The sequence below is a fragment of the Metabacillus crassostreae genome (genome assembly GCF_016908395.1).
Lineage (GTDB): Bacteria > Bacillota > Bacilli > Bacillales > Bacillaceae > Metabacillus > Metabacillus crassostreae.
In genome coordinates, this window is record NZ_JAFBDU010000013.1 from 1 (window position 1) to 56,360 (window position 56,360).

The window sequence follows — 56,360 nt, forward strand, 5'->3', positions numbered from 1 at the left end:
CAATTCGCTCGACTTGCATGTATTAGGCACGCCGCCAGCGTTCGTCCTGAGCCAGGATCAAACTCTCCAATAAAGTAGTGTTTGACTTGCTCATAGTTGTTTCATTTTTTACTATATAGTACTTTTTTGTTAATCGAAATTAACGTTGGCACGCTTGGTTTTGTTTAGTTTTCAAAGATCATATATTCATCGTTTCCCTCAGAAGCGACTTTATTAATTTAACACATTCGCCTTCTCACGTCAACCCCAATTAAAGAAAAAGTTTCCTTCAATCTAAATGAATTCTCTATCCATTTATAAGTGACTTATAAGCGACGAATTACAATATAACACCTTGAAAATGATAAGTCAACAACTTACTTTAAATTATTTCACCTAAATTCATATTCAATTAAACATATGCTAAGTTAAGCTTTATTGTGCTTTAGGGTAGCTCGCTTACCTTCTTACAAAGTTTGCCCTATCAACACTAGTTTGTAATCTTCCCTTAAAATTCATTTTGCTATCTTAAATAATATCTCCATCAAAATCTTTGTTCTCTCTTTTAATGCTCTTTCCTTTATGGTATTCCCCACTTCTTTTTGACTTTCTTTTTCTATCATTGCATTTGTATATTCCAATTCATTGATTAAGATGCTCTCTAGCTCCATTCGTTCTTTTTCCTTAAACATAAAGTAAATCATGTTTTCCTCCATCTTTTTTCTACATTCTTTCTAATATTTTTGTTTTCTAATCATTTTCAATAGGGACAAAGCATAGACTTGTCTCAAGAGAAAATGTGATCGAGGAGGTCATTATGAATCAAATACATGTTTTCCATATTAAAAAGATTAAGCAAATTGCCTTAATCATGGTAGCAGCATTTTTTACAGCAGGTATATTATATGTTGAAAATGTTTTAAATTATCCTGTCTTTTCTACAGCAGATGGACCAAAAGCAATTTATAGAGGTGATGCTGGCAACAAGGATATAGCTTTAACCTTTGATATAAGCTGGGGTGATGTTAAAGCCGAGGAAATCCTAGATACTCTCAAAAGTCAGAAGATAGATAATGCAACATTTTTCCTTTCCGCTTCATGGGCTGAAAGACATCCTGATGTTGTAAAACGTATTATAAAAGACGGACATCAAGTTGGTAGTATGGGCTATAACTTTAAAGATTATAGAGATCTTGAGCCACAGGAAGTCAGAAAAGATCTAAATATGGCGCAAGAGGCTTTTACTAAACTCGGCTTAAAAGATATCACTTTATTAAGACCACCTAGTGGGAGCTTTGATAAAGAAGTCTTAACTATAGCCCAGCAGCAAGGATATTCAGTTGTACATTATAGTATAGATTCAGAAGACTGGACGAACCCTGGTGTAGATGTGATCGTTAAAAACACTACAGCTTCTATTAAAGGTGGAGATATTGTCCTGTTACATGCTTCTGACTCAGCAAAACAAACAGTTAAAGCCCTACCTTCTATCTTAAAGGAGATAAAGAGCAAGGGGTTAAATAATGTAACTGTAGGAGATATTATCTCAAATGCTAAAACTAAATCTTCTGAAGTCAAATAAATATTATGTAACTCTTAGATTATTCTCGCATGATTTGTATTGAAACAAAAACCCATTTTGCTCCACCCCAATACAGGCAACAAATATTGAAACCATAAAAAAGCACTGCTTATACGTATATATTTCATACGTATAAGCAGTGCTTTTGCTATTATTTTGGATTTGTGAATTTTGGCAGCATTAATAACTGATATGCATTACATATTTGAATAGGTATTAACATAAGTAATAGCCAATTCTCTTCATTTACCCTTAATGCTGGAAACCATTCGATTGATGTGACTACTACCATAAAAAATAGAGCTGGAATAAATGCTTCTTTATTAGTATCTTTCTGCTTAAAGAAGGCAACAATTATACCTACTAAAAATACATAAAGAGCTATACCGAGATATGGGAGTAAAGTCTCTGTTTCATTTGCAAATAATTGAAAACGAAAATAAACTAAATCAAATAGAACAAATAGAATTAAAACGACTTGAGCGATATTCCATAAAAACACAGAACGGAAAATTCCTAATCCAAATCTATGTATAGTTAAGTATGCAAAAAAGCCCATCTGACTTATCACACTAAATATTAATCCTACTCCAAATAACCAAAATAGAATTGAAAGGATTTCAATTATCTCAAAGTTAATAAATAGGTCTTTATATTCTGCCCATTTAAGGACAAAACCTATAATACCTGAAGAAATTCCACCTATAAGTAAAGTACTTAAAAAGAAACGCACCCAATTTCGACTTTTCACTTCAATATCCTCCATCTCATTACTACACTTGATTTTACCAATCCTTTCGTAAAAAAGCCATATGAGAAGCATTTTCCTCGTATAATTTCTTTTATCTAACTAAAAAATATAGCTATAAAACGTAATTTGAAAGGAGCAAAAATGACCATGAAGAGATACACGCTCCTCATGATTTCCACGCTTTTATTGCTAGGCATCTTCACATCAGGCTGTGCACCAAGGGAAGAATCAGGCAGTCAGATGGATTATGAACAAACAAAGAAGATGGTCGTTGATATATTAAAAACAGATGATGGTAAAAAAGCGCTACAAGAGGTTATGAAAGATGAAGAAATGAAGCAAGTATTAATTATGGATCAAAGCATTGTAAAAGAAACCATTGAAACAACATTAACATCTGAAAAGGGTACAAAGTTTTGGCAAAAGGTATTTGAAGATCCAAAGTTTGTTGAAAGCTTTGCAACAAGTCTTAAAGGTGAGCACGAAAAAGTGATTAAAGACTTAATGAAGGATCCAGACTACCAAAAAATGTTAATAGATCTTTTCCAGGATCCTGAAATGGAAAAGAGTATGATAACTGCTGTGAAGAGTCAAGAATTTAGAAAGCATCTACAGGATGTTATTATGGAAACCTTATCAAGTCCTCTTTATAAAGCCAAAATTCAGGAAACACTTCTAAAAGCTGCAGAGGAAGCTGGTCAACAAGCCGGAGGCAGTCAGCAAGCTGAAGAAGAAAGTGGTGGCGGAGAAAGTGAAGCTGGTCAAGAGCAAGGTGGTGAAGGTGGCGGTAGTTAAACTGCTCTTTTTAAGTTTTCTTATCCTTAGCCAAGAACTTAAAGAGGCTGAACCATAATCAAAGCAGTCATACAAAAAGACGAATAAATCTAAAATCAGTTAAGCTGAAAGAAACAAGTTCGTTCCATTGCGCTGCAGACACTCGCTTTCCACTAGTTTTTAAAAATAGTTACAAAATCAAAAAATCTAATGAAGACTGCAAATAAAAACCCGAACTATTAGGCGAGTGATTAATTGAAATATCACCTAATAATTCGGGTTTATCATTAACTTTAATACTTATGTCCCAGAGTAATATTAAGTCACTTTATTATTTAACAGGTATAATGCCTAAAACCTGCTTACCAATTTCTTGATAGATCTTACCTATTGGATGGTCTTCTGCATAAACAGAAGGAGCAAAATCATCATCATTCCAATCAGGCTGTTGAAGTGGAATTTTACCTAATAAAGGGACTCTAAGCTCTTCAGCTAATTTTTCTCCTCCACCTCGACCAAATACATATTCTTTTTCTCCAGTTTTAGCACTTTCGAAATAAGCCATATTCTCTACAACACCAACTACTTCATGATCTGTTTGTAAAGCCATAGCCCCAGCTCTAGCAGCAACAAATGCAGCAGTTGGATGTGGAGTAGATACAATGATTTCTTTACATGCAGGTAGCATAGAGTGAACATCTAATGCAACATCACCAGTACCTGGTGGTAAATCTAGTAGAAGGTAATCTAATTCACCCCATTCAACCTCATTAAAGAAATTATTTAACATTTTCCCTAGCATTGGTCCTCTCCAGATAACAGGTGCATTATCTTCTACGAAAAAGCCCATAGAAATCACCTTTACTCCAAATCTTTCTACAGGAAAGATTTTTTCTCCTCGAACGACAGGTCTTTTTGTAATGCCCATCATATCAGGTACACTAAAGCCGTAAATATCTGCATCGATAAGGCCGACCTTTTTCCCTAAGCGTGCTAATGAAACAGCTAAATTAACAGAAACAGTTGATTTACCTACTCCACCTTTTCCACTTGCTATTGCTAGGAATGTTGTTTTTGAGTTTGGTGATAAAAGGGAATCTGATTTCTCTTCTGCTGGATCTTGATATGCAGCGATTGTACTTTGTGGTAACTCATGAAAGCGAAGACCTACAGATTCAGCTCCTGCTTCCTTCACTAATGCTACAATGTTCTGTTGAAGCTGAAGCTGCTCAGCTGTATTTAATTTAGAAATACCTATTTTAAGGCTAACATGTGCCTTTTCTTCTTTAATTTTCACTTCTTCTATGGCACTTAACTCATCTAATGATTTATGTAAAAAAGGATCTTGAAGTTGTCCGATAATTTTACGTAATTCTTCTTCTCTTAGCATGTTAACCACCCTTTATGGATTCGTTTTCATCAGTATAACATATAATAATCGATTGGTAGAAAGACAAAGGTTTGGTTTGGGAGTTTATTCAGGTGGATTTTTCTCATTTGTAAAATAGCGCATAACCCCATTATAGATTGAAGCTGCTATCTTATCTTGATAGTCCTGTGTTGATAGTAATCTTTCTTCTTCATGATTTGATAGAAAGCCTACTTCAACTAAAGCGCCTGGTTTATCTATATTTCTAAGAAGGTATATACCGTCAATTGGTTTAGCAACTCTCTCTGTATTTTCTAAATTACTACGAAGTTCATCCTGTATATATTTTGCTACATTTTCATTTTCAACAAACTTACCATGATAAAAGGTTTGAGCCCCGCTCCATTTTTCAGACGGAATCGCATTTAAATGTATGGATAAAAATAGATCAGCATTAGAATCATTGATAATATTCACCCGGTTTTTTAAATCCTCAGCTTTTCTTCGGCTATATCCTTTTGTATCTTCATCAGCTAAATCTACGTCTTCTTCTCTAGTTAATAATACAAGTGCACCTTGTTCTTGTAAGTAGTCTCTTAATACTAAAGAAATACTTAAAGATATATCTTTTTCCAATGTATTATTACCTACCGCTCCTCCATCAGGTCCACCATGTCCCGGATCAATATAAATGACTTTACCACTTAAAGGTAGGTTCCAGGATTCCCATGAACGGTTATCAGTAATTTGCCATTGAAATAATAAAAGTAATACTATAAAACCACCAATAAAACCAAACCATTTGATTTTTTGCTTCATCTTATTCCCTCCTGCTCGTCCTCTCTTAAAATATATGGGACAAAGAGGAGGAATATGATAAAGAAGTATTCCATCTATCTACTTTAATGTAATCTTAGCTTATATCTTTTTTCACCCTTTAAATAACCTTGCTTCCACCAATTATGAACAAAATACTCACAAGCAATATAGATTTCATCAAATGAAATATTTTGATCATTCATCTTCCCAAAATTAAGAAAGTAATCAAACATTTCATCGATAATCTGCCTTTCATCTAACTGGCATCTTTTATTCACTTGATTCATTGATTCCCCTAAATAACCAAACTTACTGTACTTAGCACCCAACAAAAAGGATTCAATAGCAAAATCCACACAGCCATCTTCAATTACAGGCTTTTTGATAATGTTTGAAAAACCACCAAAGCAAGTATCTATCTCAGCTTTGATTTCTGCTAAAGATAACTCACGAAGCATTCTCTTCTCATACTTAAGTTCTTTTTGGTGCCTCTTCTGCTTTAAAGAAATAATTTCATTCATATCAAAGTCCTCCCTTAAATGTATTGTTTAACAGTCCGAATTTATCATTCGTAAAATCTTTTCCAATTTCATCTAAAGAAGGTGACTTTGTTGGAAGGTAAAAGTAATACGACCTTTCCTATAAAAGTTGTAAGAGCTAGGCTGTAAAGATCTCTGAGAATAGGCTGCTACAAAGTACAAAATCTATAGAAATAATTCATTTCCCGCGAAATGATTATTTAGAGAATTCAACACTTTTTCATTACATAATCTTTTTGAAATTAACTAAGAATACCTATAGACAATATAGGAGGCAATTATGGAAAAGACATCAAACTCTAATAAAGCTAGCAACAAACAAAATAAATCCACATCAGGTAATATGAAATGGTGGCAACTTTCATTAATTGGGATTGGTTGTACAATTGGAACAGGATACTTCCTAGGATCTAGTATCGGAATAAGTGTGACAGGTCCTTCTATTGTATTTTCCTTTCTTTTAGCTGCATTAGGAACATATATTGTTTTTAATGTATTAGCTAAAATGACTGCAGCGGATCCACAAGATGGTTCATTTTGTTATTATGCTGGACAGGCTTTCGGTAAGTGGGCAGAATTTAGTTCTGGATGGAATTATTGGTGTTCAAATATCTTAATAATGGGAAGTCAATTAACCGCACTAGCTATCCTTTCCCAGTTCTGGTTTAAGGATATACCGCTTTGGGTATTTGCAGCTGGTTATGCAATCCTATCTATTCTTGTGGTTATAACGGGAACAAAAGGCTTTGATAAGTTTGAAAATGTGTTTGCTGTTATAAAATTTTCGGCAATTCTTATGTTTATTATTTTAGCGATAGCAGCCTTATTTGGATGGATTGATGGTGATACAAATCCTACTGGTTTACCTAAATCTGCAGGAGAAATATTCGCTGGTGGCTGGAAGGGATTTTGGGCTTCACTTATTTACGCCTTTTATGCATTTGGAGGAATTGAAGTAATAGGGATCATGGCGATGCAACTTGAAAAAAAAGAAGATGCTCCTAAATCAGGGAAAGTCATGTTGATCGCATTAACCTTTGTTTATGTCTTATCATTAGGACTAGCTGTCACTTTGGTAGCAACAGACGCTTTTCATGCAGAAGAGAGTCCATTTGTAACGGCTTTAACAGAATATAATCTTGCCTTTTTTCCTCATGTGTTTAACGGGGCAATTATTATAGCAGGCTTTTCTACAATGACTGCAGCTTTATACGGAGTTACTAACCTGTTAGTTACATTATCTGAAGACGGTGATGCTCCTAAGTTTTTTTCTAAAAAGCTTAAGTTTAAGGAGCTTCCATTGCCATCTTTAACACTCGCTGCAATTGGATTATTAGCTTCCATCATTACAGCATTATTATTACCTGGGAAAATATACGAATATATCACAACAGCAGCTGGGATTCTAATTTTATACAATTGGTTTTTCATCATCATTTCTGCCATGCGTTTATTAGAACAATCCTTCTTGAAAAAAGCTTTCTCTATTCTTGGTCTCCTTTTAATTGTAGCCGCTATCACAGGAACATTATTCGAGAAGGCTGTTCGACCTGGTTTTTTTGTAAGCATCTTATTTGTTGGTATAATTTTAACAATATGCTTGTTTATGAAAAAGAAATGGAAAAAACCTGAAAATAAAATTCGATATTATTAAAAAAGATAATCACCTAAACAAAGAACCGCAAGTTAATATTAATTGCGGTTCTTTCAAGTTTTGAATTAGAATAATTGAATATTTCTCTCTTCACACTCTAGTAAGGTTTCCTCATTCCAAACAGATGCCTGCACTTCCCCTATATGAACCTTCTTCAATAAAAACATACATAATCTTGATTGACCAATTCCACCCCCTATGGTTTGAGGGAGGATTCCGTTGATGATCTTTTGATGAAAGTACAAGTTTTCACGTTCCTCAGCATCTGAAACCTTTAATTGTTTGAGAAGAGTTTCTGAATCTACCCGAATCCCCATTGAGGAAATTTCAAAGGCTCTTTGTAATGTAGGATTCCAAACAACGATATCACCATTAAGTTTCCAATCATCATAATCAGGTGAACGTCCATCATGTTTTTCTCCAGATCGTAAAACTCCACCTATTTCCATAATGAATACAGCACCATATTTCTTTGCAATCTCATCTTCTCGTTGCTTTGGATTAATGTCTGGATAAAGATCTTCAAGCTCTTGTGTTGTAATAAAGTAAATATCCTCTGGCAAGGTAGCATCTAAGGCAGGATGGAACTTTGACATGTGTAACTCTGTTGCTTTAATTGCTTGATAGATCTTTCTTACTTCACTTTTTAATGTATTGATGTTTCGATCTTCTTTATTAATTACTTTTTCCCAATCCCATTGATCTACATATATTGAATGAAGATTATCGAGCTTCTCATCTCTTCTGATGGCATTCATATTTGTATAAAGTCCTTCTCCAGTAACAAATCCAAATTTCTGTAGTGCAATCCTTTTCCATTTTGCAAGAGATTGAACAATTTCAATCCTTGGTTCTTCAATATCTAATGCAGTAAATGATACCATTCTTTCTACACCATTTAGATTATCATTTATGCCTTTTCCGCTCGGTACAATTAATGGAGAAGAAACCTTTGTTAAGTCTAAAAATTCAGATAACTTAGATTCAAAAAAATCCTTTACCTCGTTGATTGCTATTTGTGTATTCATTATGTCTAATGTTGATTTGTAACCAGCATATACCGTCGTTGATTTTGTCATATTATCCTCCCAAATGTTCTCTTATTAAAAGCCCTGCAATTTCTATTTTTAAAGGACCAAAATCACATTATGTAAGACAAATTCCAAATGTTACAAGTAACGAGCTGGAAAACATGCACACTTCATCTACTACAAATAGATCAACACAAATATTGGTTATTTGTCATAGTTAAATTCTACGTTCATATAATTGTACAAGTTATAAAAAGCGATGGTTAGGGGCGTGGGTTTTATTGAGTGTTAGTATCTTAATAAGTTATATCTTTCTTGGTCTATCATTAGCTGCTCCAATAGGACCTGTTAATTCTGTCCGTTTAGATAAAGGAATTAAAAATGGCTTTTGGCATGCATGGATCGTTGGGGCAGGTTCGATGATTGCTGATGGATTTTTTATGCTATTTGTTTATCTAGGAATGGTTCACTTTTTAGAAATTCCAATTGTTCAAATCTTTTTATGGCTTTTTGGAGGATTCATTTTAATTTATTCAGGAATTGAAAGTATAGTAGGTTCAAATAAGGTCCAGTTAACTGTTACTAGGAAAAAGGATTCACTCATAAAATGCTTCCTCACAGGATTCATTATGTCTATTACCAGTCCGCTATCCATTCTTTTTTGGTTAGGAATATATGGATCTGTTTTAGCAAAAACAGCACAAATGAATGGTACAAGCCAATTGTTAGTATATAGTTGCATGATCTTTGTTGGTTTAACATTATGGGACCTATTTGTTGCAGCTTTAACAACAGGCTTTAGAAAATACCTTAATGATGGCAGTCTTAAAGTCATTTCGATTATTTCGGGCTTATCTTTACTTGGTTTTGGTGGTTACTTTGCCTATCAAGGAATTCTAGCATTATTCGGATGATAATAGCCTAGTTAACATACATATTTAATATAAAAGCTCTTAACCTATTGGCTAAGAGCTTTAACTTTATTTCTCTATCTTCTTTTTCGGAATCGGCTTAAAGTATAAACCAAGTTCGCGCTTTTCTTTATTCAACGATATATAAAGAGATATCATCATTAATACAATGATAAAGGAAAAAGGAAAAGCTGCTATAATTAATGCATTTTGTAGAGCCTGTAATCCACCACTATATAATAAAATTAACGCAACAGTCGACTGAGCAATTCCCCATGTTAATTTAACTGAGTTTGGTGGTGTTAACGAGCCGTACGTTGTTTGCATTCCTAATACAAAAGTTGCAGAGTCTGCTGATGTAATAAAAAATGTACTTATGAGTGCTATCGCTATAATAGATAAAATAGTTGCTGCTGGCATTTGGCTAAAGATGGCAAATAAAACCTCTTCTGTTGCAAACTTTGTTAAATCAATAATTTCTGCCTTTTGAATCTCAATTGCTGATGTACCAAATGTGGCAAACCACACAAAGCTGACAAGAGCTGGAAATAAAAGTACTCCTACTAAAAACTCTCGAATCGTACGTCCTCTTGATACACGAGCAATAAAGATCCCAACAAATGGTGACCATGAAATCCACCAAGCCCAATAAAAGATTGTCCAACCATTAATCCAGTTACGATGCTCTTCATTTAAAGGAGCAATTCTAAAACTCATTTGAGCAAGATTTTGAATATAACTTCCAACTGTATCGGTAAAAATGTTCAGAATAAGAATTGTGGGGCCTATAAAAAACATCATGATAAATAAAGTTATGGCTAAAACCATATTTGTGTTACTTAAATATTTAATTCCTTTACCTAAACCTGACCAAGCTGAAATCATAAATAAGATTGTTACGATTGCTATAATAATAAATTGAACAGTAAAATTATTAGGTATCCCAAATAAATAAGATAATCCTCCATTTATTTGTGCTGCTCCAAAACCTAAAGTTGTGGCAACACCAATAACTGTAGCAAAAACGGCTAATACATCAACTACTGTACCAAGTGGCCCTTCCATACGTTTGCCTAGTACAGGTTTTAACGTAGCAGATATTAAACCTGGTTCATCTTTACGAAACTTATAATAAGCTAAAGCTAAAGCTACAATTGCGTATATTCCCCATGCATGAATACCCCAATGAAAAAATGTATACCTCATAGATTCTTTAAAGGCTACCGAAGTTCCACCTTCTGATAAAGGAGGACTCATAAAATGTGATAATGGCTCAGCAGCTCCCCAAAACACAAGACCAATACCCATACCAGCACTAAAGAGCATAGCAAACCATGTACCTTTTGAATATTCAGGCTCTTCATCTGCTTTACCTAATTTAATTGTCCCAATCGGACTAAAGATAAGAAATATACAAAATATCACGACAATCGTTACTAATGTTAGATAATACCACCCGAAAGTAGAAGTAATAAATGATTGTATATTTGCTGTAATCTCTTCAAAACTATCAGGTGCTGACACACCAAATATAACAGAAGCTAAAACAATCGCTAAAGTTATCCAAAAAACACTAGAAATTTTCTTCATAAACTTTCTCCTCTCCTTGCTAATTTGAACATGAATATAACCTAAAGTTAATAAATACATTTACCCTATATATTCATTCATTAAACTTAGTATACTTTTATGTGAAAAATTAGTAACTATGAATAGGTTATATTAAGAAACATTAGGACTATCTATATTACACTATATTTGGAACTTTAAAAAGGACCCGCAAATAAAGATTGGTAGTCCTTAAATTTAAAATTAACATTTTGAGAACTAAAATGTTTTACGTGCTCCTTTAAGACCGGATTTTTCATAAATATAAAGTAACTGAGGATAAAACCATTGGTGATAAGCTTATTTTATAGGGGTATTTTTGCATTAGGTTGTTTTCGCAAACTTTGTTGCTATAAAACAATATTCTTTTTGTATATTTAGATAAAAATCCAACAATCTTACAGAAAGAGCCTTTCATTAAATAAAGGTGTGGATAATATATCATTAGATGTTAGCGTCTTTTAATGACTTTTGAGAAATGTCTTTCAAAGGTCTTTTTAGTGTATTTTATATTTACATATAGATTTAATTTTTATTAATGGTACATTGTAATTAAGTACAATTTACGAGGTGTGGCAATGGTTAGATCCTTCTTTTTCATGATAACGCTCTTAAGTTTATTAATAAAAAGCACCATTATGAATGTCTCATTATTTAATGAATGGAACGTGTTAACTCTACTATATGATGCGTGTACGTATACAGTTATTTTAGTACTCGTTTCTCTTCTTTTTAAGAAACTAAAACGATGTATGTATCTGATCCTTAATTTTATATTAACTACTTCTATCCTTGCTACCATTATGTATTATGATTATTATCAATCTATTTTAACATTTGTTTCAATTCTTCAAATAAACCAGCTAATAGCTGTCTCGGATTCTATATATGAGTTATTTTCATGGACTTACATGATTTTTTATACTGATGTTCTAATCTTTTCTCTGTTCTTCTATTTCACCCGGCAAAAAACATCTACACACTTAATTAAGAAGGACATTTTACCGACTAAAATGTGGGTACTCACAATTTGCATCATTTCTTCCTTATTTAATATCTTTTTAAATAAATCCATTGTTAATGAGTATGAACGAGCAAAATCTTTAGGGGTTTTTCATTATCAAATGGTTACTTTTTGCTACGATAACTATGTATCTGTTGTAGGTCATCCAGCATTTGATCCTGCAGTTCTTAAAAACTTAGGTATAGAAGGCATAGAAGAAGAAAGCAAAGATTTTTTTGGTGTGGCAAAAGGAATGAATGTGATCGTGGTTCAACTTGAAGCGTTTCAACAATTTCCAATCGGATTAATAGTTGATGGTCAGGAAGTGACACCTCATTTAAATGAATTTTTAGCAGAAAGTCTATCATTTGATCACTTCTATCAGCAGATCGGCAAAGGAAATACGTCAGATGCTGAGTTCATAGCAAACACATCAATTTACCCAGTTGGAGATCGGCCTATTTCTGAACTCGTTTCTTCGAAAGAAGTTCCATCTTTACCTAGACTTTTAAACGATTTAGATTATACGACTACAACCTTTCATACGAACGACCTTGCTTTTTGGAACCGTGACGATCTCTATCCTGCTTTAGGCTTTGATCAGTATTATGACAAATCGTTTTTTAAAGATGAAGATTTCATTCAATTTGGTTCTTCAGATGAAATCCTATTTAGAAAATCAGTAGAAGAGTTAGCGGACATTCATGCTAAAGGTGATTTATTTTATGCTCATCTTGTGGCCATGTCGAGCCATCACCCATTTACATTACCTAAGGAAAAATACAAACATATCATTAAACTACCAGCACGTTTTGATGGAACGATGGTTGGTAAGTATTTGGAAGCAACTAGTTATACAGACTATGCTTTTGGACAATTATTAAATAAATTGAAAGAGAAAGGGTTATATGATTCAACTCTAATAGCCGTGTACGGCGATCATCTCGGGTTAAACCCTGAAACAAAACGAGACCACCAATTAATGAAAGAGCTACTTGGTCGAGAGTATCATTCTCTTATTGATAAGTATAAAGTTCCATTTATCTTGCATGTTCCTTCTCTTTCAGCTTCCAATGTCTATCAAAATACAGGTGGTCAAATTGATATCATGCCAACTCTGTTAAATCTTCTTGGTATCGATGTCAACGTGCAGTCAATGCCTTTGTTTGGTAGCGATTTAATCAATTCATCCTCGAATCTAGTAGGAACCCGTTATTATACGCCAACAGGTACGTATTATAATGAGGACTATTTGTATATGCCAGGGAAATCGTTTGAAGATGGAACCTTTATTGATTTAGATACACTTGAAGTGCACCCGGCTACGTCTTTTTCTAATGATGAATATCAGCGTTTGCTAAAGTTATTAGACGCTTCAGATTCTTATTTTTATTCGTTAGAAAGGTGAAATGGAACTGTTGATGCTTGTTTAAATCCATGGAGACTAGACAAGATATAATGGTTCTTTATGGATTTATACTCACTCACAAACTTCATCAAACTACTAATCAAGGATAAGACATACCACCTGCTTCCCTACTTTTGAAGCAGGTGCAAGAATTAAAGAAATACAGGAGCGTGAAGGACACTCAGATACTAAAATAACAATGAACATTTATATACATGTTACAGACACAATCATTTTTATGAGTTAAATTCGTCATTAACATTATGAAGCCCATTAGTGCTGACAGCGGACAAATTTCAGAAGTACATTGAGCTATGTTTTTTCAGGGTGTATGCGGTCAAAAAAAACTCCGTGATCAAAAGGACTTTGCGAATACAAAAAAGACCCCCAAGCCAAAAGCCTGAGAGCCTTGAAAATCTTTTGTATTAACGTTTTGAGAACTGAGGTGCTTTACGTGCGCCTTTAAGACCGTATTTTTTACGTTCTTTCATACGAGCGTCACGAGTTAACATACCAGCACTTTTAAGTGATGCACGGTATTCTGGATCTGCTTCTAATAAAGCACGAGAAATACCATGACGGATAGCACCAGCTTGACCAGCATATCCACCACCTGAAACATTTACAAGAACATCGTAGCTTCCTGTAGTTTCAGTTATGTTTAATGGTTGTTTAATATCTTCGATTAAAGCTTCTGATGGGATATAGTCTTTAATTTCACGACTATTTACAACAATACGACCTTCGCCAGGAACTAAGCGTACACGTGCTACTGAGCTCTTACGACGGCCAGTACCGTAATATTGAACTTGTGCCAAATTAATAACCTCCTTTTTAATTATCCGCGAAGTTCGTAAACTTCAGGTTGTTGAGCTTGGTGTGGATGTTCACTACCAGCATATACATATAATTTTTTACCGATTTGACGACCTAATGAACCTTTTGGAAGCATCCCTTTAATTGCTAATTCAAGCATTTTTTCAGGGTAGTTCGTACGCATTTCCAATGCAGTTCTAGATTTCAATCCACCAGGGAATTGGCTGTGACGGTAGTAAATTTTATCAGTTAATTTTTTACCTGTTAATTCGATTTTCTCAGCATTGATAATGATCACATGATCACCAGTGTCAACATGAGGTGTGAAAGTTGGTTTATGTTTGCCACGTAGAATTGATGCAATTTCACTTGAAAGACGACCTAAAGTCTTGCCTTCAGCATCAACTACGTACCATTTACGTTCGATAGTAGCAGCGTTAGCCATAAACGTTGTACGCATGTGTTTTCCTCCTAAATAAATAATATAAGATGGTTCCTATTCTATTTCATAACACGATAAGTTTCCGGGGCTTATTCGTGGGGTTGAAATACATACCATTAGATATGATATACTTTAAATAAGCGAATGTCAAGAACATGTTACACCTGGTTTAGTTGTCATAGTAAACTTTCCATAAATATAATCCATGTCCTGGCACTGTTTTCCCACTTAATCGCCTATCCCGTCCCTTGAAAATAGCGGGAATATCTTCAACAGATTTAATTCCTTGTCCAATTTCTAATAAAGTTCCTACTAAAATTCTTACCATATTATACAAAAATCCATTTCCAATAAAACGAAAAATAATATTAGTATCTTCCTTGATTACTTCAATAGAATATAACGTTCTAACCTTATCCTCTACCTCGGTTTTTGCCACACAAAAGCTTGTAAAATCGTGTGTACCTGATAAAAGGTCACAGGCTTTTTTGATAGATTGCAAATCTAATTCATAAGGATAATGAAAACAATATTTTCTTTTAAAAACATCCTGAATTTTATCTTGATTAATTATATAACGATATTCCTTTTTAACAACATCAAATCGAGCATGAAATTCAGGGGCTACATAAGCAGCCGACTTAATCACAATATCCTCTGGTAATAAGCTATTTAATGCAAATGGCCATCTATCTTCAGGTATACGTAATTTAGTTTCAAAATGAAAAACCTGTCCCACTGCATGAACACCTGCATCAGTTCTACCTGAAGCAAATATTTTTATTTTTTCACCTTTATGAAGCTTTGTTAAGGCATCTTCTATTTCACTTTGTACCGTTCGTTTATTTGGTTGAACTTGATATCCATAAAATTGTGAACCATCGTAAGATACAGTGCACTTCACTTTCATCGACTTGCTCCTATGTTCGTAAATATAGTAAGACTATCCCTAATGCTACTAACATGATCATCATAATAGTATCTAAACCTGTCCATTGTAACTGTCTAAGCTTTGTTCTTCCTTCTCCACCTTTATATCCTCGTGCCTCCATAGCTGTTGCAAGCTCTTCTGCGCGCTTAAAAGCACTAATGAATAGTGGAACTAGTAAAGGAACAACTGCCTTAAAACGGTCCTTTATAGGGCCACTAGTAAAGTCTACACCTCTAGCCATTTGTGCTTTCAATATTTTATCAGTTTCCTCCATAAGTGTAGGAATAAACCTTAAAGATATTGACATCATTAAAGCTAGTTCATGAACTGGTAACCCAATCTTTTTAAGGGGACCTAGCAAGCTTTCCATACCGTCTGTAATTTCAATTGGTGTTGTCGTCAACGTTAAAATAGTTGTCATTAAAATTAAATAGAGAAAGCGCAATGAAATAAATATCCCCTGCTTAAGTCCTTCTTCATAGATTGAGATAAAACCTAGTTGAAATAATAGCTCTCCCTCTTTTGTAACAAATAGATGCAAAACAAATGTAAAAAGGATAATCCAAAGAACAGGCTTAAGACCTTTAACTAAAAATCGGATAGGCAATTTAGTTAATGCAACAATGGTTATTGTGAAAATCCCCAGTATCAAATATGTGAACAAGTTATTCGCAAAAAATACAATGAAAACAAATGCAAATATTAATAATAATTTTGCTCGTGCATCCATTCTATGAATAAGAGATTGACCAGGAACATATTTACCAATAATGATACTATCCATCATTGAGAATCCACCCCTTTTATAAGAGATGTAATTTGTAATACAGTCTCTTCTAAGGTTAGAGGAATTTCATTAAACGTAATACCCTTCTCTACCAATTTTTTTTGTAGCTTAATTGTTTCAGGTAAATCAAGGCCTAATGATGATAGTTTCTCTGCCTGGTTAAATATCTCTCTCGGAGTTCCTTTCATTTCAACAGTACCTTTATGCATAACGAATATTTCATCAGAATATCTTGCAGCGTCTTCCATGCTATGTGTAACAAGAATGATTGTTAAGTTTTGCTCCTTACGTAATCGAAAAAAAAGTTCCATCATTTCTTTTCTACCTCTAGGATCAAGACCTGCTGTAGGCTCGTCTAAGACAAGTACGTTGGGACCCATTGCTAATACCCCAGCAATAGCAACTCTTCTCATTTGTCCCCCACTTAAGTCAAAAGGAGACTTATTCAGCACTGATTCTGGTAAACCAACTATTTCTAATGATTTTCTTGCTTTTAAAATAGCATCCTTCTCACTTACACCAAAATTCATGGGCCCAAAGGCAATATCCTTTTCAACTGTTTCTTCAAACAGCTGGTGCTCTGGAAATTGAAAAACGATCCCTACTAGCCTTCTTACTTCCTTTAGGTTCTTATTCTTCTTTCCAGCTTCAATCAGATGATCTCCAATAGCTATTGATCCTTTAGTAGGTTTCAAAAGCCCATTAAGATGCTGAAGAATTGTAGACTTACCTGAACCAGTATGCCCAATAATAGATACATAAGAACCTGTTTCAATTGCCAAATTCACATCGTAAAGAGCAAGTCTTTCAAATGGAGAACGAGCCTGATATCGATGTTCTACGTTTTTGAGAGTAATGTCCATAGCTCATTCACCAACCCTTCCTCAGTAAGATGATGATTTTGTAAAGAAACACCAGCTTCTTTTAATTTTCTACTTAAAAGGAACGGAAAAGGAAGATCAAGACCAATATCAACTAGCTGCTGATCAAGCAGAAATACCTCATCTGGAGTACCCTCAGCAAATTTTTTCCCAGCATTCATTACAATCATTCTATCAGCTTTAGAAGCTTCCTCAAGATCATGTGTAATGGAGATGACAGTTAAAATACCTTGTTTATTAAGCTCACGAACAGTTTGAATAACCTCCGCCCTACCAACAGGATCTAACATAGATGTTGCCTCATCCAGTATTATCACATCAGGCTGAACAGCGATAACACCAGCTATAGCCACACGCTGCTTTTGGCCACCTGAAAGATGGTGTGGTTCATGTTCAAGGAACTCCTCCATTTTAACCTTTTTAGTAGCCCATTCAATTCTTCTAATCATTTCATCTCGATCAATACCATTATTCTCAAGACCAAATGCGACATCATCTCTAACAGTTGCACCAACAAACTGATTATCAGGATTTTGAAATACCATTCCAACATGCTTTCTGATATCCCAGATTGACTCTGATGACAATTCTATCCCACATACACGCACAGATCCCTGATTGGGAAGATATAGACCGTTTATTATCCGTGCTAATGTGGATTTACCAGATCCATTATGACCAACAATTGCTAGCCATTCACCTTTATGAACCTCAATTGATACTTGATCTAATGCAGGATCAGCTTCTTGATCATAATGAAAGGTTATATTCTCCACATTAATGATTGTTTCCTTCACAGCTCGTCTCTCCTCGTCTCTAAACCCATGCTTATCGTTGTATAGATTTATGGGTTTTGTTACACGTTTTTCTAGTTTTTCACACTATTTACTCTGTAGTTTACGAATGAAATTTTTAAGCCCATTTTCCGAAAGATTGTTACAAATTAACCTTAAGAAACTTCTAGAAACAGTAATTATTGAGTTAAAGATCCTAATCATTGAAGAAAAGATACCATTAAAGATGTTTCCTAAAGATTCTTAAAAGCAACAAAGTTCATAAAAGCAGCCATTATTATAGAAGAATAAATAAGATAATAGAATGATTCTATTATATAGGAGTTTACCGCATCATGATCTAGTAACATATTACTTCAAGCTCTTAAGCAACAAGGCTAATAATAGCAGTACTTTATAAGATTTATCTATAAATTGCCTAAAAGTATACTAAGTTTAAAACCATGATGTGACATAGAAATTAAATCTATAAAAAAAGGGCATTGATCCAGTTCTGCAACTGTCACGCCCTTGTAAAAGTATATATTAAACTAACTCAATGATTACCATTGGAGCACCGTCACCGCGACGAGGTCCAAGTTTCATGATACGAGTATAACCGCCTTGGCGATCTTCGTAACGTGGAGCGATATCACTGAAAAGCTTTTCTAAAGCATATTTCGGTTTTTCTTTTTCCTTACCTTCTGCAGTTGTAACAGCTACAACTTCAGCTACTTCATTACGCACATAAGATGCTGCTTGACGGCGAGCATGAAGATCTCCACGCTTACCTAAAGTTATCATCTTTTCAACAGTTGAACGTAATTCTTTTGCACGAGCTTCTGTTGTTTCAATGCGCTCACTGATAATTAAATCAGTCGTTAAGTCACGAAGCATTGCTTTACGTTGAGCACTTGTACGACCTAATTTTCTGTATGACATGAGATGTCCCCTCCTTCGTTGTATAATGTATGTTTTTAGATAATGCTATTTTAACATATCTATCTATTATAACATACGAAAACGCTAGTTAATGTCTAACTAGTCGTCAGTCGTCTTTTCGAAGACCTAAACCTAGTTCTTCTAATTTTGCCTTAACTTCTTCAAGAGATTTACGACCTAAATTACGAACTTTCATCATATCTTCTTCTGTTTTGTGAGCAAGCTCTTGTACTGTATTGATACCAGCACGTTTTAAACAGTTGTAAGAACGAACCGATAGGTCTAATTCTTCAATCGTCATCTCAAGAACTTTTTCTTTTTGATCTTCTTCCTTCTCGACCATTATTTCTGCATTTTGAGCTTCATCAGTTAGCCCTACAAAAATGTTAAGGTGTTCAGTCAGAATCTTTGAACCAAGAGCGATTGCTTCTTTAGGCCCTGTACTACCATCTGTCCAAACGTCTAACGTTAACTTATCATAGTTAGCGACTTGACCTACACGAGTTTTCTCAACTTGGTAAGAAACTCGAGCAACTGGAGTGAAGATCGAATCAATTGGAATCACACCAATAGGTTGGTCTTCTCTTTTGTTGGAAACAGCTGGAGTGTACCCACGTCCGCGCTTAGCTGTAAGTCTCATTCTAAAGCTAGCGTCAGATGCAAGTGTAGCAATTTTAAGATTCGGATTAAGAATCTCTACATCACTATCATGAGTAATATCTGAAGCAGTTACATTTCCTTCACCTTGAACATCAATTTCAAGCGTCTTTTCTTCATCTGAATAGATTTTAAGAGCAAGCTTTTTAATGTTTAAGATAATCGAAGTAACATCTTCAACAACACCTTCGATCGTTGAAAACTCATGAAGTACGCCATCTATTTGGATTGATGTTACAGCGGCACCACCGTTTCGATTTTTGGTTTTTCAATTTCTATCATCTATAAACCCTCCTTCAAAACGTCGAAACCCCGGCTAGACATAGAGTTTGATTAAGAGTCTAACCGAAATTCCCCATTCAAAAGTTCCCGAATGTGCACAACAACTAAGTGATTCTGCTAGAACTTATATACTGTATCATAACCCATTATTGACAGGGATACAAAATCTATACAGAAAATTTATACACGACGACGTTTTGGTGGACGGCATCCATTATGTGGAACTGGTGTAACATCTCTGATTGCAGTTACTTCTAGACCTGCAGCTTGTAAAGAACGGATTGCTGCTTCACGTCCTGCACCTGGTCCCTTAACTGTAACTTCTAATGTTTTTAAGCCATGTTCCTGTGATGCTTTAGCAGCTGTTTCAGCAGCCATTTGTGCAGCGAATGGAGTAGATTTACGAGAACCTCTGAAACCTAATGCACCAGCACTTGACCATGAAATTGCATTACCATGAGTATCAGTAATAGTAACAATCGTGTTATTGAAAGTTGAACGAATATGTGCGATACCACTCTCAATATTCTTTTTCACACGACGTTTACGAGTATTCGTTTTACGTGCCATTGTGGGCTAACCTCCCTTTTTAATTATTTTTTCTTGTTTGCTACTGTACGACGTGGACCTTTACGTGTACGTGCATTGTTTTTAGTATTCTGTCCGCGAACTGGTAAGCCACGACGGTGACGGATACCACGGAAAGAGCCAATCTCGATTAGACGCTTAATATTTAAAGATACTTCACGACGAAGGTCACCTTCAACTTTAAGCTTATCAATTACTTCACGAATTTTTCCTAACTCATCTTCAGTTAGATCACGTACACGTGTATCTACAGAAACACCAGCTTCTGCTAATACTTTCTCAGCAGTTGGGCGTCCGATTCCGAAAATATAAGTTAATGAAATGACAACACGTTTGTCACGTGGAATATCAACACCTGCAATACGAGCCATTAAGCTTGCACCTCCTTATAGATTAACCTTGTTTTTGCTTATGTTTAGGATTCTCACATATAACCATGACTTTGCCTTTTCTGCGAATGACTTTACATTTTTCACAAATTGGTTTAACAGATGGTCTGACCTTCATGATTTTAATACCTCCTTAGTAGTACGGAGTGCTAATTATTTAAAACGGTACGTAATTCTGCCACGAGTTAAATCATATGGAGATAATTCTACCGTAACTTTGTCTCCAGGTAAAATACGGATGAAATGCATACGTATCTTTCCAGATACATGTGCTAAAACTGTATGACCGTTCTCTAGTTCTACTTTAAACATTGCATTTGGTAATGTTTCAATAACAGTTCCTTCTACTTCAATTACATCGTCTTTCGCCATTGAACTGTTCTCCCTTCATCAAATCAGTAACTTGCTCATAGACAAACTTAAGAGATAAATTCCTAATTGTCACACGACCTGCTTACATTATACTGTTCTGAACTTCCGGAGATACGCTATAAAAGAATTCTTGATGATGAACATCTTTCTAATTGGAGATCTTTATATTACTTTTCTCCATCAGCTATTAACGAATTCCTTATCAATCTGGCGTATACTTCTTAGCTAACCCAATAATATGCTAGACACAAGCTGTAACACACCTGGAATCGAAATTCGGTTCGTTTAAGCAATGTCACCTTCATTTAGGCTTTTGTTAAGATTTCATAGCCTGTTTCAGTAATAGCAATTGTATGTTCAAAGTGAGCACACATTTTACCATCAACTGTCACAACAGTCCAATCATCTGCTAGTGTTTTAACATAACGAGTCCCCGCATTAACCATCGGTTCAATCGCTAATACCATACCAGGCTTAAGCCTAGGACCTTTATTAGGTGGACCATAATGAGGAATTTGAGGATCTTCATGTAACTCTTGCCCGACACCATGACCAACATATTCTCTAACAACTGAAAAATTATGTTCTTCAACATAAGTTTGAATTGCATGAGAGATATTTGAAAGTCTATCACCAGGTTTCGCTTCATTAAGACCTTTATATAAAGACTCTTCTGTAACTTCTAGAAGTCTTTTAGCTCCATCTGAAATTTCACCTACTGCATATGTCCAAGCTGAGTCTCCATGATACCCATTATATTTTGCACCAATATCAATGCTGATAATATCTCCTTCATTTAATACACGATCTCCCGGTATACCATGAACGAGTTCTTCATTTACAGAAGCACAAATGCTTCCGCGAAAACCATTATACCCTTTAAAGGATGGGATTGCATCATGAGAACGAATAAAGTTTTCAGCAATTGCATCCAATTCCTTTGTAGTGATACCTGGTTTAATATGCTTTTTCAGCTCTTGATGAGTTAATGCCACTATCCGACCAGCTTCTCGCATAATATCAAGTTCGCGCTGAGTCTTACAAATGATCATGCATTTAATCCCCCAAGTAACTGATCTACATCAATAAATACTTTATTGATATCCTGTTCACCATTTATATTTTTCAAGTAACCTTTTTGGTTATAAAAATCTAATAAAGGTTGAGTTTGTTGAAGATTAACTTCTAAACGATTTGCAACCGTTTCTTCGTTATCATCTGCACGTTGATATAACTCTCCTCCACATTTATCACACTTACCTTCTACAGCAGGTGGATTAAATACTAGATGATATGTTGCACCACATTGTTTACAGATTCTACGACCAGTTAAGCGCTCCATCAGAATATCTTTATTTACTTCAATATTTATGACGTAATCTATCTTTCTGTTAAGATCTGCTAGAATCGCTTCAAGCGCATCTGCTTGAGCAACAGTTCTAGGGAAACCATCTAAAAGAAAACCTTTTTGACAATCATTCTTTCCCAAACGCTCACGAACAATACCAATGGTAACTTCATCAGGTACAAGTTCACCTTTATCAATAAAAGATTTAGCTTGTAGACCTAGTTCTGTTTCTTCTTTCATAGCAGCTCTAAACATATCTCCTGTTGAGATATGAGGGATGTTGTATTTCTCTACAATACGTTCAGCCTGAGTACCTTTCCCAGCACCAGGAAGGCCCATCAATACTAGATTCATTTGTATTCCCCCCTCAGTCTCTATATATAGAAGGAATGGGAAGAGACTCCCACATCCTCTTTATTTTATAAAGCCTTTATAATGACGTTTCACTAGCTGACTTTCAAGCTGTTTCATTGTCTCAAGAGCAACCCCTACTACAATTAGCAAACTTGTTCCACCAATCTGTGCAGATTGAGGAAGATCAGCAAACTTAATAAAGAAAACAGGAAGAACAGCTATAGCTGCTAAGAAAAGAGAACCAACAAAAGTTAAACGATATAATACCTTTGTAACATATTCTTGAGTGCTCTTACCTGGACGAATACCAGGAATATAGCCACCTTGTTTCTTCAAGTTTTCTGCCATTTGTTCAGGGTTCACTTGAACAAATGTATAGAAGTATGTGAAAGCAATAATTAATGCAACATAGATTACCATACCAATAGGCTGTGTGTAATCAAATGTTTTAGATATCCATTCAGTTACATCGTTAGGACCGAAAAATGCTGCAATGGTTGGTGGTGTAATGATAAAAGATACTGCAAAGATTACAGGAATTACACCAGCTGGATTCACCTTAAGTGGTAAATGAGTCGTGTGACCCCCACCCATATTATTTCCTCCAGAACCTTTTGCATATTGAATCGGAATTTTACGAAGTGCTTGTTGAATAAATATAACACCGACAACAACAGCTAAAATTGCCAATACTAAAATGACAACTGTTATGATACGTAAGAACAATTGATCACCAGCATCTTCAAACTGTTGTGCATAAATTTGGTTAACAGTTGAAGGAATACTAGCAACGATCCCAGCAAAGATGATAATAGAAATACCATTTCCAACACCTTTAGAAGTGATTTGTTCTCCTAACCACATTAAAAATGCTGTACCAGCTGTTAATACAATCGCAATTAGCAAGTATGTTCCTACACCAGGATTCTCGATTAACATTCCACCTGATTGAGTATTAAACCCATAAGACATACCTAACGCTTGGATAAAACCTAATATTATTGTAAAGTATCTTGTAAATTGAGCGAGCTTACGACGCCCAACATCACCTTGTTTTGACCATTCAGTGAACTTCGGTACAACATCCATCTGCAAGAGTTGAATGATGATCGAAGCTGTAATGTAAGGCATTATACCCATCGCAAGAATTGAGAAGTTATATAATGCTCCACCACCGAAAGTATTTAGAATTCCGAACACATTTAGTTCATCCTGAGCCTTTAAAACGTCAGCATTGACATTAGGAACAGGAATGAAAGTACCGATACGAAATACTATTAACATTAAAAGGGTGAATATGATCTTACTTCTAATATCACCCACGCGCATAAAATTGGAGATTGTTTTAAACATTAGATCACCTCAACTGAACCGCCAGCAGTTTCAATTGCTTCTTTAGCAGAAGCAGAGAACTTGTTAGCTTTTACAGTAAGTTTTCTCTCTAATTGACCATTACCTAGGATTTTCACACCAGATTTTACATTGCTAACAACACCTGTTTCAAGTAAAAGTTCTGGAGTAACCTCAGTACCATCTTCAAAACGATTAAGAGTCTCAAGGTTAACAATTGCAAAGTCCTTGCGGTTAATGTTCGTAAAACCACGTTTAGGTAAGCGTTGGAATAAAGGAGTTTGACCACCTTCGAATCCAGGACGAACTCCACCACCAGAACGAGCATTTTGTCCTTTATGACCTTTACCAGCTGTCTTACCATTACCAGAACCAATACCACGACCAACACGGTTACGTGTTTTACGAGATCCTTCTGCAGGTTTCAACTCATGAAGTTTCATCGGGACACCTCCTTATATATTGATGTTTCTTTTATTGTTCTTTAACTGTAACTAAGTGAGCAACTTTATTAATCATACCGCGAATCGCAGGATTATCTTCTTGAACTACAGTTTGGTGTAACTTTTTTAGTCCAAGTGTTTTAACAGTAACTCGTTGATCTTCAGGACGACCAATCACACTGCGAGTGAGGGTAATTTCTAACTTATTCGCCATCTTGTTCCCTCCTTATCCTAACAGTTCTTCGACCGTTTTTCCACGTAACTTAGCAACATCTTCTGCACTTTTAAGTTCACTTAATCCAGAAATCGTAGCACGGATCATATTTATTGGAGTATTTGAACCTAAAGATTTAGATAGGATATCTGCTACACCTGCTAATTCTAATACCGCACGAACAGGTCCTCCAGCGATAACTCCAGTACCTTCAGAAGCTGGTTTTAAAAGAATATTTCCTGCTCCAAATTGACCGATAACTTGGTGAGGAATTGTTGCACCAACCATAGGAACTTCAATTAAGTTCTTTTTAGCATCTTCAATAGCTTTACGGATTGCTTCAGGTACTTCTTGTGCTTTACCAGTACCAAAGCCTACATGACCGTTTTTATCACCTACAACAACAAGTGCTGCAAAGCGGAAACGACGACCACCTTTAACAACTTTAGCAACACGGTTAACGGTAACTACGCGTTCTTCAAGCTCTAATTTGTTTGGATCAATACGACGCATTCTTTATGTCCCTCCTTTTGCGATTAAAATTCAAGTCCAGCCTCGCGAGCAGCTTCAGCTAGAGCCTTAATACGACCATGATATAAGTATCCACCGCGATCAAAAACGACAGATTTAACACCTTTTTCAATAGCACGTTTTGCTACTAATTCACCAATCTTTTGCGCTGCTTCAACATTGCTCTTAGAATCAAGATTATAATCTTTTTCTAATGTAGAAGCACTTACTAGAGTAACTGAGTTAGTATCATCAATTACTTGAGCGTAAATGTGTTGGTTTGAACGATATACGTTTAGACGTGGACGTGTTGTTGTACCAGTAAGTTTAGAACGAACACGAGCATGTCTTTTTTTACGTACAGCATTTTTATCAGCCTTAATAATCATTTAGGTCACTCCTTTCTTATCATCTAAGCGATATTACTTCGCAGTTTTACCCTCTTTACGACGAACTTTTTCGCCTTCATAGCGAATACCTTTACCTTTGTAAGGCTCTGGTGGACGAACGTCACGGATATTTGCAGCAATAGCACCTACGCGTTCTTTATCAGTACCTTTAACAAGTACTTTTGTTTGTGTTGGTACTTCAATTTCGATACCAGTTTCTGGTGTGATCTCAACAGGGTGAGAGTAACCAACGTTAAGAATTAATTTATCGCCAGATTTAGAAGCACGGTAACCGACACCGATTAGCTCTAATCCTCTTTCAAATCCTTTAGAAACGCCTTCTACCATGTTACCTAGTAAGCTACGAGTAGTACCGTGAAGAGCACGGTGTTCTTTCGCATCTGAAGGACGAGATACTGTTAAAATATTCTCTTCGATAGAGATTTTCATATCAGGGTTGAATGTACGAGTTAATTCCCCTTTAGCACCTTTAACCGTTACTGTGTTATCTTCAGCGATATCAATAGTAACACCAGCAGGGATTTCAAGTAGTTTTTTACCAATACGAGACATTCATTACACCTCCATTCATTTTGAACTTTTTACCAAACGTATGCTAATACTTCTCCACCAGCTTGTTTTGCACGAGCTTCTTTGTCAGTCAAAACACCTTGAGAAGTTGAAACGATCGCGATACCTAAACCGTTAAGTACACGTGGTACTTCATCAGATTTAGCATAAACACGTAAACCTGGTTTACTGATTCTTTTAAGACCAGTAATTACACGCTCATTGTTTGATCCGTATTTAAGGAAAATACGAATGATACCTTGTTTGTTATCTTCTACATATTCAACATCACGTACGAAACCTTCACGCTTAAGAATTTCAGCAATTTCTTTCTTGATTTTCGATGCAGGAAACTCAAGTTTCTCGTGACGTACCATATTCGCATTACGAATGCGAGTAAGCATATCTGCAATAGGATCTGTCATAACCATTACTAAATAACCTCCTTCCCGTTTTACGGTTTTACCAGCTAGCTTTTTTCACGCCTGGAATTTGACCTTTGTAAGCAAGTTCACGGAAACAAATACGGCAAAGTTTAAATTTGCGTAGTACAGAGTGTGGACGTCCGCAACGTTCGCAACGAGTGTACTCTTGTACTGGGTGTTTTTGCGTGCGCTTTTGCTTAGCAATCATTGATTTTTTAGCCACAATTTCGCCTCCCTTTACTTAGCGATTATTTTTGAAACGGCATTCCGAACTGAGTTAATAGTTCACGTGCTTCTTCATCAGTATTCGCAGTTGTAACAATAACGATATCCATACCACGAACTTTGTTTACTTTATCATAATCAATCTCAGGGAAGATTAATTGCTCTTTAACACCTAATGTGTAGTTACCGCGACCGTCAAATGATTTCTTTGATACTCCACGGAAATCACGTACACGTGGTAATGAAACAGCGATTAACTTATCTAAGAATTGGTACATACGCTCACCGCGTAATGTAACTTTTGCACCGATTGGCATACCTTCACGAAGACGGAAACCAGCGATAGATTTTTTTGCTTTAGTAACAACTGGTTTTTGTCCAGTGATTTGAGTTAACTCTTCAACAGCAACATCTAATGATTTAGAGTTTGAAACTGCATCACCAACACCCATGTTGATTACGATTTTTTCTAATTTAGGAGCTTGCATTACTGATTTGTAAGAAAACTTTTTCACTAATGCAGGCGTAATTTCATTTTGATACTTTTCTTTAAGGCGGTTCATACAAATACCTCCCTTCCTGATTTACTATTTATCTAAAGTTTCACCAGATTTTTTAGCTACACGTACCTTTTTACCGTCTACCACTTTAGAACCAACACGAGTCGGTTCACCTGATTTTGGATCAAGTGGCATAACATTTGATACATGGATAGGTGCCTCTTGGCTTAAGATTCCACCTTGTGGATTAGCTTGAGAAGGTTTAGAGTGTTTTTTTACTATATTAATACCTTCTACAAGTACACGATCTTTTTTAGGATAAGAAGCAAGTATTACACCTTGTTTTCCTTTATCCTTACCAGAGATAACCATTACTTTATCACCTTTTTTGACATGCATCCTGTCGCACCTCCTTAGTAACGCAATAATATTTATTATAGAACTTCCGGAGCTAAAGAAACGATTTTCATAAAATTGTTTTCACGTAATTCACGTGCAACAGGTCCGAAAATACGAGTACCACGTGGGCCTTTATCGTCACGAATAATCACACATGCATTTTCGTCGAATTTGATGTAAGAACCATCTGAACGACGTGCACCGCTCTTAGTACGAACGATTACAGCTTTAACAACTTCACCCTTTTTGACAACGCCACCTGGTGTTGCTTGTTTTACCGTACAAACGATAACATCACCAATATTAGCAGTTTTACGACCAGAACCACCTAATACTTTGATTGTAAGTACTTCACGAGCACCAGAGTTGTCAGCAACTTTTAAACGAGATTCTTGTTGGATCACTTATGTTACCTCCCTTCGGAATTAACTATCCGAACAAAATTAAATGATAATAGCTTCTTCAACGATTTCTACTAGACGGAAACGCTTAGTAGCTGATAATGGACGAGTTTCCATTACTCTTACGATATCACCAGTTTTTGCTTGGTTGTTTTCATCATGTGCTTTGAATTTTTTAGAGTATTTTACACGTTTGCCGTATAGTGAGTGTGTTTTATAAGTTTCTACAAGAACTGTAATTGTCTTATCCATTTTGTCAGAAACAACACGACCAGTATACACTTTACGTTGGTTACGATCACTCATTCGGTAAACCTCCTCTCTTATTAACGATTATTAGCAGCGAGTTCTCTTTCACGTATAACAGTTTTCATACGAGCGATAGATTTACGAACTTCACGAATGCGAGCAGTATTTTCTAATTGTCCTGTCGCTAGTTGAAAGCGAAGGTTAAATAATTCTTCTTTAAGAGACTTTACTTTTTGTTCAATTTCAGCAGTGGTAAGGTCACGAATTTCATTAGCTTTCATTAGATTCACCACCAATTTCTTCACGTTTTACAAATTTCGTTTTGATCGGTAATTTATGTGATGCTAAACGTAATGCTTCACGAGCAACTTCTTCAGAAACACCTGAAATTTCAAACAATACTTTACCTGGTTTAACTACTGCTACCCAACCTTCTGGAGCACCTTTACCAGATCCCATACGCACCTCAAGAGGTTTTGCTGTATAAGGCTTAGAAGGGAAGATTTTAATCCAAACTTTACCGCCACGTTTCATGTAACGTGTCATCGCAATACGAGCAGCCTCGATTTGACGGTTTGTAATCCATGAAGCTTCTAGAGCTTGAATACCAAATTCACCGAAATGAACCTCAGTACCGCCTTTAGCACGACCGCGCATTTTTCCACGGTGCTCTCTGCGATATTTTACGCGTTTTGGCAATAACATATTATTTTCCTCCTTCCTCAGTTTTCTTCTTAGTAGGAAGAACCTCTCCACGATAGATCCATACTTTAACGCCTAATTTACCGTAAGTTGTATCAGCTTCAGCTGTTCCATAATCAATGTCAGCACGAAGTGTGTGAAGTGGAACTGTTCCTTCGCTATAATGCTCTGCACGTGCGATATCTGCTCCGCCTAAACGGCCAGATACTTGAGTTTTAATACCTTGTGCACCAGAACGCATTGCGCGTTGAATAGTTTGTTTTTGAGCACGACGGAATGAGATACGATTCTCTAATTGACGTGCGATATTTTCAGCAACTAATTTAGCATCTAAATCAGCTTTTTTGATTTCTAAAATGTTGATGTGTACACGTTTACCAGTTAATTGGTTAAGTGCTTTACGAAGTGCTTCAACTTCAGTACCACCTTTACCGATTACCATACCTGGCTTAGCAGTGTGGATAGTAATGTTTACACGGTTTGCAGCACGTTCGATCTCAATTTTAGATACAGATGCATCACTAAGACGCTTAGATACGTATTCACGAATTTTGATATCTTCATGTAAAAGAGTTGAGTAGTCTTTACCAGCGAACCATTTTGACTCCCAATCACGAATAACCCCAATACGAAGACCGACTGGATTTACCTTTTGACCCACAGTTTATCCCTCCTTCTTTTCTGTTAAGATGATTGTGATGTGACTTGTGCGTTTGTTAATTGCACTTGCACGACCCATAGCACGTGGGCGGAAACGTTTAAGAGTTGGACCTTCATTAGCAAAAGCTTCAGTTACAACTAAGCTATTAATGTCCATTTCATAGTTATGCTCAGCGTTTGCCACTGCAGATTTTAAAACTTTCTCTATGATTGGAGAAGCAGCCTTTGGCGTATGTGTTAAAATCGCTACTGCTTCGCCTACTTGCTTACCTCGAATAAGATCTAAAACTAAACGAGCTTTACGAGGAGCAATGCGTACTGTTCTTGCGACAGCTTTAGATTGTTGCATGTAATATGCCTCCTCTCATTAACGTCTTGTTTTTTTATCGTCATTTGCATGACCTTTGTACGTACGTGTAGGTGCAAACTCACCAAGTTTGTGTCCTACCATGTCCTCAGTTACATATACAGGAACATGTTTACGACCATCATAAACTGCAATTGTATGACCAATGAATTGTGGGAAAATTGTAGAACGACGAGACCAAGTTTTAATTACTTGCTTCTTTTCAGTTTCATTCAATTTTTCAACTTTGCTTATTAAATGTTCATCCACGAATGGTCCTTTTTTTAAGCTACGGCCCATGATTGTACCTCCCTTCGCGATCGTGCTACGGTTCGAATGAACCGTAGTTCAACCACGTTATTTTTTACGACGACGCACGATAAACTTATCTGATTTGTTTTTCTTCTTACGAGTTTTAGCACCAAGAGTTGGTTTACCCCATGGAGACATTGGTGATTTACGTCCGATTGGAGAACGTCCTTCACCACCACCGTGTGGATGGTCATTAGGGTTCATTACAGATCCACGTACAGTTGGGCGTTTACCTAACCAACGAGAACGACCTGCTTTACCAATGTTGATTAATTCGTGTTGTTCGTTACCAACTTGACCTACAGTCGCGCGGCATGAAGAAAGAATCATACGAACTTCACCAGAGTTTAAACGTACAAGTACGTATTTGCCTTCTTTACCAAGAACTTGAGCAGATGTACCTGCAGAACGAACTAATTGTCCGCCTTTTCCTGGTTTTAATTCGATGTTGTGTACAACAGTACCAACAGGGATGTTAATTAGTGGAAGTGCATTTCCTACTTTAATGTCAGCCTCAGGACCAGACATAATCTCTAAACCTACTTTTAGGTTTTTAGGAGCAAGGATGTATCTTTTTTCACCATCAACATAATTGATAAGTGCAATGTTTGCAGAACGATTTGGATCGTACTCGATTGTAGCAACGCGTCCTGGTATACCATCTTTGTCGCGTTTAAAATCGATCACACGATATTGGCGTTTGTGTCCGCCCCCTTGGTGACGAACTGTGATTTTACCTTGGTTATTACGTCCACCTTTTCTATGAACCGGTGCAAGTAATGACTTTTCAGGCTGGTCTGTAGTAATTTCAGCAAAATCAGATACTGTCATCCCACGACGACCATTTGAGGTTGGTTTGTATTTTTTAATCGCCATATCGATATCCCTCCTTTTCTATTAGAATTTATACTTCAAATAATTCGATTTCTTTGCTATCCGCAGCAAGCTTAATGATTGCTTTGCGTCGACGGTTAGTTAAACCGCTGTAACGACCTACACGTTTAAATTTACCTTTATAGTTCATGATGTTAACTTTTTCAACTTTCACACCAAAGATCGATTCGATCGCATCTTTAACTTCAGTTTTATTAGCTCTAACATCTACTTCAAAAGTATATTTTTTCTCAGTCATAAGATCAGTTGAACGTTCAGTGATAACGGGGCGCTTAATAATATCACGAGGATCTTTCATTACGCAAGCACCTCCTCTACTTTTTGCACTGCAGCTTTCGTCATAATAAGCTTATCATGGTTAAGTACATCAAGAACATTTACACCTTCTGCAGTTACTACTGTTACTCCAGGGATGTTACGTGCTGATAATGCAACATTTTCGTTATTGTCAGCTGTTACGATTAATGCTTTCTTCTCTACAGAAAGTCCTTTTAATACTGAAGACATTTCTTTAGTTTTAGGTGCATTAAGCGCTAAGTCCTCTAATACAACGATACTGTTGTCAATTACTTTAGATGATAAAGCAGATTTAATCGCTAAGCGGCGAACTTTTTTAGGTAATTTATATGCATATGAACGTGGAGTTGGTCCGAATACGATACCACCACCGCGCCATTGTGGCGAACGGATTGATCCTTGACGAGCACGACCAGTTCCTTTTTGACGCCAAGGTTTGCGTCCTCCGCCTGCTACTTCAGAACGTCCTTTTACTTTATGAGTTCCTTGACGTAAGGAAGCTCTTTGCATGATAACCGCATCAAATAATACATGCTGATTAGGTTCGATACCAAATACAGAATCATTAAGTTCGATTTCTCCAACGTTTGATCCAGCTTGGTTTAATAATGCTACTTTAGGCATTACCCAATTCCTCCTTTCCTACTGAAATTATTTAGATTTTACTGCACTTTTCACAGTAATAAGAGCTTTTCTTGGTCCAGGTACATTACCTTTAATTAATAATAGATTGCGTTCTGCATCTACTTTAACGATTTCTAAGTTTTGAACAGTAATACGTTCTCCACCCATACGACCTGGTAAAAGTTTGTTTTTAAATACACGGTTTGGTGCTACAGGTCCCATTGAACCTGGACGACGATGGTAACGAGAACCATGAGACATAGGTCCGCGAGATTGGTTGTGGCGCTTGATAGAACCTTGGAAACCTTTCCCTTTAGATACTCCTGTTACATCGACTGTTTCACCAGCAGTGAATATATCAACTTTGACTTCTTGACCAACTTCGTATTGCTCTAAGCTAGCTTCACGAAGTTCTTTAACGAAGCGCTTAGGTGCAGTATTAGCTTTTGCTACGTGGCCTTTTTCTGGTTTGTTAGATAACTTCTCACGCTTGTCTTCAAATCCTAATTGAACTGCTGTGTATCCATCAGTATCAACAGATTTCTTTTGAAGAACAACGTTTGGAGTAGCTTCGATTACAGTTACCGGAATTAGATCACCATTCTCAGCAAATACTTGCGTCATACCAATTTTTCTTCCTAAGATTCCTTTGGTCATGAGTCACACCTCCTATTAAAATTAATTAATTTATTTTTTAGAATTATAATTTGATTTCAATGTCAACACCAGACGGTAAGTCTAAACGCATTAGCGCATCAACAGTTTGTGGTGTTGGGCTGATGATATCAATTAAACGTTTATGAGTACGCATCTCAAATTGTTCACGAGAATCTTTGTACTTATGAACCGCACGTAGGATTGTGTATACAGATCTTTCAGTCGGTAACGGAATTGGACCAGATACATTTGCACCAGAACGTTTTGCAGTTTCTACGATTTTCTCAGCTGATTGATCAAGAATTCTGTGATCATAAGCTTTTAAACGAATACGAATCTTTTGTTTTGCCATTATTTTCCCTCCTTTTCGCCTACTTTTAAAATAGACATTTTCTCCGCAAGAATTTTCCCTACACACGCCATGGCAAAGCGGCCGTGTGTATCGGCAACCTCCTGCTTCATCGCAGTCAAAGACCAACATTGTCTATTATACAAAAAACTGATGTTATATGCAAGAGCTAATTAATAAATTATTAATATTCTTGAGCACTTTTACTATTATACATACATTGTATAATAATATCAACAATAGACTATGTGGTTTATATTTCTAACTATAAAGTAAGTTTATTCAGATAATGAAGAGTTCAAAGGTCAATTTAATTTTCGCAAAAAAACTCTAAGAGAAAAACCATTAACTATTTAATATCATAGCTTTGAAGTTTCTTCTAAATTTAATTACCGGTACAGCTTTTTAAAAATTCTATGAAGTTATTTTATATAGAAGGAAGAATTTAATGATTGAAACTATTTATAGCTTTTAGCCTCATTATCCTTTTATACTTATCTCCTTTAAATGATGAAGCCATTATTAGTATTGTTCACACAAAAAAAAGCGAGCATCAATATGCTCGCTTTTATCTTCTATATAATAGAAGGTTTATTATTTTTGGATAGAAGCAACAACGCCAGCGCCTACTGTACGTCCACCTTCACGGATTGAGAATTTAGTACCTTCTTCAATCGCGATTGGAGCGATAAGTTCAACTGTCATTTCTACGTTATCTCCAGGCATAACCATTTCTACGCCTTCAGGAAGTTGGCAGATACCAGTTACATCAGTTGTACGGAAGTAGAACTGAGGACGGTAGTTAGTGAAGAATGGAGTGTGACGTCCACCCTCTTCTTTTGATAATACATAGATTTCTGCTTTGAAGTTCGTGTGTGGAGTGATAGTACCTGGTTTAGCAAGTACTTGACCACGTTGGATATCATCACGAGCAACTCCACGAAGAAGTGCACCAATGTTATCTCCAGCTTCAGCATAATCAAGAAGTTTACGGAACATTTCAACACCTGTTACAGTAGTTGATTTTGGCTCTTCAGTTAAACCGATGATGTCGATTGTGTCACCAACTTTAACTTGTCCACGCTCAACACGACCTGTAGCAACTGTTCCACGACCAGTGATTGAGAATACATCCTCAACTGGCATCATGAATGGTTTGTCTGTGTCACGTTCTGGAGTTGGGATATATTCGTCAACTGCGTTCATTAGTTCAACGATTCTTTCTTCCCAATCAGCTTCTCCTTCAAGTGCTTTAAGAGCAGAACCTTTGATAACAGGAACATCATCGCCAGGGAAATCGTACTCAGAAAGTAAGTCACGAACTTCCATTTCTACTAATTCTAATAATTCTTCGTCATCAACCATGTCACATTTGTTTAAGAATACAACAAGGTAAGGAACACCTACTTGACGAGATAAAAGGATGTGCTCACGAGTTTGTGGCATTGGGCCATCAGCAGCAGATACTACTAAGATACCGCCATCCATTTGTGCTGCACCAGTGATCATGTTTTTAACATAGTCAGCATGTCCTGGGCAATCTACGTGTGCATAGTGACGAGTGTCAGTTTCATACTCAACGTGCGCAGTTGAGATAGTGATTCCACGCTCACGCTCTTCTGGAGCTGCATCGATCATATCATAAGCCATAGCTGCACCTTTACCACTGCGTTTTGCAAGTACAGTTGTGATTGCTGCTGTTAAAGTTGTTTTACCATGGTCAACGTGTCCAATTGTACCAATATTAGCATGCGTCTTGGAACGGTCGAATTTTTCTTTACCCATTCTAAAATCCTCCTCAGAGTGTTAATTATAGTTTTAAGATATATGTAACAGAAAGTGAATGATTCACTCTCTGTTCTCACATAAGTAGTTATACATCATTAAAGGGGGTAAATTCAATTACTCGCCTTTATTTTTTTTGATAATTTCTTCAGAAATTGATTTTGGTACTTCTTCATAGTGATCAAAGTGCATTGTAAATACTCCACGACCTTGAGTGTTAGAACGTAATGAAGTAGCATATCCAAACATTTCAGAAAGTGGAACCATCGCACGAACAACTTGTGCGTTACCACGAGCTTCCATTCCTTCTACACGGCCACGACGAGATGTTACTCCCCCCATGATATCTCCCATGTATTCTTCTGGAATAACAACTTCAACTTTCATAACTGGCTCAAGAATTACCGGGCTACATTTTGATACTGCATTTTTAAGTGCTAATGAAGCAGCGATTTTAAATGCCATCTCACTTGAGTCAACATCATGGTATGATCCATCAACAAGTGCAGCTTTAACATCAACTAATGGATATCCAGCAAGAACACCATTGCCCATTGCATCTTCAAGACCAGCTTGAACTGCAGGCACGTATTCACGAGGAACTACTCCACCAACGATTTTGTTTTCGAATTCAAACCCTTTTCCTTCTTCGTTAGGTGCAAATTCAATCCAAACGTGTCCAAATTGTCCACGTCCACCAGATTGACGAGCAAACTTACCTTCAACTTTAGCTCCTTGACGGAATGTTTCACGGTAAGCAACCTGTGGAGCACCAACGTTAGCTTCTACTTTGAATTCACGTTTCATACGATCAACTAAGATATCTAAGTGAAGTTCACCCATACCTGCGATGATTGTTTGGCCCGTTTCAACATCAGTATGTGCACGGAATGTTGGATCTTCTTCTTGAAGCTTCACTAAAGCAGTTGTCATTTTATCTTGATCTGCTTTAGATTTTGGTTCAACAGAAAGTTGGATTACTGGCTCTGGGAATTGCATAGACTCTAAGATAACAAGGTTTTTGTCATCACATAGAGTGTCACCAGTAGTAGTATCTTTTAAACCTACAGCTGCAGCAATATCTCCTGAGTGAACTTCTGAAATTTCCTCACGGCTATTTGCATGCATTTGAAGGATACGTCCTACACGCTCACGCTTACCTTTAGTAGAGTTTTGGATGTAAGACCCAGAACTTAACGTACCAGAGTAAACACGGAAGAATGTAAGCTTCCCAACATAAGGATCTGTCATTACTTTGAAAGCTAATGCAGAGAATGGTGCAGTATCGCTAGATTCACGAGTTACTTCTTCTTCAGTCTCAGGAACAATACCTTTAATTGCAGGTACATCAAGAGGTGATGGAAGGTAGTCAAGTACTGCATCTAACATTTTTTGAACACCTTTGTTTTTGAATGCAGATCCACAGATTACTGGATAAAATTCTACGTTAAGTGTACCTTTACGAATTGCAGCTTTTAGCTCATCGTTAGAGATTTCTTCTCCACCAAGGTATCTTTCCATTAGATCTTCGTCTAGTTCTGATACTGCTTCAACTAACTTTTCACGGTATTCATTAGCTTGATCTACGTATTCTTCAGGTATCTCTTTATCAACGATATCAGTACCTAAATCATTACCGTAGAATGTTGCTTTCATTTCTACTAAATCGATGATTCCTTCAAATTGATCCTCAGCACCAATCGGTAATTGGATTGGGTGAGCATTAGCTTGAAGACGATCATGGATAGTTCCTACAGAATATAAGAAATCTGCACCGATTTTGTCCATTTTATTAACGAACACAACACGTGGAACTCCATAAGTTGTAGCTTGACGCCAAACTGTTTCAGTTTGAGGCTCAACACCTGATTGAGCATCAAGTACTGCTACAGCACCATCAAGTACACGTAAAGAACGTTCAACTTCAACAGTGAAGTCTACGTGTCCTGGTGTATCGATGATGTTTACGCGGTGACCTTTCCACTGCGCAGTTGTCGCAGCAGAAGTGATCGTGATTCCACGCTCTTGTTCTTGCTCCATCCAGTCCATCTGTGATGCACCTTCATGAGTTTCGCCGATTTTATGAATTCGACCAGTGTAATAAAGTACACGCTCAGTTGTAGTTGTTTTACCAGCATCGATGTGAGCCATGATACCAATATTACGAGTATTTTCTAAGGAGAACTCTCTTGCCATTGGGTAATTTCTCCTTCCAAATTGGAATTTTTTTGTGTTTTAGTTTAAGTTTAATTCTACCAACGATAGTGAGCAAATGCTTTATTTGCTTCAGCCATTTTGTGAGTATCTTCACGTTTCTTAACTGCTGCACCAGTATTGTTAGCAGCATCAAGAATTTCGTTAGCTAAACGCTCTTCCATCGTCTTTTCTCCACGAAGACGAGCGTAGTTTACTAACCAACGAAGACCTAAAGTAGTACGACGATCTGGACGTACTTCTACAGGTACTTGGTAGTTAGCACCACCAACACGACGTGCTTTAACTTCAAGAACTGGCATGATGTTTTTAAGTGCTTGTTCAAACACTTCCATTGCATCCTTACCTGAACGTTCTTTAATTAAATCGAAAGCATTGTAAAGTACAGATTGTGCTTTACCTCTTTTTCCGTCGATCATAATTCTGTTTACTAAACGTGTAACAAGCTTTGAATTGTAAAGTGGATCTGGTAATACATCTCTTTTCGTAACAGGACCTTTACGTGGCATGTTATGTCCTCCCTTCATTTAAGTTTAATCTATTTGATTATTATTTTTTAACTTTAGGACGTTTTGTACCGTATTTAGAACGACCTTGCATACGGCCATCAACACCAGCAGTATCTAACGCTCCACGAACGATGTGGTAACGTACCCCCGGTAAATCTTTTACACGACCTCCACGAATAAGAACAACACTGTGCTCTTGTAAGTTGTGTCCGATACCAGGAATATATGCTGTTACCTCAATTCCGTTTGTTAAACGTACACGAGCATATTTACGAAGCGCTGAGTTAGGTTTCTTCGGCGTCATCGTACCTACACGAGTACATACACCACGTTTTTGAGGTGATGATAAGTTCGTTTGCTCTTTTTTGAAGCTATTGTAACCTTTGTTTAATGCAGGTGATTTTGATTTCTCAACTTTGCTTACGCGACCTTTACGCACTAATTGATTAATAGTAGGCATTTTGGTTTTCCTCCCTTCACTTTTTAATACCACACATCCAGGTGGTTCATATTTAGGCAAAAACAAAGTCTCTGCAATGTATTATATATAAATTGCAAAAACAGTTTTTACTGTATTATAGCTACAGCTGCAGCTCCAACTTCAATTCCACAAGCTTTACCAAGCTTTTTCATAGAAGTAACCTTTGTTAAAGGAACTTGCTGTTGTTCTGCTGTTTGAATAATCTTTTGGACAATTCGATAATCAGCATCTTCAGCAATGATGATCTCTCTAACTTCATTGTTTAATAGAGCCTTCACTGATTGCTTAGTACCAACAATTATTTTGTTTGCCTGTGATACTTTTTCATAAGACATAATTCTATATCCTCCAAAGCAACAGGTGTAAGATTGAGCACCTTGAATATAGTAACATTGGAAGAGATGGATGTCAACCTAACTCCATGAAATTATTTGAGCATCCATCTCAATCCAATATTTCTATAAAGATAACTATCAATTATAAATTATTTAAAACTTAATCGACTGATACAACCTCTTCAGTTTGTTGAACTTTAGAGATAGGTTCAGCTTGACGATATCTTGGCATACCAGTACCAGCTGGAACAAGTTTACCAATGATTACATTTTCTTTAAGTCCTAATAATTCGTCACGTTTACCTTTAATTGCTGCATCTGTTAGAACACGAGTTGTTTCTTGGAAAGATGCTGCAGATAGGAATGAATCAGTTTCTAGCGATGCTTTTGTAATACCAAGTAACACAGGTCTACCTGTTGCTGGACGTTTACCATCTAACAATACTTGTTTATTAGCATCAGTAAATTGATGTACATCTAGTAATGTACCTGGTAAAACATCTGTGTCACCAGCATCCATTACTCTTACTTTACGAAGCATTTGACGTACCATAACCTCTACGTGCTTATCTCCAATTTCTACCCCTTGCATACGGTATACTTTTTGTACTTCACGTAATAGATATTGTTGTACTGCTTGTAAATCTTTTACTTTCAGCAACTCTTTAGGATCTATTGAACCTTCTGTTAAGACTTGACCACTCTCAACTTTATCACCTTGAGTAACTTTAAGTCTTGCATTATATGGTGCTGTGTATGAACGGGATTCTACTTCACCTTGAATAACAATTTCTTGCTGTTTATCACGTACTTCGTTTATTTCTGAAACTACCCCAATGATTTCTGAAATAATCGCTTGACCTTTAGGGTTTCTAGCTTCGAATAGCTCTTGAATACGTGGTAAACCTTGAGTGATATCGTCTCCTGCAACCCCACCGGTATGGAATGTACGCATCGTTAACTGTGTTCCAGGCTCACCGATCGATTGAGCGGCAATAATTCCTACTGCTTCACCAACCTCAACCTCTGTTCCTGTAGCAAGGTTACGACCGTAACATCTTTTACATACACCATGTCTAGTATTACAAGTAAATGCAGAACGGATCCATACTTTATCAATTCCTGCTTCAATGATTTCAACAGCAATATCCTCTGTAATTAATTCGTTCTCATTAACAATGATTTCATCTGTTTCAGGGTGTTTAACAACCTTACGACAGTAACGCCCTATTAGACGCTCATCTAACTTTTCAATGATCTCAGTGCCTTCTCTGATCGATTCTGCAAGAATACCACGATCTGTACCACAATCATCATCACGAATGATAACATCTTGAGCAACATCAACAAGTCGACGTGTTAAGTAACCTGAGTCTGCTGTTTTAAGTGCAGTATCGGCAAGACCTTTACGCGCACCGTGAGTTGAGATGAAGTACTCTAATACTGTTAATCCTTCACGGAAACTAGATTTGATTGGTAATTCAATGATTCGTCCAGCCGGATTGGCCATTAGTCCACGCATACCAGCAAGCTGTGTAAAGTTAGATGCATTACCACGAGCTCCTGAATCACTCATCATAAAGATTGGGTTGCGTTTATCAAGTGACGCCATTAACTTACCTTGGATTGTATCTTTAGCTGCACTCCAAATGGAGATAACACGTTCATAGCGTTCATCTTCAGTAATTAAACCTCTTCTGAACTGCTTTAATACATTATCAACTTTTGTTTGTGCTTCACTAATAATTTCTTTCTTCTCTGGTAAAACGATGATATCAGATACACCAACAGTTATACCTGCTTTAGTTGAATATCTAAATCCTAGATTTTTCATACGATCTAGCATTTTTGAAGTTTCAGTGATATGGAACTTCTTGAAAATCTCAGCAATTACATTTCCAAGGATGCCCTTTTTGAAAGGAGCAATTTCCTCTTGAGCTTCGATAAACTCTTTTACATTAGCTGTTGTTTCAAGGAAATACTTCTCTGGAGTCTTTTCTTCAATGTTTTGCTTTGTCGGCTCATTCATATATGGGAATGACTCCGGTAAAATTTCATTAAAGATCAGCTTTCCAACAGTCGTAACAAGTAACATTTTGTTCTGTTTTTCAGTAAAGCTTTGCTTATTTAATGAACCAGCGTTTACAGCTACACGTGTATGTAAGTGTACATATCCGTTTTGGTATGCAAGTAGTGCTTCACTTGTATCATTGAAGATCATTCCTTCACCAATTGTTCCAGAACGTTCTAATGTTAAGTAGTAGTTACCTAAAACCATATCCTGCGAAGGAGTAACAACTGGTTTACCATCTTTAGGATTAAGAATGTTTTGAGCAGCAAGCATTAATATACGAGCTTCTGCTTGAGCTTCTGCTGAAAGTGGTACGTGAACTGCCATTTGGTCACCATCGAAATCTGCATTGTATGCAGTACATACTAGAGGATGAAGTCGAATTGCACGACCTTCCACTAAAGTAGGTTCGAAAGCTTGAATTCCTAATCTATGAAGAGTAGGTGCACGGTTAAGTAATACTGGATGCTCTTTAATAACCGATTCTAATACATCCCAAACTTCAGGCTGTACTCGCTCAATCTTACGTTTCGCACTCTTAATATTATGAGCAAGACCTTTTTCAACTAGTTCCTTCATGACGAATGGTTTGAACAACTCAAGTGCCATTTCTTTCGGTAATCCACATTGGTACATTTTTAAGTTTGGACCAACAACAATTACAGAACGACCAGAGTAGTCAACACGTTTACCAAGAAGGTTCTGACGGAAACGTCCTTGTTTACCCTTTAACATGTGTGAAAGAGATTTTAACGGACGGTTACCTGGACCAGTTACTGGACGACCACGACGACCATTATCTATTAAAGCATCAACTGCTTCTTGAAGCATACGCTTTTCATTTTGAACGATAATGCTTGGTGCACCTAGATCTAATAAACGTTTCAAACGATTATTACGATTAATAACACGTCTATATAAGTCATTTAAATCAGAAGTAGCAAAACGCCCACCATCAAGTTGTACCATCGGACGTAGCTCAGGTGGGATAACAGGTAGTACGTCTAAAATCATCCAAGAAGGTTCATTTCCAGAGTTACGGAATGCTTCAAGAACTTCTAAACGCTTAATTGCACGCGTTCTACGTTGTCCCTGTGCAGTCTTCAGCTCTTCTTTTAAGCCTTCTACTTCTTTATCAGCATCGATATCAGCAAGAAGCTTTTTAATTGCTTCTGCACCCATTGATGCTTGGAATGTATTACCATACTTTTCGCGATAAGCACGGTATTCTTTTTCAGATAATAGTTGTTTCTTTTCAAGTGGCGTATCACCAGTTTCAGTAGTGACATAGGAAGCAAAATAAATAACTTCTTCCAATGCACGAGGAGACATATCTAATACTAACCCCATACGACTTGGAATACCTTTAAAGTACCAAATATGTGATACAGGAGCAGCTAATTCAATATGACCCATTCTTTCACGGCGAACTTTTGCACGTGTAACTTCAACTCCACAACGATCACAAACTACACCTTTATAACGTACTCTTTTATATTTTCCACAATGACATTCCCAGTCTTTTGTTGGACCAAAGATACGCTCACAGAATAAACCATCTTTTTCTGGTTTTAATGTACGGTAATTAATTGTTTCTGGTTTCTTAACCTCTCCAAATGACCAAGAACGGATCTTGTCAGGTGAAGCTAAGCCGATGCTCATATATTCAAAATTATTAACATCTAACAAGGGGCCTACCTCCCTTTTCGTCTTCAGGTTATACCCTATTTTAAAAAGTAAGAAAAAGTTCAAGCATTAGCGCCCTGTCTCAATATACTGAAGTACATCAAGACAAAAGCGCTTTTGCTTAAATCTTTATTCTTTTACTACTGGATCTTTATCTAAATCAGCTGATTGTGGTTCTGGTTCAACCGTTTCGTTAACTGATAAACCTTCTGCTTGTTGAGAGTCTTCTTCATCATCAAGGTCTCTCATTTCAATTTCCTGCTCATCACTTGAAAGCATTTTAACATCCATACCTAAACTTTGAAGCTCTTTAATTAATACTTTAAATGATTCTGGAACACCTGGTTCAGGAACATTCTCACCTTTAACAATTGCTTCATAAGTTTTCACACGACCTACAACATCATCAGATTTAACAGTTAAGATTTCTTGAAGAGTATACGCAGCACCATATGCTTCAAGTGCCCATACCTCCATCTCACCAAATCTTTGACCACCAAATTGTGCTTTACCACCAAGTGGTTGCTGTGTAACTAATGAGTATGGTCCTGTAGAACGAGCATGTAATTTATCATCAACCATATGAGCAAGTTTGATCATGTACATGATTCCAACTGATACACGGTTATCAAATGGTTCTCCACTGCGTCCATCATATAATACTGTTTTAGCATCGCGAGCCATGCCTGCTTCTTCTAGCGTTGACCAAACATCTTCCTCACGCGCTCCATCAAATACTGGTGAAGCAACATGAATTCCTAGAATACGAGCAGCCATACCTAAGTGAAGCTCCAACACCTGACCGATATTCATACGTGAAGGTACTCCAAGTGGATTTAACATGATATCAACAGGTGTACCATCTGGTAAATAAGGCATATCTTCTTCTGGAAGTATTCTTGAAATTACACCTTTGTTACCATGTCGTCCAGCCATTTTATCTCCTTCAGAAATCTTACGCTTCTGAACGATATAAACACGAACTAACTGGTTAACACCTGGTGGTAATTCATCTCCATCCTCACGGTTAAATACTTTAACATCAAGGATGATTCCTCCTCCACCATGTGGTACACGTAATGAAGTATCTCGAACTTCACGGGCTTTTTCACCGAATATTGCATGTAATAGACGCTCTTCAGCAGTTAATTCTGTAACACCTTTAGGAGTTACTTTACCAACTAATAAATCGCCATCTTTTACTTCAGCACCAACGCGAATGATTCCACGCTCATCTAAATTTCTTAAAGCGTCTTCCCCAACGTTAGGGATGTCGCGAGTAATTTCTTCAGGTCCTAACTTTGTATCACGTGATTCAGACTCATATTCTTCGATGTGGATAGAAGTATACACATCATCTTTAACAAGTCTTTCACTCATGATAATAGCATCCTCATAGTTATAACCATCCCAAGTCATGAAGGCTACCATTACGTTTCTACCTAATGCTAGTTCCCCTTGTTCCATTGATGGTCCGTCTGCAAGGATTTCACCTTTTACAACTTCATCACCTTCACTAACGATCGGGCGTTGGTTGTAGCAAGTTCCTTGGTTAGAACGAATGAATTTTAACATGCTATATTTATCTAAATTACCTTTAACTTTTTGTCCATTTACTTCTTCATAGCGGCGAACATAAACATTCTTAGCTTCAACACGCTCTACAATACCAGGATGTTTACAGATCACAGCAGCACCAGAATCTTTACCTGATACATATTCCATACCAGTCCCTACTAAAGGAGCTTCTGGATTCATTAATGGAACTGCTTGACGTTGCATATTTGCACCCATTAATGCACGGTTAGAGTCATCATTTTCTAAGAAAGGAATACATGCTGTTGCAGCTGAAACAACCTGTTTTGGAGATACATCCATATAATCGATGCGATCTCTATTAATAACAGTATTTTCTCCACGGAAACGCGCAACGATATCTGTATCGATAAACGATCCATCATCTGCAAGTCGTGCGTTTGCTTGTGCTACAACATAGTTATCTTCCTCATCAGCTGTTAAATAATCAATTCGCGCTGTTACTTTACCTGTTTCAGGATCGACTCTACGATAAGGAGTTTCAATAAAACCAAATCGATTAACTTTCGCATATGAAGATAAAGAGTTAATTAATCCAATGTTTGGTCCCTCAGGAGTTTCAATTGGACACATACGACCATAGTGAGAGTAATGAACATCACGTACTTCAAATCCAGCACGTTCACGTGTTAATCCACCAGGCCCTAATGCTGATAAACGACGTTTATGAGTTAACTCAGCAAGTGGATTCGTTTGATCCATGAACTGAGATAACTGTGAACTACCAAAGAACTCTTTGATAGATGCAATAACAGGACGAATATTGATTAGTTGTTGTGGAGTAATTGTATTCGTATCCTGAATTGACATTCTTTCACGAACAACACGTTCCATTCTTGATAAACCAATTCTAAATTGATTTTGTAGCAATTCCCCAACAGAACGCAGTCTACGATTACCTAGGTGATCAATATCATCTGTATCGCCCACACCATGTAATAAGTTAAAGAAATAACTAATAGAAGATAAAATATCAGCTACTGTAATATTCTTAACACTTTCTTCTACATAAGCGTTACCTAATACATTGATAACTTTTTCACCTTCAGGATCATTAGGTGCAAAAATCTTGATAGATTGAATTGTTACTTCATCATCTGTAACTCCACCAGAAGGGTGTTCTTTTGTGAAGCCCACTCCACTTTCAAGGTTCGGAATAATACGGTCCAATGTTCTTCTATCAATCATTGTCCCTTTTTCCGCAATGATTTCACCTGTTTCTGGATCAACTAGAGTTTCAGCTAATCTTTGGTTAAATAGGCGATTTTTAATGTGAAGCTTTTTATTAATCTTGTAACGTCCAACATTTGCTAAATCATAGCGCTTTGGATCAAAGAATCTAGAGTCTAATAAACTCTTTGCATTGTCTACTGTAGGAGGCTCACCAGGGCGAAGTCTCTCATAGATTTCAAGCAATGCCTTCTCAGTAGTTTCGGTGTTGTCTTTGTCAAGAGTATTGCGTAAGTACTCATTTTCACCTAATAAATCGATGATTTCTTGATCAGAGCCAAACCCAAGAGCACGTAATAACACCGTTACAGGTAATTTACGTGTACGATCTATACGTACATAAACAACATCTTTTGCATCTGTTTCGTACTCTAACCAAGCTCCACGGTTTGGAATCACAGTTGCAGTAAAGCCTCTTCTACCATTTTTGTCGACTTTACCACTGTAATATACACTTGGTGAACGGACTAATTGCGAAACGATAACTCGCTCAGCTCCGTTAATAACAAATGTACCTGTCTCTGTCATGAGAGGGAAATCTCCCATAAAGACATCCTGATCCTTTACTTCACCAGTTTCCTTGTTAATTAAACGCACCTTCACACGTAATGGTGCAGAATAGGTAACATCGCGTTCTTTTGATTCCTCTACAGGGTACTTAGGATCTCCTAAGCTATAATCAATAAACTCTAGCGAGAGGTTACCAGTGAAATCCTCAATAGGAGAAATATCTTGGAACATTTCTCTCAAGCCCTCATCAAGAAACCATTGGTAGGAAGAGGTTTGAATTTCGATAAGATTTGGTAATTCTAACACTTCACTAATGCGTGCATAACTTCTGCGTTGGCGGTGTCGTCCATACTGAACTAGTTGACCTGTCAACTCATTCACCCCTCAAATCAAGCGTAATAGATCTTGCGTTGTACTGTTATGTATACCTTTAATTTTTAGACAGACGAATAAGAGAACTCACATATGATCATTCTCTTGAAAATCAATATCTAATATACTACCAATAAAATCCGAAATAAAAACAAAGGAAAATCAAGTACTAACGCAAGGAAAAAACAAAAAATAAAAAGGGTTTCTAGTAAGAAAACCACAATTTGAAACGTACTATTGATTTTATAATTATCTCCATCTAATCTAAATTTATACATCTTTTTTTCAAAAATTAGATAGTTATGGAAATTATATATTGGCATTTTATAATGTTAACACATCAAAAAATATGAGTCAACTTTTTTTCGCTTTAATGATATAATAGCCTTTTTTCTTCACAACAACTTCCACTTCTGAAAATAGTCCCTCTAATAATTCAATTGTCGATGGAGCTCCTTGTTTCTTTTGTATCACAATCCAAAGTTCACCACGTTCAACCAGATGCGTAAAACTCTCCTTGAAAATACTGTGAACAACCACTTTCCCTGCTCGTATAGGCGGGTTCGTTAAGATAGCGGCATATTTTCTTCCTTCTTTAATCTTTTCAAATAGATTACTCTGAAATATTTCAACATTCTTAATAGAATTTAAGGTCGCATTATCTTTTGCCAATTCAATTGCCCTCTCATTGATATCAATCATATCAACATGTCTATCATAATGCTTTGCTACAGATAAACCAATCGGACCATAACCACAACCAACATCAAGAATATCTCCATCTACTTCAGACAAAGAAAACGAATCTATTAAAAGACGAGAACCAAAGTCTACTTCATTTTTTGAAAATACTCCACGATCACTTTGAAAGGTAAAGTTGTGACCCTTCAACATAAATGACCATTTCTTACGATCACTTTCTACGGTAGGCTTTTCAGAATAATAATGATTACTCATTTTGTTCCTCCTCTTTCAGAAGATTAGGGTTCACAATTACTGACCATTTTATACATACATTTTGAATTTAATTGTCCTGATGTCGTTCTTCACCATAATTTTCGGTAGTAGAATACCAACAAAAAACTAATAATCAACTTCACTCTCTACCATAATCTATTATCGGCTAATGAGAGATTATGTACGTTTTTCATTTCCCCTATCAGTCTCCCCTAATTTGACAGTAAATAAATTCATACTAAAAAGAACTTCAGTGGTATCAGGGTTTATATCGTTATATTATAACAATCCTAAATAATAAAAAGCTCGCCATAAACCGGCGAGCTTTCATAAGTTGGTTATATTACTTAACTTCTACAGAAGCTCCAACTTCTTCAAGTTTAGCTTTTAATTCTTCAGCTTCTTCTTTAGTAACGCCTTCTTTGATTGCTTTAGGAGCGTTATCTACAACTTCTTTAGCTTCTTTTAATCCAAGACCAGTAGCTTCACGTACTACTTTGATAACCTTGATTTTTTGTCCGCCAGCACTTGCAAGTACTACGTCAAATTCAGTTTGCTCAGCAGCAGCTTCGCCACCACCAGCAGCAACAGCTACAGGAGCTGCAGCAGTAACACCAAACTCTTCTTCGATTGCTTTAACTAAGTCGTTTAATTCTAAAACAGTCATACTTTTAACTGCTTCAATGATTTGTTCTTGAGTCATTATAATTTCCTCCTTGTTTTTCCTATTATTAGTTTTATTACATACTAAAAGTTAGTTCAAATAGATTATGCGCCTTGTTCTTCTTTTTGATCTGCAACAGCTTTTGTAGCAAGTGCAAGATTACGGATTGGAGCTTGAAGAACGCTAAGCAACATAGAAAGTAAACCTTCGCGTGATGGAAGTTCAGCAAGAGCTTTAACTTCTTCAACTGAAGCAACATTTCCTTCGATTACACCAGCTTTGATTTCAAGAGCTTCATGCTTTTTAGCGAAGTCATTTAAAATTTTAGCTGGAGCTACAACATCATCACCACCAAATGCAATTGCGTTTGGACCAGTTAATGCGTCGTTAAGACCTGAAAGTTCAGCAAGTTCTACCGCACGACGAGTCATCGTGTTTTTGTAAACTTTAAATTCAATTCCTGCGTCACGTAATTGTTTACGTAATTCAGTAACCTCACCTACAGTTAATCCACGGTAATCTACAACGATAGTAGATTTGCTTTCACGGAACTTAGTAGAAATCTCTTCTACGATCTGTTTTTTCTTTTCGATAATTGCGCTCATTGTTACACCTCCTGTAGATTCATGTAACACTAGTACCGTTCGGTGATGGCCGTAAAAAAACCTCCACTAGACATGGAGGTTTGTATATACAACAACAAGCAAAATGCTTTATTCGTAAATACACCTCGGTAGGAAATTAAGCTCGATAGCACCTACGGTCTACGGTATAGCGATATTTGTTTTAAACAACATTGATTATTATATATTAAACTTCATAGAGAAGTCAATAGTTATTATTTTACAGAAAAGCTTGATGTGTCAACTTTTACGCCAGGTCCCATTGTTGAAGTAGCGTTAACACTCTTCATGTAAGTACCTTTTGCTGCAGCTGGCTTAGCTTTAAGTAAAGTTTCATATACAGTTGTGAAGTTCTCTACTAATTTGCTATCATCGAAAGAAACTTTCCCGATAGGAACATGGATAATTCCAGCTTTGTCTAAACGATATTCAACTTTACCAGCTTTAATTTCGTTAACAGCTTTCGTTACGTCAAATGTTACTGTTCCTGTTTTAGGGTTTGGCATTAAACCTTTTGGTCCTAATACACGACCTAATTTACCAACTTCACCCATCATATCAGGCGTTGCTACGATTACATCAAATTCAAACCAACCTTGTTGGATTTTGTTGATATAGTCAGCATCTCCAACATAATCAGCACCTGCAGCTTCAGCTTCTTTCGCTTTTTCACCTTTAGCAAATACTAATACACGTTGAGTTTTACCAGTACCATTCGGAAGAACAACTGCTCCACGAATTTGTTGGTCAGCTTTCTTAGGATCTACTCCTAAACGAAATGCTACTTCTACAGTTGCATCGAATTTAGCAACGCTAGTCTTTTTAACTAGTTCTACTGCATCATTAACTGGATAGAACGTAGAACGATCTACAAGTTTCGCAGCTTCTTGAAACTTCTTACCTTTTTTAGCCATTTTAAATTTCCTCCTTAGTGGTTTTAGCGGAATAACCTCCCACGAATAAAGGTTGCGAACTTGTTTTTAAGCAAACTCGCAACCCCAAAAAACATTCCCAACTAATCAACGATTAGTCTTCGATAACGATACCCATACTACGTGCAGTACCTTCAACCATACGCATTGCTGATTCAACGCTAGCAGCGTTTAAATCAGGCATTTTTGTTTCAGCGATTTCACGTACCTTGTCACGTTTAACAGTCGCTACTTTATTACGATTTGGTTCACCAGAACCAGACTCAATTCCAGCCGCTTTTTTAAGAAGAACAGCAGCAGGAGGAGTTTTAGTAATAAATGTAAATGAACGGTCCTCAAATACCGTGATTTCAACCGGAATGATTAAACCAGCTTGTTCAGCTGTACGAGCGTTAAACTCTTTACAGAATCCCATGATATTAACACCAGCTTGACCTAATGCAGGACCAACTGGTGGTGCTGGATTAGCTTTCGCTGCAGGAATTTGCAATTTTACAATTTTAATTACTTTTTTAGCCACGAGACACACCTCCTTAAGTCCGTGATGTGGTAAATGGGTTAATAACCCTCCCACTCATCTAATCCACTTGTTTTACAAATGGATAAAATTCGGGCAACTCACAATGAGCATACCTACCCTTATGCATTCAGAAACACTTGAATTTCTGATCAGCGTTACATCTTATTTCTATCTCAGGTTCTTGAGACATACTGACCTATGAAATATTACCACTTTTCTTAATTGATTTCAAGTTTTTTCACATTATAATTTAGTAACTTGTGAAAAATCTAATTCAACAGGTGTTTCACGACCAAACATATTAACAAGAACTCTTAACTTATTTTTGTCAGAATCTATTTCTTCAATAGATCCAGTAAAGTTAGCAAATGGCCCTTCTGTAACCTTAACTGTTTCTTTTAGTTCATAATCAATCTCAACTCTATGTTCATCCATACCCATTCTTTTTAAGATAAACATAATCTCTTCATCTAGTAGAGGTGTTGGTTTTGAACCATGTCCAGCAGAGCCGACAAATCCAGTAACTCCAGGAGTATTACGAACTACATACCAAGAGTCATCAGTCATGACAATCTCTACAAGTACATATCCAGGAAACACCTTTTTCTTAACAACTTTCTTCTTGCCGTCCTTATAATCTGTTTCTTCTTCTTCAGGTACAACAACACGGAATATTTTATCCTCCATGCCCATTGATTCTACACGTTTTTCAAGATTTGCTTTAACCTTGTTTTCATAACCTGAATATGTGTGTACTACATACCAATTCTTTTCCATAGTGTCAGGACAACTTGTCCTTCCCTCCCCACGATAGGTTTATGTAACTCTATATTAATGTGCATAAATACTAACTCTTTTTTTATACAATGAAAAAACCCGTTTAACGGGTTTCAAAGACAAAGAATTTATATTTTCTATTATAGCACGATTTTCCATCTATTATTCAAAAAATAAACGAATTAAAGAGGAAATCCCTAAGTCAGTTATCGCAAAGAACACTGCCACAAATGTTACTGTTGATACAACTGTAACTGTATACTTCGTAAGTTCTTTACCTTTAGGCCAACTAACCTTCTTCATTTCACGAGAAACATCTCGGAAAAAATTAATTAAACGCTGCATGTATGCCTACCTCCAGGAATAATAGGGAAATTCTTATAAAATAAAATAAATAGAATTATTTCGTTTCACGGTGGTTTAAATGCGAGTTACAAACTTTACAAAATTTCTTTACTTCTAACCGATCGTTTGTGCTTGATACATTTTTCATTGTTGTATAATTTCTACTTCCACAAGTTGTACAAGCCAATGTTACTTTCTTTCGCATAACCTCACCTGCCGTTACATTATTCCTTAAAACTGTATCATAGTGAGGTTTCTTCGTCAATAAACGATAAAATTCAAGTTTTTAGCCTTTTATAATCATAAACTAATTTCTCTAATCTCTAAATATCGTTCTAGTTTTCTCTTAACACGCTGCAAGGCATTGTCTATTGATTTCACATGCCTATTTAACTCTTCAGATATTTCGTGATAAGATCTGCCATCTAAGTATAAAACCAACACTTTTTGTTCTAGGTCACTTAGCAATTCTCCCATCTTCACTTCAATATCATCAAACTCCTCTTGATTGATAATGAGTTCCTCAGGATCCAATGCTTTTGTACCAGAAATCACATCTAATAATGTTCGATCTGACTCTTCATCATAAATTGGCTTGTCCAATGAAACATAGGAATTTAGAGGAATGTGCTTTTGTCGAGTAGCAGTTTTAATAGCGGTAATGATTTGCCTTGTAATGCACAACTCAGCAAATGCTTTAAAAGAAGTGAGCTTGTCCTCTTTAAAATCACGTATAGCTTTGTATAATCCAATCATTCCTTCTTGGATAATATCTTCTCGATCTGCCCCAATTAAAAAGTATGACCGTGCTTTCGCTCTAACAAAATTACGATATTTGTTGATAAGGTAGTCCAACGCTTCACTTTCTCCATGATGAACGAGTTCAACTACTTGTTCATCCTCCATTAATACTAATTCTTCTCTGTTGACCTTGTCTTTGTTGAATGATGAATTCAAGTCGATCCCCCCGACCACACGCAAGATAACAATATTATACAGTAATGGTTTTGAAAGCGTCAACCAACTATAAATTTCCTCTACGCCATTTTTCAAGCTTTTCCATCACATCATCAGGAAAAGCTATTTTAGATGATGGTCGATCTTTTTCAATCTTTTTTACTCTATGTTTGATTCTATTTTCAATAGAATTCATTTCATTTAAGAGCTCTCTAGCTGACTTTCTAAGAGCTCCTTGACCAAATATTGCCCATTGTTCTGTAAAATCAGAGGTTGCTACATGTACTTGTGTTTTAATATTTCCCAAAGATTTTGCTAGCTTTTCTATACGTTCATCAGCAGTTTCGTTTTCCCTTGTAAAAATAACTTCTACCCGGTAGTTTTTTTGTTTTTTCTCAATACCCTTGACCATATGTGCATCAAAGACAACAATTACTCTGTAACCAGTATATGCTTGGTATTCTGCCATCTTTTCTATCAAAAGATTTCTTGCTTCTGAGAGATTATTTTTTTTAAGATTTTGTAAATCCGGCCACGCTCCAATAATGTTATATCCATCAACTAATAGGATATCCATTGGCTTCTATTCCCCTAAAGGATTTCGTTTCCGATATACCTCGTACATTAAAAGACTTGCTGCAACAGAAGCGTTCAGTGATGTTACATGACCAACCATCGGCATTTTTATTAAGAAATCACACTTCTCTTTAATGAGTCGACCAATTCCTTTTCCTTCACTACCGATAATTAATGCTAACGGCATATTACCATCAAGGTTACGATAGTCATCCGCTCCCTTAGCATCAGTTCCAACAATCCAAATTCCTTTTTCTTTCAGTTCTTCTATTGTTCGAGCCATATTGGTAATACGAGCAACAGGAATATGTTCTATTGCACCAGTAGAAGATTTAGCAACTGTTGCAGTTAGTCCAACTGCTCTTCTTTTTGGGATGACGATTCCATGCGCACCAACAGCATCAGCAGTTCTCATAATTGAACCAAGGTTATGAGGATCTTCAATTTCATCTAACAATAAAAGAAATGGCATTTCGTTTCTTTTCTCAGCAATTTTTAAAATGTCATCAATATGAACATATTCATATGCAGCTACTTGAGCCACAACTCCTTGATGATTCCCCTCAACCATTTGATCTATCTTTTTCTTTGGAACAAAGTTAATTGTTATACCTCTTTCTTTGGCAAGTCTTGTTATTTCTTGAGCTTGTCCCTTTAAAGAGTTTTCAGCTACCCATATTTTATTAACGTCTCTAGAAGACTTTAATACTTCAATAACTGTATTACGTCCAATAATATAATCTTGACTCATCGTCTTCCCTCCTTTCCTTCACCATCAATAAATTGAAATGCTTTTTCTATCAATTCCTCTAAACGATCATGCTTCTTCTCTAAATATAAATAACCTAGTAATGCCTCAAATGCTGTACTATATCGATATGTTTGAACATCAGTATTTTTTGGAATTGTACCTGACTTCGCATTTCTTCCTCGTCTGATTACACCCTCCTCTTCCTCAGAAAACAGCTCTAATGAAAACAGATAGTGCAAAATACTAGCTTGTGCCTTTGCTGAAACAAATCTTTTTGCTTGGTTATGCAGCTGATTTGGTCTAATACTTCCTTTTAACAACAGATGATGTCTTACATATATCTCAAAAACAGCATCTCCAACATATGCTAAAGCTAAGCTATTTAAAAGTTTAGAGTCCTTAATTGTCTTTAAATCTAGAAACATTTTGCTCCTCATTTCCTAAAGAAAAAGGGGACAAAGCTCAAAGCGAACATACGTTTCTAACTCGGATACTTTGTCACCTTTGTAACCTTTTTTATCTTTATTCCCTCAAAACGAACTTCATAATCAATGGCTATTATCTTGAAATATTGCTTTTAATCGACTTAAAGTGAAATTGTATATATAAGTACTATTCTAAGAAGAAAATTCACCTCTAGACTATCTACATTGCTGTTTCCTTTAAGTTTCTAAAAGCCACAAAGTCTTTGCATACAGCAAAATTGTTTAACTTCTTTTCCACCTTGTACCTTGTGGAGTATCTTCTAAAATAATATTTAACTCTTTTAGTTTGTCACGAATCTCATCAGATAGAGCAAAATTCCGCTCTTTTCTCGCCTGAATTCGTTGCTGAATCATAGCCTCAATTTCTTCATCTAACAGTTGGTTAGAGGAAAACTTAATCCCTAAAACATCTCCTAATGAATCTAGTTCATCAAGAAAGGCCTGAATAACGTCTTCTGATGTATTTTGCTCTTCTACATAATAGTTCGCCTGTTTTGAAAGCTCGAAAAGGACTGAGATTGCATTTGCTGTATTAAAATCATCATCCATTTCCTTCTCAAATTGCTGGCGGAATTCTTTAATCTTACTTAACCATTTATCATTATTTTCTGTTAAATTTGTTGAACTATTCTTACGATGCTGAAGGTTGCCATAAGAAGTGGTAATACGCTCAAAAGCATTTTTCGTACTTTCTAACAGCTCCTGTGAAAAATTAATTGGATGTCGATAATGAACAGATAACATAAAGAATCGGACAATTTGTGGATCAATCTCTTTAATAATATCGTGTACCAATACAAAGTTACCTAAAGACTTAGACATTTTCTCATTATTTATATTAATATAGCCATTATGCATCCAATATTTTGAAAACAACTTCCCATTTACTGCTTCTGATTGAGCAATTTCATTTTCATGATGTGGGAATGTTAAATCCTGACCACCGGCATGAATATCGATTGTATCTCCTAAGTACTTCTTCGCCATAGCCGAGCATTCAATATGCCACCCTGGTCGACCATCTCCCCAAGGACTTTCCCAGGAAATCTCGCCTTCCTTCGCTGCTTTCCATAGAACGAAGTCTAAAGCATCCTGCTTCTTTTCACCTACATCAATTCGATTACCTAATCTTAATTCTTCAATTGATTGATGAGAAAGCTTACCATACCCTTTAAATTCTCTTGTTTTATAGTAAACATCTCCATCCGCTTCATACGCATAGCCTTTATCAATTAGAGCCTGAATAAACTCGATAATAAGCTCAATGTTCTCAGTGACACGCGGATGTACATTAGCACGTTTACAGCCTAGTGCTGATACATCAGCAAAATATGCATCAATAAACCGCTCTGCAACTGTAGGAACATCTGTACCAAGCTCATTAGCTGCTTTTATCAATTTGTCATCTACATCAGTAAAATTAGAAACAAAATTAACATCATAGCCTCTATATTCTAAATATCTTCTTACAGTATCATAAACGATTGCTGGTCTAGCATTTCCTATATGAATATAGTTATAAACCGTTGGACCACACACATACATTTTAACCTTACCTGCTTCTAGTGGTTCAAACGTTTCCTTTTGCCTTGTTAGCGTATTGTACAACTTTATTGTCATATTCACTCGTCCCTTTCCTTAACTGTTGTACTTCATCTCTTAATCCCTTAAGCTCTGCTTCTAATTCCTTAAATCGATCTGCAACCGGATCAGGCAAATCACAATGATTTAAGTCTTGATCAACTCTTTTACCATTTTGAATAACCACTCTACCAGGAATACCAACAACTGTTGAATGATCAGGAACCTCTTTAAGAACAACAGAACCTGCACCTATTTTAGAGTATGCACCAACTGTGATTGATCCTAATACTTTTGCACCAGTTGCAATTAATGCATGGTCTTTAATTGTAGGATGTCGTTTTCCTTTTTCTTTACCAGTACCCCCTAAAGTAACTCCTTGGAATACGGTTACATCATCACCAATTTCACAGGTTTCTCCGATCACTACTCCCATTCCATGATCTATAAAAAAGCGACGACCTATTTTTGCAGCCGGATGAATTTCGACACCAGTAAAAAAGCGACTTACCTGAGAAACAGCTCTTGCTAAGAAAAAGAGTTTCCTCTTATACAACACATGTGCAATCCGGTACCCCCAAATAGCATGTAAACCAGAGTAAGTTAGGATAACCTCAAAATAACTTCTGGCAGAAGGATCTTGTTCAAATACAACATCAACATCTTCTTTCATCATTTTTAACACTTTAATCCCTCCAATCCTCATCCTTATTGCCTTTATTTACTATCACTTTAAATTTTTTTACATATAAAAAAGCGCCTCTGTATATATGATACAGAGACGCTTAAATGCGCGGTTCCACTCTGTTTAGGTATGAGAAAAGAACAATCTCAACACCTCAACTTTTGACTCTGTAACGTAGAGTAATACGCTTTTACTTACTAATCTATACTAGA

Annotated in this window: 69 protein-coding genes, 1 rRNA gene, 1 pseudogene and 2 other annotated features (1 of these 73 running past the window's edge); of the genes and pseudogenes, 6 read left to right on the plus strand and 65 right to left on the minus strand. The window is 36.4% G+C overall.

Annotated features, from left to right (window positions below):
• Positions 1-73 (minus strand): 16S ribosomal RNA (locus JOC75_RS21955); the annotation flags it as partial.
• A 421-nt stretch (positions 74-494) separates the two neighbouring features.
• Complete coding sequence (locus JOC75_RS21960; protein WP_204956117.1) at positions 495-683, minus strand: hypothetical protein; 189 nt, start codon at positions 681-683, stop codon at positions 495-497.
• A 113-nt stretch (positions 684-796) separates the two neighbouring features.
• On the opposite strand from JOC75_RS21960, the gene pdaB reads away from it, so the two are divergent.
• The gene (gene pdaB / locus JOC75_RS21965; RefSeq protein WP_204956118.1) at positions 797-1,561 is read left to right on the plus strand and encodes a polysaccharide deacetylase family sporulation protein PdaB; all 765 of its coding nucleotides are present in this window, start codon (positions 797-799) and stop codon (positions 1,559-1,561) included.
• A gap of 151 nt (positions 1,562-1,712) precedes the next feature.
• On the opposite strand, the gene JOC75_RS21970 is transcribed toward pdaB, so the two are convergent.
• Positions 1,713-2,312 (minus strand): KinB-signaling pathway activation protein, encoded by a 600-nt coding sequence (locus JOC75_RS21970; protein ID WP_204956119.1) that lies wholly within the window; start codon positions 2,310-2,312, stop codon positions 1,713-1,715.
• A gap of 147 nt (positions 2,313-2,459) precedes the next feature.
• Between JOC75_RS21970 and gerD the strand changes: the two genes are divergently transcribed.
• The gene (gene gerD, locus JOC75_RS21975; protein ID WP_204956120.1) at positions 2,460-3,107 is read left to right on the plus strand and encodes a spore germination lipoprotein GerD; all 648 of its coding nucleotides are present in this window, start codon (positions 2,460-2,462) and stop codon (positions 3,105-3,107) included.
• A gap of 310 nt (positions 3,108-3,417) precedes the next feature.
• Here the strand turns inward: gerD and JOC75_RS21980 are convergent, their stop codons facing one another.
• The 3 genes from JOC75_RS21980 to JOC75_RS21990 all read right to left on the minus strand — a co-directional run bounded on the left by JOC75_RS21980 (position 3,418) and on the right by JOC75_RS21990 (position 5,795).
• Positions 3,418-4,476 (minus strand): Mrp/NBP35 family ATP-binding protein, encoded by a 1,059-nt coding sequence (locus JOC75_RS21980; protein WP_204956121.1) that lies wholly within the window; start codon positions 4,474-4,476, stop codon positions 3,418-3,420.
• An 84-nt stretch (positions 4,477-4,560) separates the two neighbouring features.
• The gene (gene cwlD, locus JOC75_RS21985) at positions 4,561-5,274 is read right to left on the minus strand and encodes an N-acetylmuramoyl-L-alanine amidase CwlD (protein ID WP_204956122.1); all 714 of its coding nucleotides are present in this window, start codon (positions 5,272-5,274) and stop codon (positions 4,561-4,563) included.
• An 83-nt stretch (positions 5,275-5,357) separates the two neighbouring features.
• Positions 5,358-5,795, minus strand: a complete 438-nt coding sequence (locus JOC75_RS21990; protein ID WP_204956123.1) for a DUF2521 family protein — start codon at positions 5,793-5,795, stop codon at positions 5,358-5,360.
• A gap of 298 nt (positions 5,796-6,093) precedes the next feature.
• Between JOC75_RS21990 and JOC75_RS21995 the strand changes: the two genes are divergently transcribed.
• On the plus strand, positions 6,094-7,467 hold the full coding sequence (locus tag JOC75_RS21995) for an amino acid permease (protein WP_204956124.1): 1,374 nt from the start codon (positions 6,094-6,096) through the stop codon (positions 7,465-7,467).
• Between the two features lie 65 nt (positions 7,468-7,532).
• Here the strand turns inward: JOC75_RS21995 and asnA are convergent, their stop codons facing one another.
• Positions 7,533-8,546 carry an aspartate--ammonia ligase gene (asnA, locus tag JOC75_RS22000; RefSeq protein ID WP_204956125.1) on the minus strand — a complete coding sequence of 338 codons (1,014 nt, stop codon included), beginning with the start codon at positions 8,544-8,546 and terminating at the stop codon, positions 7,533-7,535.
• 233 nt (positions 8,547-8,779) lie between these two features.
• Here asnA and JOC75_RS22005 point away from each other — a divergent pair, with 233 nt between their 5' ends.
• On the plus strand, positions 8,780-9,412 hold the full coding sequence (locus JOC75_RS22005; protein ID WP_204956126.1) for a LysE family transporter: 633 nt from the start codon (positions 8,780-8,782) through the stop codon (positions 9,410-9,412).
• Positions 9,413-9,478: 66 nt separating this feature from the next.
• Here JOC75_RS22005 and JOC75_RS22010 read toward each other — a convergent pair whose 3' ends face one another.
• On the minus strand, positions 9,479-10,999 hold the full coding sequence (locus JOC75_RS22010) for a glycine betaine uptake BCCT transporter (RefSeq protein WP_204956127.1): 1,521 nt from the start codon (positions 10,997-10,999) through the stop codon (positions 9,479-9,481).
• 596 nt (positions 11,000-11,595) lie between these two features.
• On the opposite strand from JOC75_RS22010, the gene JOC75_RS22015 reads away from it, so the two are divergent.
• A complete protein-coding gene (locus tag JOC75_RS22015) occupies positions 11,596-13,428 on the plus strand; it encodes an LTA synthase family protein (protein ID WP_204956128.1) in 1,833 nt (610 codons plus the stop codon).
• Positions 13,429-13,588: 160 nt separating this feature from the next.
• Positions 13,589-13,675 (plus strand): hypothetical protein, encoded by an 87-nt coding sequence (locus JOC75_RS24525; protein ID WP_420828048.1) that lies wholly within the window; start codon positions 13,589-13,591, stop codon positions 13,673-13,675.
• Positions 13,676-13,853: 178 nt separating this feature from the next.
• Here the strand turns inward: JOC75_RS24525 and rpsI are convergent, their stop codons facing one another.
• From rpsI to cysE, 57 genes and pseudogenes are all read right to left on the minus strand, one after another.
• Positions 13,854-14,246 carry a 30S ribosomal protein S9 gene (gene rpsI / locus JOC75_RS22025; RefSeq protein WP_146950538.1) on the minus strand — a complete coding sequence of 131 codons (393 nt, stop codon included), beginning with the start codon at positions 14,244-14,246 and terminating at the stop codon, positions 13,854-13,856.
• Between the two features lie 20 nt (positions 14,247-14,266).
• Entirely contained in the window at positions 14,267-14,704 is a 438-nt protein-coding gene (gene rplM / locus JOC75_RS22030) for a 50S ribosomal protein L13 (protein ID WP_146950537.1), read from the minus strand.
• A gap of 151 nt (positions 14,705-14,855) precedes the next feature.
• Positions 14,856-15,596, minus strand: coding sequence for a tRNA pseudouridine(38-40) synthase TruA (truA, locus tag JOC75_RS22035; RefSeq protein WP_204956129.1), 741 nt, complete (start codon positions 15,594-15,596; stop codon positions 14,856-14,858).
• 10 nt (positions 15,597-15,606) lie between these two features.
• Entirely contained in the window at positions 15,607-16,404 is a 798-nt protein-coding gene (locus JOC75_RS22040; protein ID WP_204956130.1) for an energy-coupling factor transporter transmembrane component T family protein, read from the minus strand.
• A complete protein-coding gene (locus JOC75_RS22045; RefSeq protein WP_204956131.1) occupies positions 16,401-17,267 on the minus strand; it encodes an energy-coupling factor ABC transporter ATP-binding protein in 867 nt (288 codons plus the stop codon). The genes JOC75_RS22040 and JOC75_RS22045 overlap by 4 nt, the downstream gene beginning before the upstream one ends.
• Positions 17,243-18,082: an energy-coupling factor ABC transporter ATP-binding protein gene (locus JOC75_RS22050; RefSeq protein ID WP_204956132.1), complete on the minus strand. Its 840-nt coding sequence runs from the start codon at positions 18,080-18,082 to the stop codon at positions 17,243-17,245. The genes JOC75_RS22045 and JOC75_RS22050 overlap by 25 nt, the downstream gene beginning before the upstream one ends.
• A gap of 522 nt (positions 18,083-18,604) precedes the next feature.
• Positions 18,605-19,000 (minus strand): 50S ribosomal protein L17, encoded by a 396-nt coding sequence (gene rplQ / locus JOC75_RS22055; RefSeq protein ID WP_146950532.1) that lies wholly within the window; start codon positions 18,998-19,000, stop codon positions 18,605-18,607.
• 106 nt (positions 19,001-19,106) lie between these two features.
• Positions 19,107-19,904 (minus strand): annotated as a pseudogene (locus JOC75_RS22060) (DNA-directed RNA polymerase subunit alpha); the annotation flags it as partial.
• 215 nt (positions 19,905-20,119) lie between these two features.
• Positions 20,120-20,509 carry a 30S ribosomal protein S11 gene (rpsK, locus tag JOC75_RS22065; RefSeq protein WP_066330403.1) on the minus strand — a complete coding sequence of 130 codons (390 nt, stop codon included), beginning with the start codon at positions 20,507-20,509 and terminating at the stop codon, positions 20,120-20,122.
• A gap of 23 nt (positions 20,510-20,532) precedes the next feature.
• Positions 20,533-20,898, minus strand: coding sequence for a 30S ribosomal protein S13 (rpsM, locus tag JOC75_RS22070; protein ID WP_146950530.1), 366 nt, complete (start codon positions 20,896-20,898; stop codon positions 20,533-20,535).
• Positions 20,899-20,920: 22 nt separating this feature from the next.
• Positions 20,921-21,034, minus strand: a complete 114-nt coding sequence (gene rpmJ, locus JOC75_RS22075) for a 50S ribosomal protein L36 (RefSeq protein ID WP_003156543.1) — start codon at positions 21,032-21,034, stop codon at positions 20,921-20,923.
• 35 nt (positions 21,035-21,069) lie between these two features.
• The gene (gene infA / locus JOC75_RS22080; RefSeq protein ID WP_010191517.1) at positions 21,070-21,288 is read right to left on the minus strand and encodes a translation initiation factor IF-1; all 219 of its coding nucleotides are present in this window, start codon (positions 21,286-21,288) and stop codon (positions 21,070-21,072) included.
• 305 nt (positions 21,289-21,593) lie between these two features.
• Positions 21,594-22,340, minus strand: a complete 747-nt coding sequence (map, locus tag JOC75_RS22085) for a type I methionyl aminopeptidase (protein ID WP_204956133.1) — start codon at positions 22,338-22,340, stop codon at positions 21,594-21,596.
• Positions 22,337-22,990 carry an adenylate kinase gene (locus JOC75_RS22090; protein WP_204956134.1) on the minus strand — a complete coding sequence of 218 codons (654 nt, stop codon included), beginning with the start codon at positions 22,988-22,990 and terminating at the stop codon, positions 22,337-22,339. Before JOC75_RS22090 ends, map begins: the two co-directional genes overlap by 4 nt.
• 60 nt (positions 22,991-23,050) lie before the next feature.
• A complete protein-coding gene (gene secY / locus JOC75_RS22095; protein ID WP_204956135.1) occupies positions 23,051-24,343 on the minus strand; it encodes a preprotein translocase subunit SecY in 1,293 nt (430 codons plus the stop codon).
• Complete coding sequence (rplO, locus tag JOC75_RS22100) at positions 24,343-24,783, minus strand: 50S ribosomal protein L15 (protein WP_146950526.1); 441 nt, start codon at positions 24,781-24,783, stop codon at positions 24,343-24,345. Before rplO ends, secY begins: the two co-directional genes overlap by 1 nt.
• Before the next feature lie 31 nt (positions 24,784-24,814).
• A complete protein-coding gene (rpmD, locus tag JOC75_RS22105; protein WP_146950525.1) occupies positions 24,815-24,997 on the minus strand; it encodes a 50S ribosomal protein L30 in 183 nt (60 codons plus the stop codon).
• Positions 24,998-25,009: 12 nt separating this feature from the next.
• Entirely contained in the window at positions 25,010-25,510 is a 501-nt protein-coding gene (gene rpsE / locus JOC75_RS22110; RefSeq protein ID WP_204956136.1) for a 30S ribosomal protein S5, read from the minus strand.
• A 23-nt stretch (positions 25,511-25,533) separates the two neighbouring features.
• Complete coding sequence (gene rplR, locus JOC75_RS22115) at positions 25,534-25,896, minus strand: 50S ribosomal protein L18 (protein WP_204956137.1); 363 nt, start codon at positions 25,894-25,896, stop codon at positions 25,534-25,536.
• A gap of 33 nt (positions 25,897-25,929) precedes the next feature.
• On the minus strand, positions 25,930-26,469 hold the full coding sequence (rplF, locus tag JOC75_RS22120) for a 50S ribosomal protein L6 (RefSeq protein ID WP_204956138.1): 540 nt from the start codon (positions 26,467-26,469) through the stop codon (positions 25,930-25,932).
• A 29-nt stretch (positions 26,470-26,498) separates the two neighbouring features.
• Positions 26,499-26,897 (minus strand): 30S ribosomal protein S8, encoded by a 399-nt coding sequence (gene rpsH / locus JOC75_RS22125; RefSeq protein WP_146950521.1) that lies wholly within the window; start codon positions 26,895-26,897, stop codon positions 26,499-26,501.
• A gap of 31 nt (positions 26,898-26,928) precedes the next feature.
• The gene (locus JOC75_RS22130; RefSeq protein WP_204956139.1) at positions 26,929-27,114 is read right to left on the minus strand and encodes a type Z 30S ribosomal protein S14; all 186 of its coding nucleotides are present in this window, start codon (positions 27,112-27,114) and stop codon (positions 26,929-26,931) included.
• 25 nt (positions 27,115-27,139) lie between these two features.
• A complete protein-coding gene (gene rplE, locus JOC75_RS22135; RefSeq protein WP_204956140.1) occupies positions 27,140-27,679 on the minus strand; it encodes a 50S ribosomal protein L5 in 540 nt (179 codons plus the stop codon).
• Positions 27,680-27,703: 24 nt separating this feature from the next.
• On the minus strand, positions 27,704-28,015 hold the full coding sequence (rplX, locus tag JOC75_RS22140; RefSeq protein ID WP_146950519.1) for a 50S ribosomal protein L24: 312 nt from the start codon (positions 28,013-28,015) through the stop codon (positions 27,704-27,706).
• A 35-nt stretch (positions 28,016-28,050) separates the two neighbouring features.
• Entirely contained in the window at positions 28,051-28,419 is a 369-nt protein-coding gene (rplN, locus tag JOC75_RS22145) for a 50S ribosomal protein L14 (RefSeq protein ID WP_146950518.1), read from the minus strand.
• Between the two features lie 39 nt (positions 28,420-28,458).
• Positions 28,459-28,722, minus strand: coding sequence for a 30S ribosomal protein S17 (rpsQ, locus tag JOC75_RS22150; protein WP_146950517.1), 264 nt, complete (start codon positions 28,720-28,722; stop codon positions 28,459-28,461).
• A gap of 20 nt (positions 28,723-28,742) precedes the next feature.
• Positions 28,743-28,946 (minus strand): 50S ribosomal protein L29, encoded by a 204-nt coding sequence (gene rpmC, locus JOC75_RS22155; protein ID WP_098798317.1) that lies wholly within the window; start codon positions 28,944-28,946, stop codon positions 28,743-28,745.
• A complete protein-coding gene (rplP, locus tag JOC75_RS22160) occupies positions 28,936-29,370 on the minus strand; it encodes a 50S ribosomal protein L16 (RefSeq protein ID WP_003225801.1) in 435 nt (144 codons plus the stop codon). The genes rpmC and rplP overlap by 11 nt, the downstream gene beginning before the upstream one ends.
• A 1-nt stretch (position 29,371) precedes the next feature.
• Positions 29,372-30,028, minus strand: coding sequence for a 30S ribosomal protein S3 (rpsC, locus tag JOC75_RS22165; RefSeq protein WP_146950516.1), 657 nt, complete (start codon positions 30,026-30,028; stop codon positions 29,372-29,374).
• 3 nt (positions 30,029-30,031) lie between these two features.
• Positions 30,032-30,376, minus strand: a complete 345-nt coding sequence (gene rplV, locus JOC75_RS22170) for a 50S ribosomal protein L22 (protein ID WP_146950515.1) — start codon at positions 30,374-30,376, stop codon at positions 30,032-30,034.
• Between the two features lie 18 nt (positions 30,377-30,394).
• On the minus strand, positions 30,395-30,673 hold the full coding sequence (gene rpsS / locus JOC75_RS22175) for a 30S ribosomal protein S19 (protein WP_146950514.1): 279 nt from the start codon (positions 30,671-30,673) through the stop codon (positions 30,395-30,397).
• 57 nt (positions 30,674-30,730) lie between these two features.
• On the minus strand, positions 30,731-31,561 hold the full coding sequence (gene rplB / locus JOC75_RS22180) for a 50S ribosomal protein L2 (protein ID WP_146950513.1): 831 nt from the start codon (positions 31,559-31,561) through the stop codon (positions 30,731-30,733).
• Between the two features lie 28 nt (positions 31,562-31,589).
• Complete coding sequence (gene rplW, locus JOC75_RS22185) at positions 31,590-31,877, minus strand: 50S ribosomal protein L23 (RefSeq protein WP_146950512.1); 288 nt, start codon at positions 31,875-31,877, stop codon at positions 31,590-31,592.
• Entirely contained in the window at positions 31,877-32,500 is a 624-nt protein-coding gene (rplD, locus tag JOC75_RS22190; protein WP_204956141.1) for a 50S ribosomal protein L4, read from the minus strand. Before rplD ends, rplW begins: the two co-directional genes overlap by 1 nt.
• Before the next feature lie 27 nt (positions 32,501-32,527).
• A complete protein-coding gene (rplC, locus tag JOC75_RS22195; protein WP_146950510.1) occupies positions 32,528-33,157 on the minus strand; it encodes a 50S ribosomal protein L3 in 630 nt (209 codons plus the stop codon).
• Between the two features lie 43 nt (positions 33,158-33,200).
• The gene (gene rpsJ, locus JOC75_RS22200; protein WP_026561219.1) at positions 33,201-33,509 is read right to left on the minus strand and encodes a 30S ribosomal protein S10; all 309 of its coding nucleotides are present in this window, start codon (positions 33,507-33,509) and stop codon (positions 33,201-33,203) included.
• A gap of 591 nt (positions 33,510-34,100) precedes the next feature.
• Positions 34,101-35,291 carry an elongation factor Tu gene (tuf, locus tag JOC75_RS22205; RefSeq protein ID WP_204956142.1) on the minus strand — a complete coding sequence of 397 codons (1,191 nt, stop codon included), beginning with the start codon at positions 35,289-35,291 and terminating at the stop codon, positions 34,101-34,103.
• 117 nt (positions 35,292-35,408) lie between these two features.
• A complete protein-coding gene (gene fusA, locus JOC75_RS22210) occupies positions 35,409-37,487 on the minus strand; it encodes an elongation factor G (RefSeq protein WP_204956143.1) in 2,079 nt (692 codons plus the stop codon).
• A gap of 56 nt (positions 37,488-37,543) precedes the next feature.
• Positions 37,544-38,014, minus strand: coding sequence for a 30S ribosomal protein S7 (gene rpsG / locus JOC75_RS22215; RefSeq protein ID WP_111618110.1), 471 nt, complete (start codon positions 38,012-38,014; stop codon positions 37,544-37,546).
• Positions 38,015-38,054: 40 nt separating this feature from the next.
• Entirely contained in the window at positions 38,055-38,474 is a 420-nt protein-coding gene (rpsL, locus tag JOC75_RS22220; protein WP_146950507.1) for a 30S ribosomal protein S12, read from the minus strand.
• Positions 38,475-38,581: 107 nt separating this feature from the next.
• Positions 38,582-38,830, minus strand: a complete 249-nt coding sequence (locus JOC75_RS22225) for a 50S ribosomal protein L7ae-like protein (RefSeq protein ID WP_204956144.1) — start codon at positions 38,828-38,830, stop codon at positions 38,582-38,584.
• Positions 38,831-38,990: 160 nt separating this feature from the next.
• Positions 38,991-42,590: a DNA-directed RNA polymerase subunit beta' gene (gene rpoC / locus JOC75_RS22230; protein ID WP_204956145.1), complete on the minus strand. Its 3,600-nt coding sequence runs from the start codon at positions 42,588-42,590 to the stop codon at positions 38,991-38,993.
• A gap of 126 nt (positions 42,591-42,716) precedes the next feature.
• Positions 42,717-46,295 carry a DNA-directed RNA polymerase subunit beta gene (rpoB, locus tag JOC75_RS22235; protein WP_204956146.1) on the minus strand — a complete coding sequence of 1,193 codons (3,579 nt, stop codon included), beginning with the start codon at positions 46,293-46,295 and terminating at the stop codon, positions 42,717-42,719.
• A 354-nt stretch (positions 46,296-46,649) separates the two neighbouring features.
• Complete coding sequence (locus tag JOC75_RS22240; protein WP_204956147.1) at positions 46,650-47,252, minus strand: class I SAM-dependent methyltransferase; 603 nt, start codon at positions 47,250-47,252, stop codon at positions 46,650-46,652.
• A gap of 343 nt (positions 47,253-47,595) precedes the next feature.
• The gene (gene rplL, locus JOC75_RS22245; RefSeq protein ID WP_204956148.1) at positions 47,596-47,955 is read right to left on the minus strand and encodes a 50S ribosomal protein L7/L12; all 360 of its coding nucleotides are present in this window, start codon (positions 47,953-47,955) and stop codon (positions 47,596-47,598) included.
• Positions 47,956-48,020: 65 nt separating this feature from the next.
• Positions 48,021-48,521, minus strand: a complete 501-nt coding sequence (gene rplJ / locus JOC75_RS22250) for a 50S ribosomal protein L10 (protein WP_204956149.1) — start codon at positions 48,519-48,521, stop codon at positions 48,021-48,023.
• Positions 48,522-48,566: 45 nt separating this feature from the next.
• Positions 48,567-48,704: a sequence feature (ribosomal protein L10 leader region), on the minus strand.
• A gap of 50 nt (positions 48,705-48,754) precedes the next feature.
• Positions 48,755-49,453 (minus strand): 50S ribosomal protein L1, encoded by a 699-nt coding sequence (gene rplA / locus JOC75_RS22255; RefSeq protein ID WP_204956150.1) that lies wholly within the window; start codon positions 49,451-49,453, stop codon positions 48,755-48,757.
• 112 nt (positions 49,454-49,565) lie between these two features.
• Positions 49,566-49,991: a 50S ribosomal protein L11 gene (gene rplK, locus JOC75_RS22260; protein WP_141549707.1), complete on the minus strand. Its 426-nt coding sequence runs from the start codon at positions 49,989-49,991 to the stop codon at positions 49,566-49,568.
• A 243-nt stretch (positions 49,992-50,234) separates the two neighbouring features.
• Positions 50,235-50,768: a transcription termination/antitermination protein NusG gene (gene nusG / locus JOC75_RS22265; protein ID WP_146950499.1), complete on the minus strand. Its 534-nt coding sequence runs from the start codon at positions 50,766-50,768 to the stop codon at positions 50,235-50,237.
• A gap of 162 nt (positions 50,769-50,930) precedes the next feature.
• Positions 50,931-51,113 (minus strand): preprotein translocase subunit SecE, encoded by a 183-nt coding sequence (secE, locus tag JOC75_RS22270; protein ID WP_146950498.1) that lies wholly within the window; start codon positions 51,111-51,113, stop codon positions 50,931-50,933.
• 55 nt (positions 51,114-51,168) lie between these two features.
• Positions 51,169-51,318, minus strand: a complete 150-nt coding sequence (rpmG, locus tag JOC75_RS22275) for a 50S ribosomal protein L33 (RefSeq protein ID WP_146950549.1) — start codon at positions 51,316-51,318, stop codon at positions 51,169-51,171.
• Positions 51,319-51,413: 95 nt separating this feature from the next.
• Positions 51,414-52,070, minus strand: a complete 657-nt coding sequence (gene sigH, locus JOC75_RS22280; RefSeq protein ID WP_204956151.1) for an RNA polymerase sporulation sigma factor SigH — start codon at positions 52,068-52,070, stop codon at positions 51,414-51,416.
• 67 nt (positions 52,071-52,137) lie between these two features.
• Positions 52,138-52,647 (minus strand): NYN domain-containing protein, encoded by a 510-nt coding sequence (locus JOC75_RS22285; RefSeq protein WP_204956152.1) that lies wholly within the window; start codon positions 52,645-52,647, stop codon positions 52,138-52,140.
• Positions 52,648-52,653: 6 nt separating this feature from the next.
• Positions 52,654-53,397, minus strand: a complete 744-nt coding sequence (gene rlmB, locus JOC75_RS22290; protein ID WP_146950495.1) for a 23S rRNA (guanosine(2251)-2'-O)-methyltransferase RlmB — start codon at positions 53,395-53,397, stop codon at positions 52,654-52,656.
• A complete protein-coding gene (locus tag JOC75_RS22295) occupies positions 53,394-53,822 on the minus strand; it encodes a Mini-ribonuclease 3 (RefSeq protein ID WP_204956153.1) in 429 nt (142 codons plus the stop codon). The genes rlmB and JOC75_RS22295 overlap by 4 nt, the downstream gene beginning before the upstream one ends.
• A gap of 282 nt (positions 53,823-54,104) precedes the next feature.
• Positions 54,105-55,502: a cysteine--tRNA ligase gene (gene cysS, locus JOC75_RS22300; protein WP_204956154.1), complete on the minus strand. Its 1,398-nt coding sequence runs from the start codon at positions 55,500-55,502 to the stop codon at positions 54,105-54,107.
• A complete protein-coding gene (cysE, locus tag JOC75_RS22305) occupies positions 55,453-56,139 on the minus strand; it encodes a serine O-acetyltransferase (RefSeq protein WP_239589629.1) in 687 nt (228 codons plus the stop codon). The genes cysS and cysE overlap by 50 nt, the downstream gene beginning before the upstream one ends.
• A 98-nt stretch (positions 56,140-56,237) precedes the next feature.
• Positions 56,238-56,360 (minus strand) — a binding site (T-box leader); it runs 119 nt beyond the window's last position.

What these genes read in the sequence shown, in the direction of transcription:
- JOC75_RS21960 (WP_204956117.1), bottom strand. Translation starts at nt 683, where the DNA reads ATGATTTACTTTATGTTTAAGGAAAAAGAACGAATGGAGCTAGAGAGC.
- pdaB (WP_204956118.1), top strand. Translation starts at nt 797, where the DNA reads ATGAATCAAATACATGTTTTCCATATTAAAAAGATTAAGCAAATTGCC.
- gerD (WP_204956120.1), top strand. Translation starts at nt 2,460, where the DNA reads ATGAAGAGATACACGCTCCTCATGATTTCCACGCTTTTATTGCTAGGC.
- JOC75_RS21980 (WP_204956121.1), bottom strand. Translation starts at nt 4,476, where the DNA reads ATGCTAAGAGAAGAAGAATTACGTAAAATTATCGGACAACTTCAAGAT.
- cwlD (WP_204956122.1), bottom strand. Translation starts at nt 5,274, where the DNA reads ATGAAGCAAAAAATCAAATGGTTTGGTTTTATTGGTGGTTTTATAGTA.
- JOC75_RS21990 (WP_204956123.1), bottom strand. Translation starts at nt 5,795, where the DNA reads ATGAATGAAATTATTTCTTTAAAGCAGAAGAGGCACCAAAAAGAACTT.
- JOC75_RS21995 (WP_204956124.1), top strand. Translation starts at nt 6,094, where the DNA reads ATGGAAAAGACATCAAACTCTAATAAAGCTAGCAACAAACAAAATAAA.
- asnA (WP_204956125.1), bottom strand. Translation starts at nt 8,546, where the DNA reads ATGACAAAATCAACGACGGTATATGCTGGTTACAAATCAACATTAGAC.
- JOC75_RS22010 (WP_204956127.1), bottom strand. Translation starts at nt 10,999, where the DNA reads ATGAAGAAAATTTCTAGTGTTTTTTGGATAACTTTAGCGATTGTTTTA.
- JOC75_RS22015 (WP_204956128.1), top strand. Translation starts at nt 11,596, where the DNA reads ATGGTTAGATCCTTCTTTTTCATGATAACGCTCTTAAGTTTATTAATA.
- rplM (WP_146950537.1), bottom strand. Translation starts at nt 14,704, where the DNA reads ATGCGTACAACGTTTATGGCTAACGCTGCTACTATCGAACGTAAATGG.
- truA (WP_204956129.1), bottom strand. Translation starts at nt 15,596, where the DNA reads ATGAAAGTGAAGTGCACTGTATCTTACGATGGTTCACAATTTTATGGA.
- JOC75_RS22040 (WP_204956130.1), bottom strand. Translation starts at nt 16,404, where the DNA reads ATGATGGATAGTATCATTATTGGTAAATATGTTCCTGGTCAATCTCTT.
- JOC75_RS22045 (WP_204956131.1), bottom strand. Translation starts at nt 17,267, where the DNA reads ATGGACATTACTCTCAAAAACGTAGAACATCGATATCAGGCTCGTTCT.
- rplQ (WP_146950532.1), bottom strand. Translation starts at nt 19,000, where the DNA reads ATGTCATACAGAAAATTAGGTCGTACAAGTGCTCAACGTAAAGCAATG.
- rpsK (WP_066330403.1), bottom strand. Translation starts at nt 20,509, where the DNA reads ATGGCACGTAAAACGAATACTCGTAAACGTCGTGTGAAAAAGAATATT.
- rpsM (WP_146950530.1), bottom strand. Translation starts at nt 20,898, where the DNA reads ATGGCTCGTATTGCAGGTGTTGATATTCCACGTGACAAACGTGTTGTC.
- rpmJ (WP_003156543.1), bottom strand. Translation starts at nt 21,034, where the DNA reads ATGAAGGTCAGACCATCTGTTAAACCAATTTGTGAAAAATGTAAAGTC.
- infA (WP_010191517.1), bottom strand. Translation starts at nt 21,288, where the DNA reads ATGGCGAAAGACGATGTAATTGAAGTAGAAGGAACTGTTATTGAAACA.
- map (WP_204956133.1), bottom strand. Translation starts at nt 22,340, where the DNA reads ATGATCATTTGTAAGACTCAGCGCGAACTTGATATTATGCGAGAAGCT.
- JOC75_RS22090 (WP_204956134.1), bottom strand. Translation starts at nt 22,990, where the DNA reads ATGAATCTAGTATTGATGGGCCTTCCTGGTGCTGGGAAAGGTACTCAG.
- secY (WP_204956135.1), bottom strand. Translation starts at nt 24,343, where the DNA reads ATGTTTAAAACAATCTCCAATTTTATGCGCGTGGGTGATATTAGAAGT.
- rplO (WP_146950526.1), bottom strand. Translation starts at nt 24,783, where the DNA reads ATGAAACTTCATGAGTTGAAACCTGCAGAAGGATCTCGTAAAACACGT.
- rpmD (WP_146950525.1), bottom strand. Translation starts at nt 24,997, where the DNA reads ATGGCGAATAAGTTAGAAATTACCCTCACTCGCAGTGTGATTGGTCGT.
- rpsE (WP_204956136.1), bottom strand. Translation starts at nt 25,510, where the DNA reads ATGCGTCGTATTGATCCAAACAAATTAGAGCTTGAAGAACGCGTAGTT.
- rplR (WP_204956137.1), bottom strand. Translation starts at nt 25,896, where the DNA reads ATGATTATTAAGGCTGATAAAAATGCTGTACGTAAAAAAAGACATGCT.
- rplF (WP_204956138.1), bottom strand. Translation starts at nt 26,469, where the DNA reads ATGTCTCGTATTGGTAAAAAACTACTTGAAATCCCTGCTGGTGTTACT.
- rpsH (WP_146950521.1), bottom strand. Translation starts at nt 26,897, where the DNA reads ATGGTTATGACAGATCCTATTGCAGATATGCTTACTCGCATTCGTAAT.
- rplE (WP_204956140.1), bottom strand. Translation starts at nt 27,679, where the DNA reads ATGAACCGCCTTAAAGAAAAGTATCAAAATGAAATTACGCCTGCATTA.
- rplX (WP_146950519.1), bottom strand. Translation starts at nt 28,015, where the DNA reads ATGCATGTCAAAAAAGGTGATAAAGTAATGGTTATCTCTGGTAAGGAT.
- rpsQ (WP_146950517.1), bottom strand. Translation starts at nt 28,722, where the DNA reads ATGAGTGATCGTAACCAACGTAAAGTGTATACTGGTCGTGTTGTTTCT.
- rpmC (WP_098798317.1), bottom strand. Translation starts at nt 28,946, where the DNA reads ATGAAAGCTAATGAAATTCGTGACCTTACCACTGCTGAAATTGAACAA.
- rplP (WP_003225801.1), bottom strand. Translation starts at nt 29,370, where the DNA reads ATGTTATTGCCAAAACGCGTAAAATATCGCAGAGAGCACCGTGGAAAA.
- rplV (WP_146950515.1), bottom strand. Translation starts at nt 30,376, where the DNA reads ATGCAACAATCTAAAGCTGTCGCAAGAACAGTACGCATTGCTCCTCGT.
- rpsS (WP_146950514.1), bottom strand. Translation starts at nt 30,673, where the DNA reads ATGGGCCGTAGCTTAAAAAAAGGACCATTCGTGGATGAACATTTAATA.
- rplB (WP_146950513.1), bottom strand. Translation starts at nt 31,561, where the DNA reads ATGGCGATTAAAAAATACAAACCAACCTCAAATGGTCGTCGTGGGATG.
- rplW (WP_146950512.1), bottom strand. Translation starts at nt 31,877, where the DNA reads ATGAAAGATCCTCGTGATATTATTAAGCGCCCCGTTATCACTGAACGT.
- rplD (WP_204956141.1), bottom strand. Translation starts at nt 32,500, where the DNA reads ATGCCTAAAGTAGCATTATTAAACCAAGCTGGATCAAACGTTGGAGAA.
- rplC (WP_146950510.1), bottom strand. Translation starts at nt 33,157, where the DNA reads ATGACCAAAGGAATCTTAGGAAGAAAAATTGGTATGACGCAAGTATTT.
- rpsJ (WP_026561219.1), bottom strand. Translation starts at nt 33,509, where the DNA reads ATGGCAAAACAAAAGATTCGTATTCGTTTAAAAGCTTATGATCACAGA.
- tuf (WP_204956142.1), bottom strand. Translation starts at nt 35,291, where the DNA reads ATGGGTAAAGAAAAATTCGACCGTTCCAAGACGCATGCTAATATTGGT.
- fusA (WP_204956143.1), bottom strand. Translation starts at nt 37,487, where the DNA reads ATGGCAAGAGAGTTCTCCTTAGAAAATACTCGTAATATTGGTATCATG.
- rpsG (WP_111618110.1), bottom strand. Translation starts at nt 38,014, where the DNA reads ATGCCACGTAAAGGTCCTGTTACGAAAAGAGATGTATTACCAGATCCA.
- rpsL (WP_146950507.1), bottom strand. Translation starts at nt 38,474, where the DNA reads ATGCCTACTATTAATCAATTAGTGCGTAAAGGTCGCGTAAGCAAAGTT.
- JOC75_RS22225 (WP_204956144.1), bottom strand. Translation starts at nt 38,830, where the DNA reads ATGTCTTATGAAAAAGTATCACAGGCAAACAAAATAATTGTTGGTACT.
- JOC75_RS22240 (WP_204956147.1), bottom strand. Translation starts at nt 47,252, where the DNA reads ATGAGTAATCATTATTATTCTGAAAAGCCTACCGTAGAAAGTGATCGT.
- rplL (WP_204956148.1), bottom strand. Translation starts at nt 47,955, where the DNA reads ATGACTCAAGAACAAATCATTGAAGCAGTTAAAAGTATGACTGTTTTA.
- rplJ (WP_204956149.1), bottom strand. Translation starts at nt 48,521, where the DNA reads ATGAGCGCAATTATCGAAAAGAAAAAACAGATCGTAGAAGAGATTTCT.
- rplA (WP_204956150.1), bottom strand. Translation starts at nt 49,453, where the DNA reads ATGGCTAAAAAAGGTAAGAAGTTTCAAGAAGCTGCGAAACTTGTAGAT.
- nusG (WP_146950499.1), bottom strand. Translation starts at nt 50,768, where the DNA reads ATGGAAAAGAATTGGTATGTAGTACACACATATTCAGGTTATGAAAAC.
- secE (WP_146950498.1), bottom strand. Translation starts at nt 51,113, where the DNA reads ATGCAGCGTTTAATTAATTTTTTCCGAGATGTTTCTCGTGAAATGAAG.
- rpmG (WP_146950549.1), bottom strand. Translation starts at nt 51,318, where the DNA reads ATGCGAAAGAAAGTAACATTGGCTTGTACAACTTGTGGAAGTAGAAAT.
- JOC75_RS22285 (WP_204956152.1), bottom strand. Translation starts at nt 52,647, where the DNA reads ATGGATATCCTATTAGTTGATGGATATAACATTATTGGAGCGTGGCCG.
- rlmB (WP_146950495.1), bottom strand. Translation starts at nt 53,397, where the DNA reads ATGAGTCAAGATTATATTATTGGACGTAATACAGTTATTGAAGTATTA.
- JOC75_RS22295 (WP_204956153.1), bottom strand. Translation starts at nt 53,822, where the DNA reads ATGTTTCTAGATTTAAAGACAATTAAGGACTCTAAACTTTTAAATAGC.
- cysS (WP_204956154.1), bottom strand. Translation starts at nt 55,502, where the DNA reads ATGACAATAAAGTTGTACAATACGCTAACAAGGCAAAAGGAAACGTTT.
- cysE (WP_239589629.1), bottom strand. Translation starts at nt 56,139, where the DNA reads ATGATGAAAGAAGATGTTGATGTTGTATTTGAACAAGATCCTTCTGCC.